We start from the raw sequence: 56,689 nt of genomic DNA, 5'->3' as shown, positions 1-56,689 counted from the left end.
CCGCATCGGCGACGACGAACGCCAGATCCCGGCGGACGGACGGATAGCGCGACAGGTCGCCGGCCCGCGGCAGCGCGCGGGTGCTCAGGGGCGCCAGGTCCACTTCGAACGCGACCACGTCCGCATCCAGGTCCAGCGCCCGCTGCAGGCGCGGGTGCAGCTGGCCGATCCAGCCCACCTTCTGGTTGTCGCGGTAGACATCGGCCGAGCGGCCCGGGTGACCGTGGGGGGCTGAGGAAGGCCGGTACTCCAGGGTCGCCCCGGACAGCGCGGCGACGCTTTCCAGGTCGCCCTTCAGGTCGTGGAAATCCACCTTGCGGGCCGGCTGGCCCCATTGTTCGGCCGCGGCCTCACCCACGACCGCGGCAGCAAGGCGGAGGGTTTCGCGCGGCGCGGCACCGGCCTCGGCCTGGAACACGTTGCCGATCTCGAACAGGCGCACGCGGCCGGCCTGGCGCGCGACGTTGCGCTGCAGGGCGGCCACCACGCCGGGCAGCAGCGCCGTGCGCATGACGGCCAATTCGGCGCTCAGCGGGTTGGCCAGCGGAACGGCCCCTTCGGCCATCTGCCAGAGCGTCAGCCACTGTGCATCGACGAACGCGAAGTTCACCGTTTCAAGACAGTCGCGCGCGGCCAGCTGGCGACGCACCACCCCGGCCTCCACACGCGTCTCGCTGGGCGAGGCGATGCGCGTCGCGCCACCGGGCAGCGTGGTGGGTACGCGGTCGTAGCCGTGGATGCGGGCCAGTTCCTCGATCAGGTCTTCTTCGATGGCGATGTCGAAGCGGCGCGTCGGCGCCACCACGCTCCAGCCATCGGCGACGGCCGCCGCCTGCAGGCCCAGCGCGCGCAGGATGCGCTCGATCTCTGCGTCCGCGATGTCCACGCCCAGCACGCGAGCGACGCGCGCGCGACGCAGCAGGATCGCAGTCGGCGCCGGCAGATGCTCGGCGTGCTCGACCACCATCGTCGGACCCGGCGTGCCGCCGGCCACCTCGAGGATCAGGCGGGTCGCGTACTCCACGGCCACGCGCGGGAGTTCGGGATCGACGCCGCGTTCGAAGCGGTGGCCGGCATCGGTGTGCAGGCCCAGCTTGCGGCTGCGGCCGATGATGGCCGACGGGATCCAGTGCGCGGCTTCCAGGAAGACGTTCGTCGTCGCATCGATCACGCGGGTGTCGAGGCCGCCCATGATGCCGCCCAGCGCGACGGCGCGTGAGGCGCGGCCATCGCGGCTGTCGGACACCACCAGGAAATCGTCGTCCAGCGTCACGGTACGGCCGTCCAGCAGCGTGGCCTGCTCCTCCGCCCGTGCGGGGCGCACGACGACCGGCCCCGTCAGCGTGTCGCGATCGAAGGCATGCATGGGCTGGCCGAGTTCGAGCATCACGTATTGGGTGACGTCCACCAGGAAGCTGATCGGACGCACGCCGCTGCGGCGCAGGCGCTCGGCCATCCAGATGGGCGTGGCCGCCTGCGCGTTGACGCCCTCGATGACACGGCCGGCGAAGCGCGGCACCTTCGCACCGGCTTCCAGCGAAATCTCCATCGTGACCGGGCTCTGTGCCGGCACCGGCGCGGCGTCCAGCGGCTTCACCTCGCTGCCCAGCGATGCCGCAACGTCATAGGCGATGCCGCGCACGCTGAAGCAGTCGGCGCGGTTGGGCGTCAGCTTGATCTCGATGCTGGCGTCGGGCAGGCCGAGATAGTCGGCAACCGGCGTACCGACGGGTGCGCCGGAGGGCAGCTCGAGCAGCCCGGACGCATCGGCATCGATGCCCAGTTCCTTGGCCGAGCACAGCATGCCGTTCGACTCCACTCCCCGCAGTTTGGCCGCCTTGATGGCGATGCCGCCGACGTTGGCGCCCACCATCGCCAGCGGCGCCAGCAGGCCGGGGCGTGCGTTCGGCGCGCCGCAGACGATCTGCAGCAGGCCGCTTTGCCCCGCATCCACCTGGCAGACCTGCAGGCGGTCGGCTTCCGGATGCTTCGCGCATTCGACGATGCGCGCGACCACGACGTTCGCCAGCCCGTCGCCCAGCGCGGCGACTTCTTCGACTTCTAGGCCTATCGCGGTCAGCGTGGCCGCCAGCTCATCGCGGGTGGCCTGGGTGGGCACGTGGCTGCGCAGCCAGTTTTCGCTGAATTTCATTCTGAAATTCCGTAATTCGTGATTCGTGATTGGGGATTCGTCAACAGCGTTCGCCTATCGGGTTCCGGGCAGTCTCGGTGCCGCTTTTGCGAATCACCAATCACCAATCCCGAATCCCGTTCCTCAAGCAAACTGCTTCAGGAACCGCACATCGTTCTCGAAGAACGCACGCAGATCGTTGACGCCGTATCGCAGCATCGCGAAGCGTTCTACGCCCAGGCCGAACGCGAAGCCGGTGTAGCGCTCCGGATCGATGCCGCAGTTGCGCAGTACGTTCGGATGCACCATGCCGCAGCCCAGCACTTCCAGCCAGCGCGTGCTGCCGTCCGGTTGCTGCCAGGCGATGTCGACTTCTGCGCCCGGCTCGACGAACGGGAAGTAGCTGGGACGGAAGCGCATCTCGAAATCGCGCTCGAAGAACGCGCGCACGAATTCCGCCAGCGTGCCCTTGAGGTCGGCGAAGGTGGAGTGTTCGTCGACCAGCAGGCCTTCGACCTGGTGGAACATCGGCGAATGCGTCTGGTCGCTGTCGCTGCGGTAGACCTTGCCCGCCGCGATCATCCGCAGCGGCGGCTGGTGGGCGTCCATGTAACGCACCTGCACGCCGGAGGTATGCGTGCGCAGCAGGCGGCCATCGCCGAAGTAGAACGTGTCGTGCATGGCGCGCGCCGGGTGATGCGGCGGGAAGTTCAGCGCTTCGAAGTTGTGCCAGTCGTCCTCGATCTCCGGGCCGTCGGCCAGCTCGTAGCCCAGTCGGCCGAAAATGTCGGCGATGCGCTCCAGCGTGCGGCTGATCGGATGCAGCCCGCCGCGCGTGCCGTTCCTGCCGGGCAGCGTTACGTCGATGGCTTCGCCGGCCAGGCGCGCGTCGAGCGCGGCGTCTTCCAGCACGGATTTGCGGACCGACAACGCCTCGCCGATCGCGTCGCGCGCGCGATTGATCGCTTCGCCGGCGGCCTTGCGCTGGTCGGCGGGCAGTGCCCCCAGCTGCTTCAGCTGCGTGGTGATGCTGCCGTTCTTGCCCAGCAGGGCGACGCGCAGCTGCTCCACCACCTCGGGCGATTGCGCTGCGGCGATGTCGGCCAGGGCCTGGGTGGACAGGGACTCGATTTCGCTCATTTTTGACCGGACCTCGTGTCGTCATCCCGGCGAATGCCGGGATCCATTTTGCCGTTGCACCTGCTTCACGGACTTGGCGCGCGCGAAGATCAAGATGGATTCCGGCTTTCGCCGGAATGACGGCGACCCACAAAAACAATGGGGAAGGACTCGCGCCCTTCCCCACGTGTTCCCGGCGATGGACTGCCGGAGTGCTTTACGGTGGAGACGCGGCTTACGCCGCGAGTGCGCCCTTCGCCTTTTCAGCCAGGGCCGCAAAACCGGCCGCGTCGTGCACGGCGATATCGGCCAGCACCTTGCGGTCCAGGGTGATGCCGGCCTTCAGCAGGCCGTTCATGAAGCGGCTGTAGCTCAGGCCGTTGATGCGGGCGGCCGCATTGATGCGGGTGATCCACAGCGAACGGAAGTTGCGCTTCTTCTGCTTGCGGCCGATGTAGGCGTACTGCTGCGCCTTGATGACCGCCTGCTTGGCGACGCGGAACACCTTGCGACGGGCGTTGTAGTAGCCCTTGGCCAGGTTGAGGACCTTCTTGTGACGGCGACGCGCCATCACGCCACGCTTAACTCGTGCCATGTCTCAGTCCTCAGAGGTAGGGAAGCATGCGGTTCAAACGGCCGCTGTCCTCGGCGCGGACGATGTTCGTCGCACGCAGGCCGCGCTTACGCTTGGTCGCTTTCTTGGTGAGGATGTGGCTACGGTTGGCGTGGCCAGCCTTGAACTTGCCGGAGGCGGTCTTGCGGAAACGCTTGGCCGCCGCCCGGTGGGTCTTGATCTTGGGCATTGCTATGTCCTTGACGGGTTTATGTCACTGATGCGGGCGCCGCCCTTTCGATGCCTTGCGGGGTTGCCGCGAAGACCTAAAGGCCAGTCTTTCCATCCATGCCCATATCGGCTTGTAAGTCGTTGATTCCATGAAGGAACCGCCGACGGGTCCATCGGCTGCGAGCAGCCTCCCGGCGTACCGGGCCGCGTATTATGCCGGCTACCGTTTTTTCTTGCAAATCCGGCTACTTAGCGGGGAAGCGGAAAAGCGAAAGGCGCCTTGCGGCGCCTCCACCTCACCCATTGCCCTCTCCCCGCATGCGGGGCGAAGGGAACCGTCGGCGCCAGCGGCCAAGCCGCTGACATCACTTCTTCTTGGGGGCGATCATCATGACCATCTGCCGGCCTTCCAGGCGCGGGCGGGATTCGATGACGATCTCGTCGCCCAGTTCGGCCTCGATGCGTGCCGCCATCTCGCGACCCAGCTCCTGGTGGCTCATCTCGCGACCGCGGAAGCGGATGTTCACCTTGACCTTGTCGCCCTCCTGCAGGAAGCGACGGATGTTGCGCATCTTGATCTGGTAGTCGCCCTCGTCGGTGACCGGACGGAACTTCAGTTCCTTGATCTCGACCTGCTTGGTCTTCTTCTTGGCCTCGTTGGCCTTCTTCTGCATCTCGAACTTGAACTTGCCGAAGTCCATGATCTTGCAGACGGGCGGCTCGGCATTGGGCTGGATCTCGACCAGGTCCAGTCCCTCATCCTCGGCCATGGCCAAGGCTTCGTCGCGCGAGAGCACGCCGATCATTTCGCCATCCGAACCGATCACGCGCACTCGCGGCACGCGGATTTCGTGGTTCTTGCGGTTTTGCTTGTTGTCAGGGGTGCTGATGTTGCAGTCTCCAGGGAGGGGCGTGCCGGTCCGCGACGGACCGGAACCTAGTGCGCGGCGTGCTCGTTCCGCAAACGTTCGGCGAAGGCGGCAACGGACATGGTGCCCAGATCCTCCCCGGAACGCGTGCGTACGGCGAGGGCGCCATTTTCCTTCTCGCGGTCTCCGACCACCAGCAGGTACGGCACCCGCTGCAGCGTGTGCTCGCGAATCTTATAGCCGATCTTCTCGTTCCGCAAATCGGCCGCCACCCGGAAGCCTTGATTTGCAAGGGTTTTCCGGACTTCGGCCACGTAATCGGCCTGGGCGTCGGTGATATTCATCACCACGGCCTGCTGGGGAGCCAGCCAGGACGGGAATGCACCAGCATGGTGCTCGATCAGGATGCCGATGAAGCGCTCCATGGAGCCCACGATGGCCCGGTGCAGCATGACCGGGTGCCGGCGCTGGCTGTGCTCGTCCACGTACTCGGCGCCCAAGCGGCCCGGCATCATGAAGTCGACCTGCATGGTGCCCAGCTGCCAGGTCCGGCCGATGGCGTCCTTGAGGTGGTACTCGATCTTCGGGCCATAGAAGGCGCCCTCGCCCGGCAGCTCCTGCCATTCCACCCCACAGCTGCGCAGGGCGGCGCGGAGGGCGGCCTCGGCCTTGTCCCAGGTGGCGTCGTCGCCCAGGCGCGAGTCGGGGCGCAGGGCGATCTTGATCTGGATGTCCTCGAAGCCGAAGTCCGAGTACACCTTCAGGGCCTGCTGGTGGAACGCCGTGACCTCGGCCTCGATCTGGTCCTCGGTGCAGAAGATGTGGCCGTCGTCCTGGGTGAAACCACGCACGCGCAGGATGCCGTGCAGCGCGCCCGAAGGCTCGTTGCGATGGCAGGCACCGAACTCGCCGTAGCGGATCGGCAGGTCGCGGTAGCTGTGCAGGCCCTGGTTGAACACCTGCACATGGCCCGGGCAGTTCATCGGCTTGACCGCATAGGTGCGGTTCTCCGACTCGCTGAAGAACATGTTTTCCTTGTAGTTGTCCCAGTGGCCGGACTTCTTCCACAGGGCAACGTCGAGGATCTGCGGGCAACGCACTTCCTGGTACCCGCTGTCGCGGTAGACCTTGCGCATGTACTGCTCGACCACCTGCCAGATGGCCCAGCCCTTGGGGTGCCAGAACACCAGGCCCGGGGCCTCTTCCTGCAGGTGGAACAGCTCCTGCTGCTTGCCGATCTTGCGATGGTCGCGCTTCTCGGCTTCCTCGATGCGCTGGATGTAGGCCTCCAGCTGCTTCTTGTCGGCCCAGGCCGTGCCGTAGATGCGCTGCAGCTGCTCGTTCTTGGCATCCCCGCGCCAGTAGGCGCCGGAAATGCGGGTCAGCTTGAAGGCCTTCAGGAAGCGCGTGTTCGGCACGTGCGGGCCGCGGCACATGTCCACGTATTCCTGGTGGTAGTACAGGCCCATGGCCGTGACGTCGGGGCCCATGTCCTCGATCAGGCGCAGCTTGTACTCCTCGCCACGGGCCTTGAAGACCTCGACCACCTCGGCGCGCGGGGTCATCTTCTTGATGACGTCGTAGTCCTGCGCGATCAGTTCGTGCATGCGCTGCTCGACCGCCGCCAGGTCTTCCGGCGTGAACGGGCGCTCGCTGTAGATATCGTAGTAGAAGCCTTCAGCGATGACCGGACCGATGACCATCTTCACGTCCGGGTACAGCTGCTTGACCGCATGGCCGACCAGGTGGGCGCAGGAGTGGCGGATGATCTCCACGCCTTCCTCGTCCTTCGGCGTGATGATCCGCAGCGAAGCGTCATGGTCGATGACGTCGCTGGCATCGACCAGCACGCCATCGACGGCGCCGGCCACGGTGGCCTTGGCCAGGCCCGCACCGATGGACTGCGCCACCTGCATGACGGAGACGGGATTCTCGAACTCGCGGCGGCTGCCGTCGGGGAGCGTGATGGTGATCATGTGGATGCCGGGATTCGGAAATGGGGATTCGGGAATGGGGATTCGGGAATGGGGAAGGCGGATCCGGACCGGATTCGTCTTGCGAATCCCCAATCCCGAATCCCTCTTCCCGTGGCCGCGATGCGGCCAATAAAAAAGCGCCACGAGGGCGCCTACGGGATGCAGTGCCTCGGGCAGTACCAGGTTCAGGCGGTGGTAGTGCTCATGTCGCACGCTCGGCCGGCGTTTCCGCGGGCCACCTCGTGAATGCGGTGGCGCATCGGGCTGGCCCCAGAAGTCCGGAATCCACGCCGTGGAAGCGTGGTGGGCGGTACAGGGTTCGAACCTGTGACCCCTACCATGTCAAGGTAGTGCTCTACCGCTGAGCTAACCGCCCGGTCTGCCCTTTGCAGGGGCGCGAATTCTATCCCGGATACGGGGTCGCCGACAACCGGGGGCGCTGCTCGATGGCTCAGCCACCCAGGCTGGCTTCCTTCAGCCGCTGGATCTGGTCGCGCAGGCGCGCCGCGTCCTCGAACTCCAGGTCGCGGGCATGCTGGTACATCTGCTGCTCCAGCGCCTTGATGCGGGCCACCGCCTTGGCCGGCTCCATCACGCCGTACTCCACAGGCTCCTCGGCCACGCGCCGCCCCTTGCCCCGCCCGGCCTTGCCCTCGTTGGCCGCCTCGCTGCGCGCGCCCTCCAGGATGTCCACGATCGGACGCGCCACCGACTTGGGCGTGATGCCATGCTCCAGGTTGTACTCCACCTGCTTCTCGCGGCGCCGACCCGTTTCGTCGATGGCCGCCTGCATCGAGCGGGTCATGCGGTCGGCGTACAGGATCGCCTTGCCCCGCAGATTGCGGGCGGCGCGGCCGATGGTCTGGATCAGCGAGCCGGTGGATCGGAGGAAGCCTTCCTTGTCCGCGTCCAGGATCGCCACCAGCGAGACTTCCGGCATGTCCAGGCCCTCTCGCAACAGGTTGATGCCGACCAGCACGTCGAACTTGCCCAGCCGCAGGTCGCGGATGATCTCCACGCGCTCCACGGTATCCACGTCCGAGTGCAGGTAGCGCACCTTGATGCCGTGCTCGCCCAGATACTCGGTCAGGTTCTCGGCCATCCGCTTGGTCAGCGTGGTGACCAGCACGCGGTCGCCCCAGGAGACACGCAGATTGATTTCCGACAGCAGGTCGTCCACCTGCGTTCCCACCGGCCGGATCTCCACCTCCGGATCGATCAGGCCGGTCGGACGCACCACCAGTTCGACGATCTCGCCATTGGACTCACGCAGCTCGTAAGGTCCCGGCGTGGCCGACACATAGATGCTGCGGGGGGAGCGCGCCTCCCATTCCTCGAAGCGCAACGGCCGGTTGTCCAGCGCCGACGGCAGGCGGAAGCCGAATTCCACCAGTGTCTCCTTGCGCGAACGGTCGCCCTTGTACATGGCGCCGATCTGCGGGATGGTCACGTGCGATTCGTCGATCACCAGCAACGCATCGGCCGGCAGGTAGTCGAACAAGGTCGGCGGCGGTTCGCCCGGCGCCTTGCCGGTCAGGTGGCGCGAGTAGTTCTCGATGCCCGAGCAGAAGCCGACCTCCGCCATCATCTCCACGTCGAACTGCGTCCGCTGGGCCAGGCGCTGCGCTTCGACCAGCTTGTTCTGCGCATACAACTGCTCCAGCCGGTCCTTCAGCTCGACCTTGATCGTGTCGATGGCGGCGAGCACGCGCTCGCGGGTGGTGGCGTAGTGGGTCTTGGGGTACACCGTGTAGCGCTGCAGCTTGCGCAGCGACTCGCCGGTGAGCGGGTCGAACAGGCTGAGGCCCTCGACCTCGCCATCGAACAGCTCGATGCGCAGGGCTTCGGCATCGCTTTCCGCCGGATGCACGTCGATGATCTCGCCGCGCACACGGAACGTGCCGCGCTGCAGTTCGTATTCGTTGCGGGTGTACTGCAACTGGGTCAGGTGGCGGATCAGCTCGCGCTGGTCGATCCGCTCGCCCAGCGACAGGATCAGACGCAGCGACAGGTAGTCCTCCGGCGCACCCAGGCCGTAGATCGCCGATACGGTGGCGACCACCAGCGCATCGGGCCTGGACAGCAGCGTCTTGGTGGCGGCCAGCCGCATCTGCTCGATGTGCTCGTTGATCGAGCTGTCCTTCTCGATGAAGGTATCGCTGGCCGGCACATAGGCTTCCGGCTGGTAGTAGTCGTAGTAGCTGACGAAATATTCGACCGCGTTGTGCGGAAAGAACGCCTTGAATTCGCCGTACAGCTGCGCCGCCAGCGTCTTGTTGGGCGCCATCACCAGGGTCGGCTTCTGGATCTGCTGCACCACGTTGGCGATCGTGTAGGTCTTGCCCGAGCCCGTCACGCCCAGCAGGGTCTGCTTGGCCAGGCCTGCCTGGAAGTTCTCCACCAGCTTCTTGATGGCGCGGGGCTGGTCGCCCGCCGGCGAATAGGGGGAAACAAGCTGGAAACGATCGGTCATCGCGGGCCGTCCGGGAATCGACCTCCGAGTATAGCCGCGGGGGCGTGATCGCTTCGGCAGGGATTTCCTACATCAGGACAGGGACTGCCCTGATGGCGCGATCCGTTCCCGCGCTCGATGCTGGGATCGCCGGAACATTCAAGGAGCCGCGCCATGGCAAGGATGCCATCGTCTTCACCCTGTCCTCATTCCCCGCGGACGGTTCATCGCCATCGGGGTGTCACCCTGCTGGAGCTGGTCGTGGCGATGTCCGTGCTGGCGATCCTGACCGCGGTGGGCATCCCCTCGTTCCGAGCGTTGCAGAAACGCAGCCAGGTAGATGCCACGCTGCACCTGCTCACCTCCCATTTCGCCTCGGCCCGCATCACCGCCATCACCCACAACGTGCCGGTCGTCGTATGCCCCAGCCGGGGGGACGGCATGTGCCGGCAGGACAGCGACTGGAGCGAGCACTGGCTGACCTTCCGGGATCCGGACGGCAACCGGCAGCCCGACGACACCTTCGATGTCTTCCGCAACGAGCCCGCGCCCCATGCGCCCGGGTTACGCCTCCTGTCCACGGCGGGCCGGCGGCAGGTGCGCTACCTTCCGACCGGCTACAGCTCCGGCAACAACCTCACGGTACGCCTGTGCATCGATGGCGAAGTCAGCGGGCTGGTGGTGATCAACAATGCGGGCCGTATCCGCAGCGCCCGGCCCAGCGAACCCGAACCCTGCGTTCCACCCGGCTGAACCTTTCCAATCAAGGCCTTGGCGCCCACGCCTGCACCCACCGCCAGCGAAATGCGCGAAAGAAGCCGGGCGACTTGCCGCCGCGCCGACGTGCCCGCTACAATACGTCCCCCGCCCGAATAGCTCAGCCGGTTAGAGCACTTGACTGTTAATCAGGGGGTCGTTGGTTCGAGTCCAACTTCGGGCGCCAGATACCTCAAAGGCTGCGAGCGATCGCAGCCTTTTCTTTTTTCCAGCTCCCGCAACGCCGTTCAGGCGAACGTGGCGACTACCTGCACTGAATCCCGTCTCGAATGAGGCGATCAGGCGCGCCGGCCGCCGCCTGGCGCGTTTGGACGGCACCATGGTCACGACGAAACCGATCTCCTTGGGATCGCTCCTGCGCGGAATACGTTTGTGCACACGCCGCCAGCAAAACAAAGCCGCGATTGTTCGCGGCTCTGTTGGTTGCGCGTCATCCACGGAGGTCCGGAATCAGAAGCACTTCGCTGGCGTGGAGGAGTAGGAGCCTGATGCGGCCTTGGTTCCCCTCTCGTTGATGCTCATGGTGCCGCATTGGCTGTCGCGACTTTCCTGTTGCCCCTGCGGAATCGCCGAAAGCGTATAGGAAGTCGCATCCGGTCCTGCCGAGAACTCGAAACTGTAGTGGTCACCCAGATCGTTGGTGCACGCAGTATCAGGCAACACCGCTCCTGCATAGCCCATGTTGGTGGAGTAATAGCGCTCCATGAACTGCGCCTGCTCCATCAGGCATGCTGCTCCGGCAGATCTACGCGTCTTCACGATCTGTCCCGTGTAGCTCGGATAGGCGATGGCTGCCAGGATCGCGACCACGGCGACCGCGACCATCAACTCGATCAAGGTAAAACCCGCTCCTCGCTTCTGCATTTCGACCCCCCTGTTCACTCTGAAGGCACCAGCTCACGCCAGCTCACCCGAGCAGGACGTCCACCCGCGGGCGGAGTGATTTCCTCGCTCTCAGTGTTGCCTGCGCCCCCGTCCTCAGTCGAGAAAGCACCGGTACCCACGGTTACCAATGCACTTGTCACGTTGGCTTCCGTCGGCATGCCGCCGGTAACGGCCACCGAACCGACGACGCCATCCCCCACGGTCCCGCCGCCGGCAAAGTAGCTGCCCGACTCCGGACTGGTTCCTGTAAAGAGATTGATCGCATTGAGGAATCCACTACCGACCGAGCTATTGCAGTCGCTGCCCGTCGGCGGAACGATCGAGGAAACATACATAGCCGAGCCATAGATCGTCGGCGACGAGACGACACGTTCCGGCACCGGAAGATCGATAAACCAGCCCAGCCTGCCCGCCGGCAGTAGGTCATAGTTCTCGAAGCCGCGTGTTCCTGCACCGGTATAGGGAATCGTTCGCTCCTGCAGGCTGGCACGCCCGGCGATCGTGGTCGACTGATCCTTGATGCCGTACAGGCTCTGCGTCGTCTGCGTGGCGACGCCGGGCATGTCGGTGCTCGATATGAAACGTCCCGTACCGAAGCCCACGAAGATGCTGCCGTAAGAGTCGCGCCCCACGGCCAGCCCACCGGTAATCGGCTGCGCCACGTTCGCACTGTCCCTGGCCTGGAACAGCCTGACGGCAGACGTGGGCAGGGTGGTGCCGCTGAAGTCCCAGCGCCAGACATTACCCTTCAGGTCGCCGCCATAGACGGTATCCACCTTGCTGTCGCCATTGAGGTCGGCCAGACCCAGCGACATCAGCCCATTGCCACCGCTGGCGTCGGCTACCAGACGCGTCGTAGAGGCGATACCCCCGGTCGCGTCCAGTTCGTACACAAACAAGGTCGCGGATCCGTTCGGGCTCTCGATGCCGTTGGGAACGAATGCATACGTCTTGTCGCCATTGCCCTTGCGGATCAGTACACGTCCCAGCACATAGCCCATGTTCGGCTCAGTGGTCGTGTCCTGCGTCGTCTCGTCCCATAGCGCGGAGCTGGTCGTCATCGCCGTCGGATTTGTCACGTCCAGTGCGAATACACCGCGCCCGCCGCGACCCAATGCGGCAACCAGGATGTTCCTGCCGTTGCCCTGGTTGGCCCGGCTTGTCACGTCGATCTGGCCGTCGACGAAATAGCGATGCTCATAGGCCGTCGCGCTCAGGCTGGCCATGGCCGTGTAGTCGATGCCTTTGGGTACGTAGGAGAACAAGACCTTGCCCCGGTTCGAGGTGTCGGCGCTGTCGGCGTTGATGGCATGCAGCATGCCGTCGTTCGCGCCGATGTAGACGGTCTTGGTGTCTTCGGCGTAGGCCGGGGAGGAGTTGACGATGTCCCCAATGGGATGGGTGCGCCTGCGCAACGTACCGCCGGCCTGTCCTACTTCCCTGCTCCGGTCACCCCGCAGATAGGCGATATTCTCAGCGGCGGTCGCCGCATCGGTTTGGCCCGTACGCACCGCGAAGTCGGAAGCCGTGGCCAGCGAACTGTTGAACAGTGCTGCGGCGCCGCCCTTCCTTGTCAGCACGGTACGGTTTGCGAAGTTCGCGTTGGCACGCCCAGCCGCGAAGGTCTGCGAGAGGATCCAATCCGGTGTGGTCGATACGCCTGTCAACGCACTATTGAAGGGACTGGCGATCAGATCGCCCGCCCACGTACCCGAAGTGAAGCCCGCCACGAAGGTCAGCGTACTGGTGTCCGTCTTCGTGGAGCTGGATGCGATGTTGGAGCCGGAAGCGCTGCGCGAGTCGATGGCGGAGAGCGCACCGATCAGCGCTTCCGCGAACCGGTCACTGTTGTTCGCGACCACGAACTTGCCCCGGCCATTGAGCGACGCGTGCCAGAGATCGTCGATACGCTTCGGGCCTGTCCCGCCTGTGGTTGGATCGACGTTCCAAGGATTCGGCGGCGCCAATTCCGGATTCAGCGTTCCTTGGAGGCCAATAGACACACCGAAGGTCACCATGTGCTGCCAGTCAGCGGGATCGGCTGCGCTGGTCAGTACGTTGTTGGCCATGGACGCACGCAGATCCGTACTCCAGTATTTGTATGCAACATCAGCCAACGTATCGGTGAACGTATCAGGGTATTGCGGCGCATTGTTGTCTACGTCGCGATTGGTAGACGCGTCGGCATTGCCCACCGCGACATAGCCGGAATCATCGTTCCAATAGCCGTCGGTGGTCAGGATCGCAAAATTCTGTCGGCAGGTAAGCATGGCGCCCGTGGAATTGACTTTCCACGGGTCATCGGTCTGGAAGTACCGTGCTGCGCGCTGCAGCGCGCCCTTGAGTGGAGTATTGCCGCTAGCACCCGCGGCCTGCAGGCGACTATAGAACGTATCACGGCTGTTAGATTCGAACCGGCCGCCATTGGAAGCGTAAGGAATGGGATACGCCGGCGTGGCGCCTGCTGGCGACGCAGTGCCGCCACCCCGATTCCAAATGGTGTCGAAGCCCACACGATAGTTTCTGCCCAACCGTCCGAATGCTTCTGAAGCACCCGCCTTTGCCATCTTGTTTCGGCTACGGTGGTACTGGTACCAGTTGGCGAAGTTCCGCAACTCCGCCTGTTGCAATGCGCTGGTATTGCCGCTTGGCGTCATGTCCGCCCAGCTGATCCCCTGTGCCGAGTACGCAAGATTGAGGTCGCGGTCGGCGTACACGTCGAAGTAGAGGGTTGCTACGCCAGCCGCCGGGACGATCCTCAGAATTTTCGGATCGTCTCTGTCGGTGTAGCGCGCGATCTCGCCTCTGTCGCACCTGTCACTCGTGTAGACATACAGTTGGGAGCGAGTGCTTCCGCTAAGGTTGATCACGACCTCACCGTAACCTGAAACCGGTACGGCGATGCACGATGACCACCTATCTCTTCTCACGCTGAGGCTTCCGGACGCCAAAGTGGCGATCGCCACCTGCTTCTGGACAATGCCTCCGTTATAGCTCGTCGTCGCGCTGGAACTGGTGATCCGGTATTTGTCGTAGTTGCTGGTTGTGGTTCCCGGATTGGCCACCTTCGGCACGTAGAAGTACGATTCCGGCACGCCATCATCGTTCGTCGCGCTCCTGAGATCCACCCGGCTCGCCGTAGGACTTGTGTAACTGCTGGCCGCACTCGTGAAATCGGCCTCCGCCATTCGCTGGCTCAGATCCATGCTGGACGTGCGCCAGGGCCGATATGTCACGGCAGGATTGTAGTAAAGCGTATTGTTAACGTAAGACCGATCCGTGACGTTGTCGGCCAGATCGGTGCTATCCCTCGAGACGCCCGTGGCTAGCATGATCGTGGATTCCATGGAGCCGGAGTCGTCCAGGATCATCATGATGTTCGGAGGAATGGCGTTGCCACCCGTCAGGAGCGGATAGTCCGGAAACGACGTGGCGGCATGGACCGGCAATCCCGCCAGCGTGGCCAATGCGGTCAGGCCCACCACGCCCATCTTCTGCAGCCAGTTGGGCCTGCGGGGCGACATCGAGTTCTTCGTCTTCATGATGCGCTCCATCAGCGCCGGTACAGCGATTGGAGGATCACCTCGCCGCCAGTCGGCGTCGTGGCGTAGGACGTTATGCGGTACACCGCCTGGGTTGCTCCGGCGGACGGTGCTGGCTTGCCAAGATCGATGCTTCCTGAGGCGCCTGACGCGGCGGTAGTGACCCGACCGAAGTCCTCGATGACGAAACGCGGGGAGATGGTGACCGAGTCGCTCACAGGTACGGGCGCCCCCGTCTCATATCCACCCTCCGTGGCCCAGAACCGATCGGCGGCCCAGGCAGGCTCCGACGGAGGTTCGACCATGGCGCAACGACCCGCGCTGCAGCCCGAAGCGGGGAACGTAATGACGCCGTCGCGTGCGGCGATCTCTGCCTGCCGCAGCCCCGCCTCGGCCACCTGGAACGCCATGCTGCGCGCGGTCGTGTTCGATGCCATGCGTTCCTGCATGATGGCGCCACGCATCGACGCCACACCCAGCAGAGTGACGATCAGGAGCAGGAGGAGAACGATGAGGAGTGCCGCACCGGATTGACTGCCACGAGCGTGACCGATGAAGGAATGCGTCTTCATTGGATATCCTGATGGTTCCTGAGCACGATGTAGTCATCCAGAGTACGACTTAACGCGGCACCTTCCGTGCCGGTCACGTCTCCGCGCTGCAAAGCCCCCTCGGCCGCCTGGAACGTCATCTGCACGCGCACCGCGTTCACGCGTGCCCAGCCGTTGGCCGCCGCCGTAACGGTGGCTGCATTCTCATAGGCAGCAGCGTTGCCCACCTTGTAACTCAGATTCAGCGCCGTAACGCCTTCCGCGATCTCGCTGCGGACGCCGCCTACCGTCCGGTAGAGCGACGTACCGCCACGACCATTCGCGGCCACCGTCCAGAGCGCGCTGCTGGGCGCGACCACATAAGCAGGCGATTGACCGATGCCGCCGGGGCATGCGGCCACGTCTGCGGCGGTTCGGGCCACGCCCGCACCCAGCCAGAAGCAATAACCAGGATTGGCATTCACGGCCGCACAATCCACCGAGCCCGATCTCGGGCGCGTGAAACTGGCCCCGCAATTGGCTGCCCCTGCATGGCCCACCGTAGTACCCGCGGGTGTGATCCCACTGGCGGAGAAGACCATGGCGTAGTCGTTGTTGCAGACCATCAGCAACTGCCCATCCGTGATCCCGGCCGTCGCCGTACTGACCGTGATCGCGTCGGCGGGGCGCTTGTGTTCATTCACGCTGTAGTTGATGCCGTTTGCTGCGTACAGCGTAATCTCGTCCGAACCATTGGCCCCGGTACCATCCGCACCCGAGATGCCGTCCGAGAAACGTGACCAGAAGGCCAGGTCCGGCGCCGCCAGCTGGATGCCGAATATGTCGGAGTTGACTCCATCAAGCCGCAGGCACGGATTGCTGCCTGCTTCGCGGATGTCACGCGCCAGTATCTCGAATGCACTCCGCTGGTTTTCCTGGATCCGACCGACCGCCTCGGTCGCGCCGTATACGCGCTTGTTCGACAAGAACAAACTGCTCGCGGCAGCGACCACCAGCAGTCCGAGCAGCAATGCGATCATCAGCTCGATCATGGTGAAGCCGCTTTGCTTGGCGGCGAATCGACGGGGTGAACTCGTCATAGCTGGCTCGTGATGTTGACGTTGACGGGCGTGCTGTCGTCACCCGTGGTGTTGGCATCGGTCCACTGCACGCCCACGCTGCAGGTCATGGTGTCCGCATCGCAGACCACCCGCCCCCTGGCATCGGGCGCCACCGTGGTCTTCAACCCGTCGAGCCATCCCATCAGGGTCCCTGGAGCGCCGCTCCCGTCGCCCTCCGTGTAGATATTGGTGTTGTAACCGCCCAGATTGGCGCGATCCGACCGGATGATGTCCATCATCGAGTAGACCTGGATCGAAGCCTGCGTACGACTGGCCGAGCCCATGGTGTTCTTCAGCGTAAGCGCCTGCAGCGCAGCGATCCCAAGAACGCCGATCGCCAGAACCAGGACTGCGACCATCACTTCGATCAGACCAACCCCGCGCTGGGATCTGCGTGGGACAGGGGGCAGTATTCGCTTCATCATGACCTCAGTTGTCTTCCGGCTCGGAACAATCGACGGTCGCTGCGCGTCGTGCCGTGCTGATCCTGCCGACACTCGCCGTCACGTCAATGCCGTTGTTCCCCGACAGATCGGCCACACACAGGCCGATGGTTCCATTGGTGGTGCCTGCCGCATTCGCGCCTACTACGGAGAAGCCACTCGGGAAAAAAGTGAACGTATTGTCCCCTGCCGAGAGATTCGCGCTGGCTTTGATCGTGACCGCTTCAGGCAGGCTGCTATCGCGCAGCACCGTGTCGACACCGTTCCTCGTCATCACCGCAATCCATCGGCCGCCCACTGCATCCGCGCAGGTCGCGCCATCATCACTGGGACACACCACAACGCGGGCCCGATTGCTGACCGCGCTCGTCCTGGCGGTCTGCAAGGTCGCGACCACCTCGTTGGCCGAAGATGTCAACCTGTTGCTGCGGATGAAACTCGCCAGGCTCGGAGCCGCCATGGCCAGCAGGATCGCCGCAACCGAAACGGTGACCATCAATTCGATCAGCGTGAAGCCACGCTCGCGGCGGCTACCCCGGAATGTTCTACTGGATCGCAACATGGCCTTCCCCCATTGGCGGCAAGGTATACCCTAGGGCAGTGCATGCGGGCCGCGCCACCCGCCCCCGATAAGCGGGCAATTCCACGGCGTGGACGGCTCACTCCATGATTACCTCAAAACAGTGCCGAAGCCATTAGACCGCGCCCCATGAGTGCCCCCGCCCGAAGCCCCCTTGAGGCGCTTTTCCGAGCCCCTGTGCTGATTGCCGTGCTGCTGGCCGGCGAGGCGCTGGCATTGATCATGTCCCTGGCCTCGAATGAAGCCGGTACGCGCCTGATCCAGTTCGGCCTCGCTTCGCTTGGTATCCAGTGGGTCTGCTTGGCTACCCTGTGCGCCCTCTATCTGCTGCGCCGCCCCTTGACCAGGCTCTCGCCGCCCTTCCTCGCCTGGGTATGTCTGGCCCTGTTGCTTTGCATGACCTTGCTGGTGGCATCGGCGGCCTGGACCGTTTTCGGGATATCGATGCACCCTGCGGAAGGGAGGGCCTCATTTGTTCTCAGGATGCTCGCGATTGCGATCGTGGTTGGCTTCCTTACGATGCTGACCTACCAGAACTATTGGAACACCCGCCAACTGGCCGTCCGCGCCAAGCAGGCCGAGCTGGAGGCCCTGCAGGCCCGCATCCGCCCCCACTTCCTGTTCAACACCCTCAATACCGGCGCTGCGCTGGTGCACCAGCGTCCGGAGGAAGCGGAGCGGCTGCTGCTGGACCTGTCGGACCTGTTCCGCGCGGCGCTGGCGGGGCCGCGGGAGATCAGTCTGGCCGATGAGCTTGCGCTGGTGCGGCGCTACCTGGAGATCGAAGGCCTTCGTTTCGGCGATCGCCTGCGCGTGGAGTGGCAGGTGCCGGCGGCCCTGCCCGACCTGTCCGTGCCCGCCCTGTCGATCCAGCCACTGGTGGAGAACGCGATCCGCCATGGGGTGGAACCCGTGGCGACGGGAGGCGATGTGCACCTGCAGGTGGCGACGGACGGCGACTGGCTGGAGGTGACGGTGGCCAACGCCCTGCCCTCCGCACCGGTCCGTCCCACCACGGGTCATCAGGTGGGCCTGAATGCCGTCCGCGCCCGCATCCAGGCCATGACGCATGGGCGCGGCAGCGTGCGGACGACGACGGCGGAAGGGCGCTACACCGCCGTCATCCGGATTCCACTGACGCCGTGACCGCTCAGGTCACCACGCGGTAACAAGGCCTGTACTCGCCGGCGATCTTCATGCGGCGCTGTTCCACGAACGCCCGCAGCAAGGCGTCCAGCGCCTGCATCATCGCAGGCTCGCCATGGATCTCGAAGGGACCGAACTCCTCGATCCGGCGCATGCCGTCTTCCTTCACGTTGCCCGCCACGATGCCGGAGAAGGCACGGCGCAGGTCGGCCGCCAGGTCGTGCACGGCGCGTCCGGGCCGCAGTTGCAGCGCCGCCATGGCCTCGTGCGACGGCACGAAGGGCTGCTGGTAGTCCTCGGGAATCTGGATCGCCCAGTTGAAGAAGAACGAATCCTTCTGCTCGATCCGGTACTCGCGCACGCGGCGGATGCCAGCACCCATCTTCTTGGCCACGGCCACCGGGTCGCCGATGACGATCTCGTAGCGATCGGCGGCCGCGTCGCCCAGCGTCAGCCGGATGAAGCGGTCGATCTGCTCGAAGTACGGCGCGGCGATGGTCGGGCCCGTCAGGATCAGCGGGAATGGCAGGTCGGCGTTGTCCGGATGCAGCAGGATGCCCAGCAGGTACAGGATTTCCTCCGCGGTGCCCACGCCACCCGGGAACACGATGATGCCGTGGCCGATGCGGACGAAGGCCTCCAGGCGCTTCTCGATGTCCGGCATGATCACCAGGTGGTTGACGATCGGGTTCGGCGACTCGGCGGCGATGATGCCCGGCTCGGTCACGCCGATGTAGCGCGTCCTGCTGCGGCGCTGCTTGGCGTGGGCGATGGTCGCGCCCTTCATGGGGCCCTTCATCGCGCCCGGGCCGCAGCCGGTGCAGATGTCCAGCCCGCGCAGGCCCAGCTCGTAGCCCACCTGCTTGGTGTAGAGATACTCGTCGCGCGAGATGGAATGGCCGCCCCAGCAGACCACCAGGTTGGGGTCGCTCGGCTTCAGGATGCGCGCGTTGCGCAGCAGGCCGAAGACGGCGTTGGTGATGCCTGCCGACGATTCGAGGTCGTCCGCATACTCCGGCCCCAGCTCGATGGCCGTGTAGGCCAGGTCGCGCACCACGGCGAACAGCAGCTCGGCCACGCCGCGGATGATCTCGCCATCCACGAACGCCATGGCCGGTGCGTTGATCAGGTCGATGCGCACGCCGCGATCCTGCTGCAGCACCTGGATATCGAAGTCGGGGTACAGATCGCGTGCGGCGCGCGGATCGTCCGAGGCGCTGCCGCTGGTCAGCACCGCCAGCGCGCAGCGGCGCAGCAGTTCGTGCATGCCACCCGCCGAAGCGTCGCGCAGGCGCGCCACTTCGGCGCGGGAAAGCACGTCCAGGCCGCCGCGCGGATAGATGCGCGCGTCCTGCACCGGCAACGCCCTCGATGCCGTTTCAGTCATGGGATTTTCCTGTTCTCGTTCGTCAGGAGCGGGACTTTAGCGCAGTCCCTGCAGCAAGAGGAGCCCACCCAAAAGAAAACGGCCGGGTTTCCCCGGCCGTTTCGGTCTTGCATGACTGCAGCGATCAGAACTCGTAGCGGAGCGTCACCTGGGCCGCCCAACGGGAGACGCCGGTGTTCACGCCGTCGCCGTTGACTTCCTGGATCTGGAAGTCCTGCGCGCCGGTGAAGTGATAGGCGTACTTGCCTTCAGAACCCACCGGGCATACGCCGCTGCTGATCGAAGCGGCGTTGCAGATGCCCGCGAAGTTCGCCACCGCCAGGTTGGAGTTGAAACCGGCGTCCTCGATCAGGCCCCACTTCTTGTTGAGCAGGTTGCCGACGTTCATGATGTCCAGCGTCAGCGACGACTTGTGGCCCTTCCAGAAGCCCGGAAGCTCCTGGCTGATGCGCAGGTCGAAGCTGTTCGTCCAGCCGGCGCGGAACTCGTTCGCCGGGGCATAGCTGCCCGCGTAACGCTGCAGTTCCGGATGCTTGGCCAGCCATTCGAAGAACGCCGCTTCCTGCTGCGCGCCGGTGGTCGTGACGCCGTTCTGGGTGAGGTTGGTGAACACCACATCGCCCGGGCCGTTCGGCACGTAGAACAGGTCGTTGAACGTGCGGCTGTCGCCGTTGGCATCGTTCCAGAAGACGTAGCTGAACGGACGACCGCTGCGGCCTTCATAGAACAGCGACGCCGTGGTCGCGTAGTCGCCGAAGAACGCCTTCTTGAACGTCAGCGCGCCGCTGATGCGGTCCTTGATCGCATAGCGCGAATTGACCAGCACGTCCTCGTTGGCGTTGAACATCGGATTGTTGTTCCAGTTCGACGTGTTCTGCGAGCTGGTCAACGGACTGACTTCCTTGGCCGCGGTGTAGGTATAACCCACCATCCACGACCAGTTCTCCGACATGGGCTTCTCGAGGCTGACGGTGAACTGCTGGCTGTGGCCCTTGTCGGTATTACGCAGCAGCATGACGTCGCCGACGTACGAAGGACGGTTGTAGCGCTGCGTGCCGCCGGTCGCCGAGCTCAGGCTGGTCAGCCAACGCGAAGCGTCCAGACCGTTGTTGTTCCAGTACATCACGCGGCCGTCCGGACCGGCGATGGTGTTCGGCGCACCCAGGTCCAGACGCTCCAGGTAGATCGCATCCTTCACCCGGGTCAACAGCAACTCGGCCGACGCGACCAAGCCGTACCACGGCAGTTCATGATCGAATGCGAGGTTCGCCTTCCAGACCGACGGCTGATCCAGGTCCGGGTGGATGATGTCCACGTTCTGACGCGGCGTACCGGTCGGGAAGTTGGTCGGCTGGTTGTTGGGATCCGGGCTGAAGATCGGACCGATGCCGCCGCTGTTGCGCACCGAATACTCGACGTACTGGCGACCGGTATTCTGGTAGGCACCCGACAGCCACACATTCGGCGCCGCGCCCATGAACAAGCCCACGCCGCCGCGCAGCTGGGTGGGGCGATCGCTGTCGAAGGTGTAGTTGAAGCCGGCGCGCGGCTGCCACAGGATGCCGTCGATCAACTGGCGGTTGTCGTAACCGAATCCACCGAAGCGGCAGTTGGCGGGACCGGTGCCGGCCGCATTGGGAGCCGACGAGATGCACTCGTTATAGATCGGCTCGCCGCCGAAGGACGGCTTGTCGCCACGCAGGCCGAACAGCAGGCTCAGGTTGTAGTTGACCGCCCAGGTGTCCTGCAGGAAGAAGCCCGTGTTCTTGATCGTGAACTCCGCCGGGATGTCGGCGTAGCTTCCACCGGGCAGCGGGGCGCGATAGTCGTACTCGCTCGGATTGCCCGCGATGAAGTTCGCCAGGCTGGTGAAGCGGTAGTAGCCGTTCTGGTTGCGGCCGTAGTAGTTGAAGATGTCGTTCTCGGCGTAGTCCACGCCGAACTTGATGGTGTGGTCGCCCACGAACCAGTTGCCCGCGAAGAACAGGCTGTTCTCCTTGGTCTGGATCACGTTGACGTGACGGTTCTGTTCCGTACCCAGCAGCACCTGGTTGTTGCCGAAGTCGATGCGGATGTGCGGCAGATTGGACGTGGGCTGCGCAATGGCATCGTACTCGCGGCGCGACACCTTCAGTTCGGTGGAGAAATTGTCGCTCCAGTCACTGAACAGCTGCGCGACCGTGCTTTCGAAGGTCTTGTTCTGGTTGTACCAGTGCGAGCTCAGCGAGATTGCGCTGTTCCAGCTGCTCGGCGGCAGCTTCGCGACGTCCTGGGTCAGCTTGCTGTAACGGATGTTGGCGCGATGGGCCTCGTTGATGTTCCAGTCCAGCTTGACCGCGTATTCCTCGATGTCGGTATCCAGCGAATCGGCGCCCAGCAGCGAGCCGGCGTCGAAACCCCAGGTGTCGGCGGCGGCCTGGATGGCGGCGATGTTGGCGTCGGTGATCTGGCCGCGCCCGTACGGCGTGTTCTCCAGATCGGGGCCCGGGGCGCCACGCTTGAACTTCTCGTAGTTGGCGAAGAAGAACAGCTTGTCCTTCAGCAGCGGGCCGCCGAGGGTGAAGCCGTAGGTTTCTTCCTTGTTGAAGCCCGTGAACGGATTGCCGTTGCGGTCGTCGCCCACCATGTCGTCATTGCGGTAGACCCCGTACACCGAACCGTGGAACTCGTTCGTGCCCGACTTGGTGACCGCGTTGACCACCGCACCGGTACCGCCGGTGGTGGTCACGTCGTAGTTGGCCAGATCGATCTTCACTTCCTCGATCGCGTCGATCGAAACCGGCTGGCGCTCGGTCGGCAGGTTGTTCGACTCCAGGCCAAAGGGATCGTTGGTGCTGACGCCGTCGATGCGGATCGCGTTGTAGCGCGTGTTCTGGCCACCGGCGGAGATGGCGCCGTCGGCCTTGCTGATCTGCGACACGCGCGGATCCATGCGCATGATGTCCTGGATGTTGCGCCCGATCGACGGAGCGGCCGCGATCGCTTCCCGCGAAACCGTGGTACCCGTGCCCATCTTCGACGCGCTGAACACTTCCGATCCACCCGCAACGCCGATCGCGGTGACCGTCTCCAGCGTGGTCATGTCGCCAGTCAGCGCCGCGTTGACCGTGTTGACCTGGTTGAGGTTCAGGTACACGCCGTCTTCGGTCTTCGTACCCGCGCCGGCCTTGGTCACGGTGATCTGGTACGGACCGCCCACGCGCAGGCCGCGCGCGTTGTAGCGACCGCTGGCGTCGGTGGTGGCGCGGCTGACCGTACCGGACTCGACGTGGGTGATGGTCACCTCGGCGCCGGCGACGGGCTGGCCGCCATTGTCGGTGACCAGGCCGCCCACACCCGCCGAGGTGCTCTGTGCAAAGGCAGGTGCGGCGGCGAGTGCGACGACAAGGCCAAGGGTGAGCTTGGACAGGCGAAGACGATGGGATTGGTTCATCGGATAAACCTCGGTACGGGAGTGATGTGGCGAAGCTGGCTGACGAGACGTGCGGAACCACCCGGTGGGGTCGGTTCTGGAGGGCGTGCTAGGGGTTCCCATGGCCCACGCGGCGTCCGCGGAGGTTAATAACAGGTTAACACGATAGGACCATTTTGTGACCGCGGCATGACAAATTACTGCGGCGCAACATGACAGCCGCCCCCCCCCCATCGTGGGCGCTCCGCACATCCGGTCGGGGAATCGCGGCACGGGCCGGCGGTCAGATGTTGGGGGGCGTCAGTTTCAAATAGGTGCCCACGCCATCCAGCACCATTTGCACGGAGATGGCGACAAGAAGCATGCCCATTAGCCGCTCGATCGCGGTCAGTACGCTCCTGCCCAGCCACTTGTAGAGCACCGTGGCGGAAATGAGGATGGCCGCGGTGGCCGCCCAGGCGATCAGCAGGGCCAGGCTCCAGTCCCCCAGCCGGTCCGGCTCGGAACTGCCCATCAGCATCACGGCCGCCATGCCCGAGGGGCCTGCCACCAGCGGGATGGCCAACGGCACGATGAAGGGCTCACCGCCGGGCGTCTCGCCCATCAGGCCTTCAGGGCGCGGGAAGATCATCCGCACGCCGATCAGGAACAGCACGATGCCCCCGGCGATGGCCACCGACTCCTGGCGCAGGTGCATCAGGTCCAGGGCGTACTTGCCGCACCAGAGGAACAGCATCAGCACGGCCAGTGCGATCAGCAGTTCCCGGACCACCACGATGCGCTGCCGCCGCGGCGGCAGCGGCTTGAGCACACTGAGGAACACCGGGATGTTGCCCAGCGGGTCCAGGATCAGGAACAGCAGCATCGCCGCCGAGAGGATGGTCATGCGCGCACTTTCCAGACCTGGCCGCGATGGGTGGCGCCCGCAGATGACAGCAGGGTGACGCAGGCATCGGCGTAATCGGCCGCCTCGCGCGCCTGCAGGTCGTTGTCGTCCGCATAGGCCCGCGACCTCAGACCGGTCCGCATCGGACCCGGCTGCAGGGCGGAAACGCGGATGGACGACGAGGTCAGTTCCGCATGCAGCATGCCCACCATCGCGGCCAGACCATGTTGGGCGATGCCGTAAGCGCCCCAATAGGGCTGGCCGACACGTTCCAGATCGTCCAGTGCGAACACCAGCGCCGCGTCCGCCGACTGCCGCAGCAGCGGCAGGCACGCCTGGGACAGCCACCAGGGCGCCGTCAGGTTGACATGCATCACCCGCGCGAACGCCGCCGGGTCGGTGTGCTCCAGCGGCGTGAGCCCCTTGAACTCCACGGCGCAATGGAGCACGCCATCCAGATGTCCCAGCTCCGCATGCAGGCGGTCGGCGAGTTCCGCGTAGTCGTCGGGCGTGGCGCCCTCCAGGTCCAGCGGATACAGCAGCGGCTCCGCACCGGCCTGCGCTACCGCGTCGTATACGCGATTCAACTTCGGCAGCTTGCGGCCCAGCAGCACCACGGTGGCGCCCGCACGTGCGCAGGCGGTGGCGGCCGCACTGCCCAATCCGCCGTGCGCGCCGCTGACCAGGATCACGCGCTGGTCCAGTGCGCGCGGCGCGCGCGTAGGCAGGCCGATCAGGCTCACGGCGACAGCGCCTCGGCGACGATGCGCTGCAGTTCACCGGACTCATGCAGTTCCAGGGTGATGTCGCAGCCGCCGATCAGTTCGCCGTTGATGAAGAGCTGCGGGAACGTGGGCCAGTTGGAGTAGCGCGGCAGGTTGGCGCGGATCTCCGGCTCTTCCAGCACGTTGATCGTGTACAGGTGCTCGGCGCCCGCGTCGCGCAGCGCCTGCACCGCGCGGCTGGAGAAGCCGCACATCGGGAACTGCGGCGTGCCCTTCATGAAAAGGACGATCGGGTGGCCATCCACTTCGGCCTGGATGCGTTCCATCACCGGCATGCTGATTTCTCCTTCCTTGACGGTTTGGCAACCACCGTCGGGTACACTTTCGGTCCGCTCCGCAGGCCTCGCCGGCGGATTGCCCATTGTAAGCCCTGGCATCGCTCCGACGATGCCCGGCATCCCTCTTGACCCGCCTAGCACAAGGAAACCGAGCCATGGCCATCGAACTGCCCGCCCTGCCCTACGACCGCACCGCCCTGGAACCGCACATCTCCGGCGAGACCATCGACTTCCATCACGGCAAGCACCACAAGACCTATGTGGACAACCTCAACAAGCTGATCGAAGGCACCGAGTTCGCCGACGCGTCGCTGGAAGAGATCGTGCGCAAGTCGCAGGGTGGCATGTTCAACAACGCCGCGCAGGTCTGGAACCACACCTTCTACTGGAACTGCCTCAAGCCCAATGGCGGCGGCGAGCCGACCGGCAAGCTGGCCGAGCTGATCAACAAGACCTTCGGCGATTTCGCCAAGTTCAAGGAGGAGTTCACCAAGACCGCCATCGGCACCTTCGGGTCGGGCTGGGGCTGGCTGGTGCAGCGCCCGGACGGCTCGCTGGCGCTGGTCAGCACCTCCAATGCCGCCACCCCGCTGACCGGCGAGGACAAGCCGCTGCTGACGATCGACGTGTGGGAGCACGCCTACTACATCGACTACCGCAACGCGCGCCCGAAGTACGTCGAGTCCTTCTGGGCCCTGGTCAACTGGGACTTCGTGGCCGGCAACCTGCGCTGATCGCAGGCGCCCGCACCACGCGAGAACGGCCGGGGACACCCGGCCGTTTCCGTTTCGCGACGCTGGCTGCCGGATGAATTCCGCTCCCCCTGGTGTCAACACGCACTGCGATGCAGGCGTTCCCCGAGCGTGGTCCCACCCGAGGAGAACACCATGGCACTGCGTTACGGATTGGCTGGATCCCTGCTCACCGTCCTGCTGGCGATGTCGGCGACCGCCGAAGCCGCGCCACGCGATCGAGACAACAACCCGCCCGGACCGGTCGGCGGTCGCGGCACCAACTGGGAGAATCCGCCGGGCTGGAAGGGCGGTCCCGGCGCGTCGCCCGACCGTCGCTGGTATCGGCACGGCGGAAAGCGCTACGCGTTCGTCGTGGTGAAGAACGGGTACTACTTCAATCCCCAGTACGGCTACTGGCATCCACGCTACGGCCTGTGGAATCAGGCCAGGCGCTGCTGGTTCGACCTCGACCACAACCCGCCGGGACCGCGCGGTGGCCGCGGCACCAACTGGGAGAATCCGCCGGGCCCGAGGGGCGGGCCGGGCACGTCACCGGACAGGTTCGGGCGTTGCCGCTGAGGCGCGGCATCGCGCAATGCAGAACGGCCGGGTGATCCGGCCGTTCTGCGCTCCAGGACGCGGTCGCTGACGTCAGGCCGTGAGCCGCGCGACGACCGGCGCGACCTGCGCCTGCCGCCCAAGGGCGACACCGACGCGCGCCAGCGCATGGGCAAGCGCTGCGGCATCGTCGGCCCGCAGCGTGGCGTGGCCGACCTTGCGTCCGGCGCGAGGTTCCTTGCCATAGTCGTGCCAGTGGCCACCCGCCTCCTGCAGGACAGGCGCGGCGTCAGGCATCTCGCCGATCCAGTTCAACATGCAGGCATGGCCCAACACGCGCGTTTCGCCGAGCGGGAGGCCCAGCACGGCGCGCAGGTGGTTCTGGAACTGCGAGGTTTCCGCGCCCTCGATGGTCCAGTGGCCCGAGTTGTGCACACGCGGTGCCATCTCGTTGGCGAGCAGTTCGCCGTCCCGATAGAACAGTTCAAGCGCGAACACCCCCACGTAGTCGAGTGATTCCGCCAACCTCCGCGCGTGCGCATATGCCGCATGGGCCAGTGCAGCATCGACCTGTGCCGGCGCCAGGCTGGCCGACAGCACGCCGTCGACATGCCAGTTTTCGGTCAACGGCCAGGTGCGGAACTCGCCATCGCGGCCACGCACGGCGACCACGGACAATTCGCGCTCGAACGGAATGAAGGCTTCGACGATCAGGCCCACGGTCCCGGCCTGCGCACCCAATGCCTGCCACGCCGCCTCCACGTCGGCCGGCGACTTGATGCGGAACTGTCCCTTGCCGTCATAGCCCAGGCGACGCGTCTTGAGGATGCACGCACCCCCGAGCCGATCGACTTCGATGCGCAGCGCGTCGAGGCTGCCGACATCGGCGAAGGCGCCCACGGGAATCCCCAGGTCGCGGAACAGGCTCTTCTCCACCAGGCGATCCTGCGCCATCGCCAGCGCGCGCGGATTCGGGAATACCGGCACACGACTGGCAAGCCACTCCGCGCTCTCCGCGGGCACGTTCTCGAAATCGAAGGTGGCCACGTCGACCTTCGACGCGAACTCGGCCAGTGCGGCCTCGTCACGATAGTCGCCGACCAGCAGCGGCGCGAACTGGCCTGCGCAGGCGTCCGCCGCGGTGTCCATCACCAGGAAGCGCAGGCCCAGAGGTGCGCCGGCCAGCGCCATCATGCGCGCCAGTTGTCCCCCGCCCAGGATACCGACGGTCGTCATAGCGGCTGGCGCGGATCGTCGTGCGCCATCACGTCTTCGGTCTGGCGCGCGCGGAATGCGCTCAGCGCCGCGCCGATGGCCGGATGTTCCGGCGCCAGCATCGCCGCGGCGAACAGGCCCGCATTGGCGGCGCCCGCGTTGCCGATGGCGAACGTGGCCACCGGAATGCCGGCTGGCATCTGCACGATGGACAGCAGCGAATCCATGCCATTGAGCGCCTTCGACTGCACCGGTACGCCCAGCACGGGCACCGCGGTCTTGGCTGCCAGCATGCCGGGCAGGTGCGCCGCGCCGCCGGCGCCGGCGATGATGGCGCGGAGGCCGCGCGGGGCGGCGGCCTCCGCGTACGCGAACAGCACGTCGGGCGTGCGATGCGCGGACACCACCTTCACCTCGTAGGGCACGCCCAGCGCATCCAGCTTCTGCGCGGCGTGCTGCATGGTGTCCCAGTCGGAGCGGGAACCCATCACGATGCCCACCACGGGGCTGGATACGCTGGCGGTCATGGCCGTCCTCGGTCGCAAAGACGTATTCTACCCTCCTGACTGAATCACCGATCGAGCCCCCACCTCCATGGACCGCAAACTGCTGGATCTGCTGTGCTGCCCCACCACCCGCCAGCCGCTGGCCGTGCTGGAGACACGCGGCCTGGAAGCGCTGAACCGCGCCATCGCCGCGGGCCAGGTCAAGCGCGCCGACGACGCGCCGCAGACCGAGGCGCTGCGCGAAGCCCTGGTGACGCACGACCGCAAGACCGTCTACCGCGTCGAGGACGGCATTCCCGTCCTGCTCGCCGAGGAAGCCATCGCCACCGCGCAGGCCGACGACTTCCCCGCCCGATGAGCCTGCGTCCGACGCCACCACCCGCGGACCTCGTGGCCTCGGATGCCGCGCGCGCGCTGGCCGAGGATGTGGGCAGCGGAGATGTCACCGCCGCGCTGCTGCCCGACACCGCCGACATCGCCTATCTGCTCTGCAAGGAAGACGCGGTCGTCGCGGGCCGCCCGTGGTTCGACGCCTGCCACCGCGCACTCGATCCGGAGGTGCGCATCGACTGGCGCGTGCAGGACGGCGACCGGGTTCCGGCCGGCACCGTGCTGGCCACCTTGTCCGGACGCGCGCGCGCGCTAGTCACCGCCGAACGGTCCGCACTGAACTTCCTGCAGACGCTGTCCGGCACCGCCACCACCACGGCGGCCTACGTGGAGGCCGTGCGTGGTACCGGCTGCACGATCCTCGACACCCGCAAGACCTTGCCCGGGCTACGCCTGGCGCAGAAGTACGCCGTCCGCTGCGGCGGCGGACAGAACCACCGCATCGGCCTGTACGACGCCGTGATGCTGAAGGAAAACCACGTGCGTGCGGCAGGCTCGCTCACGGCGGCCATCCGCGCCGCACGCGCCGCGCAGCCCGCGCTGCCACTGATCGTGGAGGTGGAAACCCTGGCGCAGCTGGATGAAGCGCTGGCCGAAGGCTGCGAGCGCATCCTGATCGACGACTTCGATGCCGCATCGCGTCGTGAAGCGGTCCGGCGCGCCAAGGCCTCGCCGTTCGACGGGCGCATTCCGCTGGAAGTGTCGGGCGGCGTGGACATGACCACGCTCCGCGACATCGCCGCCGACGGCGTGGATTTCGTGTCCATCGGTGGCCTGACCAAGCACGTCCGCGCCATCGACCTGTCGATGAAGCTGGGCCCTGCACCATGAGCCCTGCATGTCGCCGCTGAGTGCCTTGCTGTGGCTGCTGGCGGCCGGCGCCGGTTTCGCGTACTGGAATGCTGCGCGCGCCGCGGCGGAGCGCGCCGGCGAGTTGGGTCGGAATGCCTGCAAGGCGGCAGGGGTGATCTGGCTGGACCAGAGCGTGCACGCCAGTGGCCTGCGCCTGCGCCGCGGCGAAGATGGCTGGCTGGGATTCGAGCGCAGTTTCCGTTTCGAGTACTCGCACGACGGCACCGACCGCCATGTCGGCCGGCTGGTCCTGCGCAAGGGACGGCTGGTGTCGTTCGTGGGCCCGGTGGCGCCATCGGTCACGCCGATGGGCCCGCACTGAGCACACTGCAGCGCCTGCGGCCGGCGTCAGATGTTCCGGGCTACTTCACTACGCGCAGGAAAGGCGGGCGCTTGCCGCCAGGCGGCGGCGTGTCGTCGTCGGGCGGGATATCCGTCGTGGGCGCGTCATCGCCGCTTTCTTCGCCCGTATCGGCATCGTGCGTCACGTCTTCCGGCAGCGCCATGCCCTGCCCCGTCTCGCGCGAGTAGATCGCCAGCACGGCGCTGATGGGCACGTAAACCGGTTGGCTCACGCCCCCGAAGCGCGCGGTGAAACTGACAGCGTCGTTGTCGATCATAAGCCGCACGACCGCACGCTCGGCAATGTTCAGTACCACCTTGCCTTCCTTCACCGCACTCGCCGGCACCTGGACGCCGGCCTGGGTGGCGTCCACCAGCAGGTGCGGGGTCATGCCGTTGTCGGCGATCCATTCGTTCAACGCCCGCAGCAGGTACGGACGGTGGCTGGTCATGCGGGAAGATGCGTCGGTCATTTCATTTCTCGGCGGCCATCGCGGCGTGGCGGCGCGCGGCCAGGCCCGGCGGGTTCGCCGGTCAGGCCGGGATCTCGCGCAGCTTCCTTTCCGCGTCGGTCAGGCTGCGCAGGAATCCGGGGTGGCGGAAGATGCGGTTGCCGTAGTCGTCGATGGCCTTGCCGTCCTTCGGCAGCGGCACGTCCAGCGACGGCAGGCGCCAGATGATCGGGGCCATCGCGCAGTCGGCGAGGCTCATTTCGGGATTGAGGAAGAACTTGCTGGCCTTGAACAGCGGTACAGACGCGGTCAGCAGTTCCTTCAGCCGCTTGCGGCCGGCCTCGGCCTGTTGCTTGTTGCCCAGCTGGATGGCCTGCACCTGCGGCACCCAGTCGTGTTCGATGCGCAGCATCGCCAGCCGCAGGCGCGCACGCGACAGGGGATCCACCGGCATCAGCGGCGGATGCGGATAGCGCTCGTCCAGGTACTCGCTGACGACGGACGCGGCGTACAGCACCAGATCGCGCTCCACCAGGGTGGGCACGGAATGGTAGGGATTGAGGTCGATGAGGTCTTCGGGCGGATTCTGCGGATCCACCGGGACCAGGTCGTAGGTAACGCCCTTGGCGGCGAGCACCAGCCGTACGCGGTGGCACAGCACGTCATCGGTGGAGGAAAACAACGTCAGTGTATTGCGCATACGTGGGCTCGCAGCCATTCACGGCTCTCCGACGACCGGAATCCGCCGATCGCACCGACGCCGTCAGCCCCTTGCTGACGGTCGCCACGGTCCCTGAGTGTGCAATCCCCGCCGGGAAAAGCCAAGCAACCCCGGCCGGCTTTCACCCCGTGGTGCGGGCCTGCGGCCCGCACCTTGGCGTCGGACGCGCGACGTCGTTAGTGGACGTCCTTCCAGTACTCCTGCTTCAGCAGGTAGGCCAGGAACGTCAGCGCGGCCAGGAACAGGATCACCCACACACCGACGCTCTGGCGCTTCAGGGCCGCCGGCTCGCCGACATACTCCAGGAAGTTGGTGATGTCGCGCGCGGTCTGGTCGAACTCCTGCGCGCTCTGGCGGCCGGCCTGCGCCACCTTCAGACCCTCGACGTGGCGTTCGCCGGTGGCCGGATCGACCGGGCCGAATTCGGCGTGCTGCAGGCCCTGCAGCTCCCACAGCGGGTTGGGCATGGAGGCGTTAGGGAACAGCTTGTTGTTCCAGCCCAGCGGACGCGACTCGTCCAGGTAGAAGGACTTCAGGTAGGTGTAGATCCAGTCGCTGCCGCGCACGCGCGAGATCACGCTGAGGTCCGGCGGCATCTTGCCGAACCACTTCTCGCCGCCTGCGGCAGGCATGGACACCTGCACCTGCTCGCCGAACTTGGCGCCGGTGAAGTTGAGGTTCTTCATCACCTCGTCTTCGGTCAGGCCCAGATCTTCGGCCATGCGCGAGTAGCGCATGTACTTCAGCGAATGGCAGCCCGCGCAGTAGTTCATGTACAGCTGCGCACCGCGCTGCAGCGAGGCGCGGTCGCTCAGGTCGTTGCCGGCCTGGAGCGTGGCGCCGCCGCCGGCGGCGAACGCGGAGAACGAGATCAGCAACCCGCTGGCGAAGACAGCTAGGCGAGAGGCGAAAGTCTTAGTCATGCGTCGTCACCCGCTCGGGCACTGGCTTGGTCTTGTCGATCTTGGTCCAGATCGGCATGGTCAGGAAGAACAGGAAGTAGAAGGCGGTCAGGAAGCGGCCGACGATGGTTTCCACCGGGTCCGTGCCCGGGCCGGCGCCGATCTTGCCCAGCCAGACGAAGCTGATCGCGAACAGGCCCAGCAGCACCTTGGACATCAGGCCACGGTAGCGGTAGGACTTCACCTTCGCGCGGTCCAGCCACGGCACCAGGAACAGGATCGCGATGGCGCCGAACATCACCAGCACGCCACCCAGTTTGTCGGGCACCACGCGCAGCATGGCGTAGTAGGGCGTGTAGTACCACACCGGCTTGATGTGCGCCGGCGTGACCAGCTTGTTGGCCTCGGTGAAGTTGTCGTGCTCCAGGAACCAGCCGCCCATGGCCGGCGCGAAGAACACGATGAAGGCGGCGACGATCAGGAAGCCGCCGACATAAAAGCTGTCCTTCACCGTGTAGTACGGATGGAACGGCACGCCGTCGGCCGGCGCAGTGGGCGACCAGCGGTTGCCCTTCGGGCCCTTCTTGATCTCTACGCCGTCGGGGTTGTTCGAACCGACTTCGTGCAGGGCGAAGATGTGCAGCACCACCAGCAGCAGCAGGACCAGCGGCAGCGCGATGACGTGCAGCGCGAAGAAGCGGTTCAGCGTGGCGTCGCTGGGCAGGTAGTCGCCCATGATCCACTCGGTCAGGCCGTTGCCGATCACCGGGATGGCGCCGAACAGCGAGATGATGACCTTGGCGCCCCAGAACGACATCTGGCCCCACGGCAGCACGTAGCCCAGGAAGGCTTCGGCCATCAGCACCAGGTAGATGAGCATGCCCAGGATCCACACCAGTTCGCGCGGCTTCTGGTACGAGCCGTACATCAGGCCGCGGAACATGTGGATGTACACGACGATGAAGAACAGCGAGGCGCCGGTGCTGTGCATGTAGCGGATCAGCCAGCCCCACTCCACGTCGCGCATGATGTACTCGACCGACGCGAAGGCTTCCGCGGCGCTCGGCTTGAAGTGCATCGTCAGGAAGATGCCGGTCAGGATCTGGTTGACCAGCACCACGATCGACAGTACGCCGAAGATGTACCAGATGTTGAAGTTCTTGGGCGCGTAGTACTCGCTCATGTGCTTGCGGTACACGGGCATGAAGCCCGGCGCGCGCGCGTTGAACCAGTCCATCACGCCATCGGCGGTACGGGTGAAGATGTTCGCCATGGCTTATGCCCCCTGCGGGTCGAGACCGACGACGATGGTCGTGTCGTTCTCGTAGTAATGCGGCGGCACCACCAGGTTGGTGGGTGCGGGCACGCCCTGGAACACGCGGCCGGCCATGTCGAAGCGCGACTTGTGGCAGGGGCAGAAGTAGCCGCCCTTCCAGTTCGGATCGTACGGCTCGGGCTTGATCTCGGCGGCCATCTCGGGCGAGCAGCCCAGGTGGGTGCACAGGCCGACCAGTACGGAGATCTCCGGCTTCAGCGAGCGCGTCTCACCTTTGATGTACGAGGGCTGCTGGTCGGGGTTCTCCGACTGCGGGTCGCGAAGGTTCGCGTCCAGCGTGGGCAGCGCGTCGAGCACGGCCTTGGAACGCTTCACGATCCAGATCGGCTGGCCACGCCATTCCAGGATCAGGCGCTGACCCTCCTGCAGGCCGCTGATGTCGGCGGTCACCGGGGCACCGGCCAGCTTGGCCCGGGCGCTCGGATTCCACGACTTGATGAACGGTACAGCTGCAATACCGGCACCTACTGCACCCACCACGGCGGTGGTCGCAGTCAGGAACCGGCGTCGGCCCGTATTCACAGGCCCATTGACCCCATCGATGGCCATCCGGCACTCCGCAAAACAATCAGGTAGCTAAAAAGGCTGCCAAGGCCGCACCCATGGACCGGTACGGGCCGCAAAAGACGGCAAAGTGTAACGGATGGCTTAATGGGCCGACAACGGCTGCCGCCGAATCAATGGCTTGCGTGCATCCGGGACCGCCCGCCCCGGCTCACCGTGCGGCGACGGCCTGGCGGTAGCGGTCGGCCAGCACGGCCACGCGCTGCACGTAGCGCTGCGTTTCCTTGTAGGGAGGAACGCCGCCGTGCCGGTCCACGGCGCCTTCGCCCGCGTTGTAGCCGGCCGCGGCCAGGGTGAGGTTGCCGTTGAAGCGCTTCAACAGCCAGGCCAGGTACTGCGCACCACCGCGGATGTTCTGGCCGGCGTTGTAGCTGTCGGTCACCCCGAACCGGCGGGCCGTGGCCGGCATCAGCTGCATCAGCCCCTGGGCGCCCGCATGCGACAGCGCCATCGGGTTGTAGGAGGACTCGGCGTGCATGATGGCGCGCAGGATCGCCTCCTCCACACCGAACTCGCGCGAGGCCGCGGCGATCTCGGCCTGGTAGGCGGAGGTGTTCAGGCGCAGCCGGCCGAAGTCCACGCCCGGGTTGCCACAGGCGAAGCAGGTTTCGATGTAGCTGTACTTGATGGTGCGCAGGCTGGCGACCTGGGTGCCGCCGCGCGGACGCGTGCTGGTGTAGTGCCGCACGCCGTCCTTGATGTAGGAATAGACCTGCCCGCTGACGACGCGGCGCGGACCGGTGGCGGGGGGGGCGGCCTGCGGCGTCGCGGCAGGCACCATGGCCGCAGCCGAGTCGGACAAGGCCGGCGTGACGGCCGCGCCCACGGCAGGCGGCGGCGTGGCGGGCCGGGAGACGGTGGCGACCTGCGCCGGGCGGCTCCGGTCCGGGGTATAGCGGCTGATCACCTCGCAGCTGGCGCCGCTGACGCGCTTGCTGACGTAGTTCGGCACACCGTCAGCGCCGGTGCACTTGTACAGCGTGCCCGCGCTAGCCGGCAGTGCGGTCAACGCGGCCAGCGTGGCCAGAAGCGTCAGAGTCCCCCTCATGCCGCGCAGTGTCCCCAATTCGCCAGCGGTTGCCAAGTCCTTGTCCAACAAAGGTTTCCTCCAATCTGTGCGGCCGGTCGGAGTTCCGACAGCCGGCGGCACCGCGGCCCGGGATGGCCTGATACCCGCTATCAACGCCGTCCGAGGACGGTTCCGGCCGCCTCGGCCCGGCCCGTGCGCGTAAACTACGCGACCCGCCCGCCCCCACCCGACTGGATTAAGCGCCATGACCGGGACGCAAGCCCCCGACCTGCCGACCACGGCCGGCCCTGCCGTGACCGACCCCGCCCCCGTCCCCCTGCCGCAGGCCAGGCCGCGCAGCCCGGACCTCGTGCGCGGAAAGCTCTTCATCAAGACCCACGGGTGCCAGATGAACGAGTACGACTCGGCCAAGATGGCCGACCTGCTGGCCGCCTCCGATGGCCTGGAGCTGACCGACAACCCCGAGGAAGCGGACGTGGTGCTGGTCAACACCTGCTCCATCCGCGAGAAGGCGCAGGAGAAGGTATTCAGCCAGCTGGGCCGGTGGAAGGCGCTGAAGACCGGCGGCCGCGACGTCATCATCGGCGTCGGCGGGTGCGTCGCCTCGCAGGAGGGTGAAGCCATCGTCAAGCGTGCGCCCTACGTGGACCTGGTGTTCGGTCCGCAGACCCTGCACCGCCTGCCGGAACTGATCCGCGCCCGTCGCGAGCAGAACCGGCCGCAGGTCGACATCAGCTTTCCCGAGATCGAGAAGTTCGACCGCCTGCCCGAACCCCGCGCCGAAGGCCCGTCCGCCTTCGTGTCGATCATGGAAGGCTGCTCCAAGTACTGCTCGTTCTGCGTGGTGCCCTACACCCGCGGCACCGAGGTCAGCCGGCCGTTCGAGGACGTGCTGGTGGAAGTGGCGCAGCTGGCCGCCCAAGGGGTGCGCGAGATCAACCTGCTCGGCCAGAACGTCAATGCGTATCGCGGTCCTTATGGCGACGGCGAGGTCGCCGACCTCGGCCTGCTGATCCGCACCATCGCCGAGATCGACGGCATCGGCCGCATCCGCTTCACCACCTCGCACCCGCTGGAGTTCAGCGACTCGCTGGTGGACGCCTACCGCGACGTACCGCAGCTCGCCAACTTCCTGCACCTGCCGGTGCAGGCGGGCAGCGACCGCATCCTGTCGGCGATGAAGCGCGGCTACACGGCACTGGAGTTCAAGCAGAAGATCCGCAAGCTGCGCGCGGTGCGGCCGGACATCTCGATCAGCTCGGATTTCATCGTCGGCTTCCCCGGCGAGACCGACGCCGACTTCGAGAAGACCATGAAACTGATCGAGGATGTCGGCTTCGACCAGAGCTTCTCCTTCATCTACTCGCGCCGCCCCGGCACGCCCGCGGCCGACCTGCCGGACGACGTGTCCGACGCCACCAAGCACGCCCGCCTGGACCGCCTGCAGAAGCACATCAATGCCCACGCCGCCGGCATCTCGCAGGCCATGGTGGGTACGGTGCAGTCGGTACTCGTGGAAGGGCCGTCGAAGAAGAATCCGAACGAGCTGACCGGCAAGACCGAGAACATGCGCTCGGTGAACTTCCCCGGCCACCCGCGCCTGGTCGGCCAGTTCGTCGACGTGGTTATCACCGAGGCGCTGACCAACTCGCTGCGCGGGCGCGTGGCCGGCGCCGACTGAGTCGGCGGATCAGCCGACGGCGGGCTCGGCACTCTTCGTTGGAAATCCGGCAAAGCAAACAGCATCGCGCCCAAGGGGCGCTCCTACGGATCTCTGCGGCGTTGTAGGAGCGGGCCATGCCCGCGATGCTTTCGCGCGACGGGCCAGAAAAGAACATCGCGCCCGAGGGGCGCTCCTACAGATGCAAAGTCTCCAGGGTCAGTCCAGCCGCTTGCGGAAGCGCAGGATCGCCGTCGTCATCATCACCGTGGTGAAAGCCAGCAAGGCCAGCACATCCGCCCATAGTTCCCAGAGACTGGCGCCCCGCAGCATCACGCCACGGATCAGACGCAGGAAGTGGGTCAGCGGCAGCGCCTCGGCGATCCATTGCACCACCTTCGGCATGCCGGCGAACGGGAACATGAAGCCCGACAGCAGGATCGACGGCAGGAAGATGAAGAACGTCATCTGCATGGCCTGGAACTGCGACTGCGCGCGGGTGGAGATCAGCAGGCCCAGCGTCAGGTTGGCCACGATCAGCAGGCAGGCGGCGAGATAGACATGCAGCAGGCTGCCGCCCAGCGGCACGTTGAACAGCCACATGCCCAGCGCCAGCACCACCGTGGTCTGCACCAGGCCGATCGCCACGTAGGGCAGGACCTTGCCGATCATCAGCTCGGCACTGCTCACCGGCGTGGCGATCAGCAGCTCCATGTTGCCGCGCTCGCGTTCGCGCACGATGGCCACGCCGGTGAACAGCACCATGGTCATGGTGAGGATCACGCCGATCAGCCCGGGCACGATGTTCACCGCCGAGCGCCGCTGCGGATTGTAGAAGCCGACCACGCTGATGGTGCGCGTCGCCAGCGGACTGCTGCGCCCATCCAGCGGCATCTGCGCCAGCTGCGCGGCCGCGCTCTGCACCGCGTTGTCGCTGCCGTCGACGAGGATCTGCACCGCCTCGCGACCTTCCGCGCGGCGACGTTCGTAGTCCGGAGGGATGACGATGCCGATGCTGATCTCGCCGCGGCGCATCGATTCGACCAGTTCCTGCGGCGTCGCCGCTTCCTGCACCGGCTTCACCACCCCGGTGGCGACGATATCCATCACCAGCGCGCGCGAGGCGGACGTACGCGACTGGTCGGCGATGCCGGCCGACAGGTCGCGCAGGTTCGTATTGATCGCGTAGCCGAACAACAGCAGCTGCATCACCGGAATCCCGACGATCATCGCCAGGGTGATGCGGTCGCGGCGCATCTGCCGCAGCTCCTTCACCATCACGGCCATCAGGCGCCGGAGTTTCATGCCGCCTCCTCGCGCGCGGGCTGGCCGCGCGTGGCCGAGACGAAGACATCCTCCAGGTTGGCCGGCGCGGCCGAGACCTGTGCGCTGACGCCGGCCGCGCGCAGGCCCTGCGCGATGCGGTCAGCGGCCTGTCCGTCCTCGGCCATCAACACGCGCAGCAGGTTGCCGATCTGCGCCACGCTGATCACACCCGGCAGGCCGACCAACGCCTTCTGCGCCTGGCGCGGCTGTGCGGCGTCCACCACCAGGGTGCGCCCGGCCAGTTCGCCGGTCAGTGCGTCCGGCGTACCGTCCGCGACGAGGACGCCGCGGTCGAGGATGGCGATGCGGTGGCAGCGCTCGGCCTCGTCCATGTAGTGCGTGGACACCAGCAGCGTGGTGCCGGCGTCGGCGAGTTCGAAGAGCTTTTCCCAGAAATCGCGACGCGATTCCGGGTCCACCGCACTGGTCGGTTCATCGAGGAACAGCAGTTCCGGCTGGTGGATCACCGCCCCGGCCAGCGCAAGGCGCTGCTTCTGCCCACCGCTCATCGTGCCAGCCAGCTGCTTCTGGCGGTCCTGGAAGTGGTACTGCTCGACCAGCTCATCGATCCTTCGCCTCGCCTGCGCGCGCGGGATGTCCTGCACGGCCGCCAGGAACTCCAGGTTCTCGCGCACCGTCAGGTCCTCGAACAGCGAGAACTTCTGGGTCATGTAGCCGATGCGGGTGCGCAGTTGCTCGGCCTGTTCCGGGATACGCAGCCCCAGCACTTCGATGTCGCCCACCGTCGGCGTAAGCAATCCGCACAACATGCGGATGGTGGTGGATTTGCCGGAGCCATTCGGCCCGAGGAAGCCGTAGACATGACGACGCGGAATGTCCAGATCGACATCGTCCACCGCCACCAGTGCGCCGAAGCGCTTGCTCAGGCCACGGACACGGATCGCGCGTCCTTCCTCACTCGTCGCCATCGGACACCACCTGCAGCGGGGCCCCCACCGGGAGACCGGCAGCCTCCTTCCCCAGGCTGATTTCTGCCAGGTAGCTGAGCCGTTCCGCGTCCTGGCCGGTCAGCGCAAAGTAAGGAGTGAAGCTGGGCTCGCTGCGGATCATGCGCACCCGTCCGGCGTAGGCCTTCTGCTGGCCATCGAGGCGTACCTGCACGGTGTCGCCGACCTTCAGTCGATTGCGCAGTGCCTGCGGGAGGTAGACGCGGGCATAGGGCGCCTCGCCCACCAGCATCACCGCCAGCGGCGCACCCACTGGCGCCTGGTCGCCCAGCTTGTAGGGCAGGCTGTCGATGCGGCCCGCGCGCGGCGCCACGATGTCGAGCTTCTCCAGCGTCACCGCCTGCACGCGCGCCTGCGCGTCCGCCGCAGCGACGGCCGCTTCACCCTGCGCGACCTGTTCGGCGCGCGTGCCGCGCTCGAGTTCCAGCAGCGCCGCCTGTGCGACCCGCACCTGGGCCTGCGCACTCTGCGACGCCGCGCGCGCACGATCCACCTCGGAGGCGGCGACCAGGCGCTGGCGGCCCAGTGGCTGCAGGCGCGCGTAGTACGCGTCGGCATCCCGGGCCTGCGCCTGCGCGGCGGCCAGGCTGGCGCGCGCCTGCGCGATGGCCTCGCTGCGGGGACCGGCGCGCAGCTCGGCCAGCGCTTCGCGGCTTCGCGTGGCCTGGGCCTGAGCGGCCGTCAGCTGGGACTGGGTACGGGTCAGCTCCAGTTGCAGGAGTGGCGCGCCGGCCGCCACCTGCTGGCCCTCGCGCACGTCGACGCGCACGATTTTCTCGGCGACCGGCGCGGGCAGCGTCACCCGGTCCCATTCCAGCGTGCCCAGGGCCTGCGGTGCGTCCGCCTTGCAGGCGGCCAGCACGAGCATCGCCGTCGCCAGCGCGACGGTTCGCGGTTCACTTCGCATGGTCAAGCTCCAGTCCGCGATCCAACAGCACCAGCGTGTGCCGGCGCAGGTCGTTGAAGTCGATGTCGTCGGCGCCGAACAACGGGCGCCAGATCGGCGCGCTGGCCAGCGGGAACATGGTCAGCCCGATCAGCGACACCATCAGCAGGCGCGGATCGAGGTCGGGGTTGAGCTGGCCGGCCTGCTGCGCGGCGGCGAAGCGGCCCGCCATCATCGTCGGCAGCAGCGGGCCGACCTGGCGGATCATCATGTCGCGCAGCGCGCCGCCCTCGCACAGGATCTCGCGCACCCACAGCGTGGGCAGCCACGGATGCTCGGCCACCACCGTGCCGATGCCGTGCACGAAGCCGGCGACCAGCCCCGCGACATCACCATTTCCGGCCTGCATCACCGGCGCGCGCATCGTCGCCACGACCGGCAGCAACCGCTCGGCCACCACCGCTTCCTGCAGCTGCGCCTTGTCGCCGAAGTAGTAGTGCACCAGCGCGGGCGTCACCCCGGCTTCCGTGGCGATGTCGCGCAGCGAGGTGGCCGCGATGCCACCACGGACGAAACAAGCCAGCGCGGCGTCCAGCAGGGTGGCGCGCAGGTCGGCGGTCTCGGCGGTGGGACGGCGCCCACGGGCGCGCTTGCGAGGGGCGGCCTTGGGCGGGGCGTCCGCCTTGGCCCCGTGTCGGCGGGGAGGTGTCGTCGTTGTCATGGGATTTATTTAATTTTCCATTTAATTAAATTTCAAGCCCGTTCCGACGAGCGGCAAACGGTGGTCGCGCGCTGGTCGCCGCGCTACCCTGCGCGCCCGCCTTGCGTTTGCCAGGATCGCCGCCATTTCCTCGGATAGCCCCCGCCTGTGGGTGTTCACGCTGGAAGCCCGGCCGCGCGCCGACAGCCCCGACTTCGCTGAAGCTGGCGGTGCGTACGTCACCTGCTACCAGAAACCCGGATTCGCCGACGACCCCATGCGGCGCGCATCCGAGTTCATCCGCGAACAGGGCTGGGTGGTCGTGGCGGTGGAGGACGAACCGACGCAGATCGACCGCGACGAAGCCCCCAATGCCGACCACTTCGACCAAGCCCTGCTCGACGACGAGGTCTATGTCTTCAACCAGTGGCCGGTCGAGGATGCCGACGACCAGACGCGTCACTAGCCCCCGACCACATCGAACCCCTGCCCCATGACCGCCCCCAGCAAGCGCGAATTCACCCTGGAACCCGAAAACACCGAACGCCTGGCCAATCTGGCCGGCCCCTTCGACGCCCACCTGCGCCAGATCGAACTGCGGCTGGGCGTGGAGATCGCCAACCGCGGCGCCGTCTTCCGCGTCACCGGCCCGGCGAAGGCCGTGGCCGCGACCGAAAAACTGCTGCATGCGCTGTACCAGGAAGCCGCCAGCGAGACTTTCGACAGCGAGGCCATCCACCTGCGCCTGACGGCCGCCCACGTGGACCAGGTGGCCGACGACGGCTACGCGCCGCAGGACGTGGCCATCAAGGTCAAGCGCGGCACCGTGCGCGGCCGCGGCGCCAACCAGGCCAAGTACCTGCACGCCATCGCCACCCACGACATCAACTTCGGCCTCGGCCCGGCCGGCACCGGCAAGACCTTCCTGGCCGTCGCCAGTGCGGTGGAAGCGCTCAACGAGTCGCGGGTGCAACGGCTGATCCTGGTGCGCCCGGCGGTGGAGGCCGGCGAGAAGCTGGGCTTCCTGCCCGGCGACCTGTCGCAGAAGGTCGACCCGTACCTGCGGCCGCTGTACGACGCGCTGTACGAGATGCTGGGCGTGGACAAGGTGGTCAAGCTGCTGGAGAAGAACGTCATCGAGATCGCCCCGCTGGCCTACATGCGCGGCCGCACGCTCAACGATGCGTTCGTCATCCTCGACGAGGCGCAGAACACCACCATCGAGCAGATGAAGATGTTCCTCACGCGCATCGGCTACGGCAGCACGGCGGTGGTCACCGGCGACCTGACCCAGATCGACCTGCCCAAGCACCAGAAGTCGGGTCTGAAGGATGCACTGGACGTCCTGCGCGACGTGGACGGCATCTCGTTCACCTTCTTCACCAGCCGCGACGTGGTGCGCCACCCGCTGGTGGCGAAGATCGTGCGGGCTTACGATGCACGTGACGGCAAGGATGCGGAGTCGGCCGAGCAGTCTTCCTGATCGCCGTCATCCCCGCGCAAGCGGGGATCCAGATTGGTCTTCCCCTTGGCTTGCATGAGCCCGTCATCAGGCAACATCGGAACGGATGACCCGCCATGCGGCTGTTGAACGTCCGGCATGCGCCGGAATGACGAGCGAAAAACATGACCCAAGGCCCCGTCCGTCTCGACGTTTCCGTCAGCTATGCGCTGCCGCGCACCGGCATCCCCTCGGCGGTGAGCTTCCGCAAGTGGGTGGCCGCGGCGCTGGCCGGTCGCATCCGCGAAGCCGACCTCGCCATCCGCATCGTCGACAGCAAGGAAGGCCACGCGCTCAACCGGCATTACCGCGGGCGCGACTATGCCACCAACGTGCTCAGCTTCCCGGCCGAGATGGCCGAGGGCGTCAAGCTGCCCAAGGGCGTGAAGATGCCGCTGCTCGGCGACCTGGTGATCTGCGCCCCGGTGGTCGCGCGCGAGGCAAAGGAGCAGAAGAAGCCGCTGGCCGCGCACTACGCCCACATGACCGTGCACGGTGCGCTGCACCTGCTGGGCTGGGATCACGAGGACGACAAGGAGGCCGAGTGCATGGAGCAGCTGGAGCGGGAGATCCTGGCCGAACTCGGCATCGCCGACCCCTACGCGGAAGACTGACCATGCTGCGCTCCCTGTTGCTCGCGTCCTGCGTGGCGCTGACCCTGCCCGTCGCCGCGCGCGCCCAGGCCGGCGCGACCGACCTCGCGTCGTTGATCGAATGCCGTGGCGACATCGCCGGCCTGACCGCACTGGCACCCGCGCTGGAAGACCCCCTTAAGGCGGTCGCCCTGGGCTGGCAGCCGCTGCCGCAGACCAACATGTTCATGACCGAGTACCGCCTGGCCTCGCCGATCCGCGTGTTCGGGCACGGCACGGACCACATCGCCTTCACCGGCAGCAGCGTGATGGCGATCCTGGACCTGCCCGACCCCCGGCCGCTGGCCAGCGAACTCGGGCTGGAAACGGCCATCGATACGCCGGCCAAGGCCATGTTCGGCAAGGAACTGCGCAGCGAGGAATCCCGCGATGCCGAAAGCGGCCAGGTGCTGATCGAATCCGTAGTCCTCAACGTCAGCAACGTGTCCTCGCATCCCGGCAAGACCCTGGTGGGGTGCAGCTACAGCCTGGACCTGCCCGAGGATGCTCCCGACACCGACGCGCCCGCGCCCGAAGGGGCGCCCCCGCCTGCGTCCGGCGGACAACCGCGTTAGACTGGACCCCACGCCCGAGCGGGGCGACCATTTCCACGAGATGTCAGAAGACGACAGTACCCACGCGCCGGACGGCTCCGACAAACCTTCGGAGAAGCGGCGCTCCTGGCTGGACCGCCTCAGTTCGGCGTTCTCCGGCGAACCCAGCACACGCGACGACCTGGTGGCCCTGCTGCGCGACGCGCAGTCCGACGGGCTGATCGGCGGCGACACCCTGAGGATGATGGAAGGCGCCATCGCCGTGGCCGACCTGACCGTGGGCGACGTGATGGTCCCGCGCGCGCAGATGGTGTCGCTGCCGGTGGAGGCGCGCTTCCTGGACCTGATGAAGCAGGTGGTGGAATCCGGCCACTCGCGCTTCCCCGTCCACGGCGACAACAAGGACGAGATCCTGGGCATCCTGCTGGCCAAGGACCTGCTGCGCGGGGTGGTGGCCGACAACGGCCCTGGCACCGTGCGCGAGCTGCTGCGGCCGGCGGTGCTGATCCCCGAGTCGAAGAAGCTGAACCTGCTGCTGAAGGAATTCCGGCTGTCGCGCAACCACATGGCGATCGTGGTGGACGAGTACGGCGGCGTCGCCGGCCTGGTGACCATCGAGGACGTGCTGGAACAGATCGTCGGCGAGATCGACGACGAGCACGACGAAGCCGAGGACGGCGCCGCGTTGATCGCCGCGCAGGCCGACGGCCAGTTCGTGGTGGACGCGCTGACGCCCATCGCCGACTTCAACGAACGCTTCGGCGCCGACTTCCCGGACGACGAGTACGACACCGTCGGCGGCCTGGTCACCGCCGCCATCGGCCATCTGCCCGAAACCGGCGAGGAACTGACGCTGGGCCGTTTCCTGTTCCGGGTGGCGCGGGCCGATGCGCGCCGCGTGCATGCGTTCCATGTCGGAGTGCTGGCGGATGCGTAACGCGGTCGCGCGCCTGGCGCTGCTGGGCGCGCTGTGGCTGCTGGCCGCCGCGGCATGGGCGGCGCCGCGCATCGGCGTGGCGACCATGCAGCCCGGCGAGGTGTTCTTCGAGCGCTTCGGCCACAACGCCATCATCGTGGTGGACCCTGCCAGCGGCGACGCCATCTCGTACAACTTCGGCTTCTTCGATCCATCGGAAGCCGACTTCGTCGGCAATTTCGCGCGCGGCCACATGATGTACTACCTGGTCGCGCTGCCGTTCGAGCAGGACCTGGCGCAGTACCGCGACAGCGGTCGCGGCGTGTCGATCCAGTGGCTCGATGTCGGGCCCGACCAGGCGCAGGCGCTGGCCGACGCGCTGGCCGAACGCGCGCGCCCGGAGAACGCACGCTATCGCTACGACTACTTCACCTCCAACTGTTCCACCCAGGTCCGCGACGCGCTGGATGCCGCACTGGGTGGCGCGCTGAAATCGCAGCTTTCGGGCCGTTCGCGCGGCAACACCTTCCGCAGCGAAGCCGTGCGCCTGGCCTCGCCGGCGACGTGGATGTGGCTGGGCTTCGACGTGGGCCTCGGCCCGTCGGCAGACAAGCCGATGTCGCGCTGGGAGGAAGGCTACGTGCCGATGCGCCTGGCCGACAGCCTGCGCGAGGCGAAGAACGCCGCCGGCCGTCCGCTGGTGCAATCGGAAATGCAGCTGCTGCCGCACCGCATCGCGCCGGAGCCGGCCGAAACGCCGCGCCGCTGGTGGCCTTGGCTGCTCGCGGGCATCGTCGTCGCGGCGCTGGTCGCGTGGACGGGACGTCGCTCGCCCCGCCTGATCGCGGCCGTGGCGCTGCCGTTGTGGCTGCTCTGCTTCGTGGCGGGCGCGCTGCTGGTGTACCTGTGGGGTTTCACCGACCACTGGGCCGCGTGGGCCAACCGCAACCTGCTGCTGTTCAATCCCGTGTGCGTGCTGCTGGTTCCCGGCGCAATCGCCGTGCTGCGCCGCCGCAACCCGCCGGTGTGGTTCGGCTGGCTGACGGTCGCCATCGCGGCAGGCGCGCTGGTCGCGTGGTTCCTGCACTGGCTGCCCTTGCGGCTGCAGTACAACCAGGCGTGGATCGCCCTGATGACGCCGGTCCACCTGGCGCTTGCATACGTATTCATGCCGCGACGCTTGTCGCGCTGAGCCCCGCCACGCACGATGCGGCCCTCTGCTTATCGCGAGGGTCGCATGCACCGTTTCCTGATTCCGCTGTTCGTCCTGCTGTCCAGCGCCGTCGCGCATGCGGCGCCCGGCCCGCGCGTGGCCTCGCCCGACGGCACCATCGTGGTGGAACTGGCCACCGACAACGACGGCCGACCCGCGTACGCGGTGTCGCGCAAGGGGCAACCGGTCATCGCGTCGTCGCGGCTCGGCTTCCTGTTGCTGGATGCACCCAAGTTCGAGCGCAACATCGAGATCGTGCAGCCGCGCACGCGCACGTTCGACGAGACCTGGGAACAGCCGTGGGGCGAGCGCCGCTCCATCCGCAACCACTACAACGAACTGACGGTCACGTTGAAGGAAAAGGCCAAGCCCTTCCGCAGCTTCGACGTGGTATTCCGCGTGTTCGACGATGGTGTGGGCTTCCGCTACCGCTTCCCGAAGCAGCCCGGACTCGAGCAGGTGAAGATCGGCGAGGAGCTGACCGAATTCTCGCTGGCGCGCGATGCGACCGCGTGGTGGATCCCGGCCGGCGAGTGGAATCGCGAGGAATACCTCTACCACCGCACGCCGATTCAACAGGTCGGCGACGCACAGACGCCGATCACCTTCAGGTTCGAGGACGGCACCCACCTTTCGATCCATGAGGCCGCGCTGGTCGACTACAGCGGCATGAACCTGACGCGGGTGGAAGACCGCAAGCTGAAAGCCGACCTGACCCCGGGCATCGGCGAAGGCAAGGTGGTGCGCGCCGCACCCTTCGACACGCCCTGGCGCACGCTGCTGCTGAGCGATGACGCCGCCGGCCTGGCGATGTCCAGCCTGACGCTGAACCTCAACGAGCCCAATGCACTCGGCGACGTGTCATGGGTGAAGCCGATGAAGTACGTCGGCGTGTGGTGGGAAATGCACCTGGACCTGAAGAGCTGGGCCTCCGGCCCCAAGCACGGCGCCACCAACGAAAACGTCCGCAAGCACATCGACTTCGCCGCCAAGCACGGCTTCGGCGGCGTGCTGGTCGAAGGCTGGAACGTGGGCTGGGACGGCGACTGGTTCGGCAACGGTGAGGACTTCAGCTTCACGCAGTCGTATCCGGATTTCGACCTGGAAGCGCTCACCCGTTATGCCCGCTCGAAGAACGTGGTGTTGATCGGCCACCACGAGACCTCCGGCAACGCTGCGCACTACGAGTCGCAGCTCGGCGCCGCCTTCGACCTGTACCAACGGGTCGGCGTGCCGGCGGTGAAGACCGGGTATGTGGCCGACGCCAGCCAGGCCAAGGTCACCGGCGCCGACGGCAAGCGCCACTACGCGTGGCATGAAGGCCAGGACATGGCGCGCCACCATCTGAAAGTGGTGACCGAAGCGGCCAAGCGCCGCATCGCCGTCAATCCGCACGAGCCGATCAAGGACAGCGGCCTGCGTCGCACCTACCCGAACTGGATCACCCGCGAAGGCGCGCGCGGCATGGAGTTCAGCGCCTGGGGCCAGCCCGGCAACCCGCCGGAACACGAAGCCAACCTGGTGTTCACCCGCCTGCTGGCCGGACCCATGGACTATACGCCCGGCATCTTCGGCATGAAGACGCGCTCCACCGATGGCATCGCCACCACCTGGGCCAAGCAGCTGTCGCTGTACGTGGTGATCTACAGCCCATTGCAGATGGCGGCCGACCTGCTGGAGAACTACGAGAAGAATCCGGCGCCTTTCCAGTTCATCAAGGACGTGCCGGTGGATTGGGACGACACGCGCGTGCTGAACGGCGAAGTGGGCGATTACGTGACCATCGCGCGCAAGGAGCGCGGCGGCCCCAACTGGTACCTCGGCGCGCTGACCGACGAAGACGGCCGCACGCTCAGCGTGCCGCTGACCTTCCTCGATGAGGGCCGCCGCTACACCGCGCAGATCTACCGCGATGGCGACCAGGCGCACTGGAAGACCGCGCCGCAGGACATCGTGATCGAGGAACGCAGCGTCGTCCGCGGCGACACGCTGACGCTGAAGCTGGCACCGGGTGGCGGGCAGGCGATCCGGTTCGTGGCGCAGTGATGACGGAAGCTTGTGTGTAGGAGCGCCCTTGGGCGCGATGCTCTTGTACTGGCATCCACCGGAAAGCATCGCGGGCATGGCCCGCTCCTACAACAGCGCAGGATGTGACCGGACTTGCCGCAACCGCGCGCGTGGCGCACGATTCCCGCCATGAATGACCTCGCCGCCGTCGATACGAAGCCCGCCCTGCCCCAGTGCGTCATCAACTGCGTGGTCTACGACCAGGGCGGCAAGCGGCGCGACATCGGGCTGGACGAGATCAGCGACGTGCTGGCCGTCGACGACGGCAGTTTCATCTGGGTGGGGCTGTACGAGCCGGCGGACGCCATCCTGGAGAAGCTGCAGGAGGAGTTCTGCCTGCACGACCTGGCCGTGGAGGACGCGCAGAATGCGCACCAGCGCCCGAAGCTGGAAGCCTACGGCAACTCGCTGTTCGTGGCCGTGCACACGGCGCAGGTGGTGGACGACCGCATCCGGTTCGGCGAAACCCACGCCTTCCTGGGCCCGCGCTACCTGGTGACGGTGCGGCACGGTGCGTCGCTGTCGTATGCGCCGGTACGCGAGCGCGTGCAGCGCGAACCCGATCTGCTGGCGCTCGGTCCGTCGTACGGGCTGTATGCGGTGCTGGATTACGTGGTCGACAACTACCGGCCGATCATCGACCAGTTCAAGCAGACGCTGGATGCCCTGGAGAAGGACATCTTCTCCGACACCTACCGGCGGGTGACGGTGGTGAAGCTGTACGAGCTGAAGCGCGAGTTGACCCAGATGCGGTTGGCGGTGGCGCCACTGCAGGACGTGCTGGCGCAGCTGACGCGCTCGCAGAGCGCACTGATCCCGGAAGAGGTGCGGCTGTACTTCCGCGACGTGCAGGACCACGTGCTGCGCGTCAACGAGTACACCGACACCCTGCGCGAAATGCTCACCACGGCGCTCAGCGTGAACCTGTCGCTGGTGACGCTGGCGCAGGGCGAGATCGTCAAGCGGCTGGGTGCATGGGCCGCACTGCTGGCCGCCCCCACGCTGATCACCAGTTGGTATGGCATGAACTTCGAACACATGCCCGAGCTGGCCGGCCGCTTCGCCTATCCCCTCCTGATCGCCGGCGTGGCGCTGGCCTGTTTCGGCCTGTACCGCCTGTTCAAGCGCTCGCGCTGGCTCTGACGCCCTACGCCGTCGGATTGCGACCAAAGTCGAAGGCCGAATCGGCCGTTACGGATTGACCGGCCTTCCGCATGGGGGGACCCTTGTCTGGACTTGTCGGAGGGTTTCCGGATGAACGGTTTTTCCAAGATCGGCTGGGCGGCGCTCGCGCTTCTCGGCGCGGTGTGCCTGGGTGTGGTGGCACTGCGCCAGGGCGAGCAGATCAGCGCGCTGTGGATCGTCGTGGCGGCGGTGTCCATCTATCTGGTGGCATACCGCTACTACAGCCTGTACATCGCGAAGAACGTGATGGGGCTCGACCCGACCCGCGCGACGCCTGCGCACATCAACAATGATGGCCTGGACTACGTGCCCACCAACAAGCACGTGCTGTTCGGCCACCACTTCGCTGCCATCGCCGGCGCCGGGCCGCTGGTCGGCCCGGTACTCGCCGCACAGATGGGCTACCTGCCCGGCATGCTCTGGCTGATCGCGGGCGTCGTGCTCGCGGGCGCGGTACAGGACTTCATGGTCCTGTTCATCTCCAGCCGCCGCAATGGCCGCTCGCTGGGCGATCTGGTCCGCGAGGAAATGGGCCAGGTGGCCGGCACCATCGCGCTGTTCGGCGCGTTCCTGATCATGATCATCATCCTGGCGGTGCTGGCGATGATCGTGGTGAAGGCGCTGGCCGAAAGCCCATGGGGCATGTTCACCGTCATCGCCACCATGCCCATCGCGATCTTCATGGGCCTGTACATGCGCTACATCCGGCCCGGCAGGATCGGCGAGATTTCGGTGGTCGGCATCGTCCTGCTGCTGCTCGCCATCTGGTTCGGCGGCAAGGTCGGCGCGCATCCCACCTGGGGCCCGGCGTTCACCTTCACCGGCACCCAGATCACCTGGATGCTGATCGGCTACGGTTTCGTCGCCGCCGTGCTGCCCGTGTGGCTGCTGCTGGCGCCGCGCGACTACCTGTCGACCTTCCTCAAGATCGGCGTGATCGTCGCGCTGGCCATCGGCATCGTCATCGCCAGCCCGGAAGTGACCTCGCTGAAGATGCCGGCGCTGACCCAGTTCGCCAGCTCCGGCGATGGTCCGGTCTGGAAGGGCGGCCTGTTCCCGTTCCTCTTCATCACCATCGCCTGCGGCGCGGTCTCGGGCTTCCATGCGCTGATCAGCTCGGGCACCTCGCCCAAGCTGCTGGCCAATGAAACCCACATCCGCTACATCGGTTACGGCGGCATGCTGATGGAGTCGTTCGTCGCCATCATGGCGTTGGTCGCGGCCTCGATCATCGAGCCGGGCGTGTACTTCGCCATGAACAGCCCCGCCGCCGCGATCGGCACGAGCGCGGTCGACGTGGCCGCGAAGGTCAGCAGCTGGGGCTTCGTAGTGACGCCGGAGATGCTGACGCAGACAGCGCACGACATCGGCGAGGGTACGATCATCTCGCGCGCCGGCGGCGCACCCACGCTGGCCGTGGGCATTGCGGTGATCCTGCACGACGCGCTGCCCGGCGGCGACGCGATGATGGCGTTCTGGTATCACTTCGCCATCCTGTTCGAAGCGCTCTTCATCCTGACCGCGGTCGATGCGGGCACGCGCGCCGGCCGCTTCATGCTGCAGGACCTGCTGGGCAACTTCATCCCGCCGCTGCGCAAGACCGACTCGTGGGGCGCCAACGTCATCGGCACCGCCGGCTGCGTCGCACTGTGGGGTTACTTCCTGTACCAGGGCGTGGTCGACCCGCTGGGCGGCATCAACACATTGTGGCCGCTGTTCGGCATCGCCAACCAGATGCTCGCCGGCATCGCACTGATGCTGTGCACGGTGGTGCTGTTCAAAATGAAGCGCGACCGCTACGCCTGGGTCACGGTGGTCCCGGCGATCTGGCTGCTGATCTGCACCACGTATGCGGGCCTGATCAAGATCTTCGACAGCAATCCGGCAATCGGCTTCGTCGCCCAGGCGAAGAAGTACCAGCTGGCCATCGCCGACGGCCAACTGCTCGGCACGGCGAAGAGCATGGCCCAGATGCAGCAGGTGGTGGTCAACAGTTACATCAACGCCGGTCTGACCGCCCTGTTCCTGTTCGTGGTGTTCAGCGTGCTGGTGTACGCGCTGCGCGCCATCGCCAAGGCACGCGCCAGCAGCACGCGCACGGACCGCGAGACGCCCTACGTCGCGCTGACCGACGAGCAGCAAAAGGCGTGGCTGTAAGCCATGGGCACCGAACTCGTCCCGCTCTCGCACTTCGCCACGCACAAGCGTGTGTGGCGGAGGCTGGTGCAGACCGCGCGCCTGTGCTGCGGCATCCCCGACTACGACAACTACGTCCGGCACGTGCTGGAGAAGCATCCGGACCGCGAACCGATGGACTACAAGACCTTCTTCCGCGAACGGCAGGAAGCGCGCTTCGGCGGCAGGAGCGGGTTCCGCTGCTGCTGAGCGGTTAGGAAGGAGAACGAAAAGGGCGAAGCCAATGGCTTCGCCCTTTTCTTTGGATCCGTTGTAGGAGCGACGTCAGTCGCGACCGGAAACTCCAACGTCGCGACTCACGTCGCTCCTACAGCAGCATGGCGATGGCTCAACCTTGCCCTGCCATCCCGCGCAATACCACGCCGACCACGTAGGCGGCGACCGTACCCGTCGCGTACCCCAGCGCACCCAGCAACGCACCCACCGGCGCCAACGACGGATGGAACACCGTCGCCACCACCGGCGCCGACGCGGGGCCGCCGATATTGCTCTGCGAACCCATGGCGAAGTAGAAGAACGGCACCTTGAGCACTTTGGCAAGCAGGGCCAGCAGCACGATATGGACAAGGATCCAGATCAGACCCAGTGCCAGCAGCCACGGCTTGTCGGCCAGCGAGCCGATGTCCATCTGCATGCCGATGCAGGCGATCAGGATATAGAGGAACAGCGCACCGATCTTCGACGCACCGGCACCGTCCAGCGTGCGCGCGCGGGTCAGGCTCAGGCCGAGGCCGACGAATGTCGACAGCACGACGACCCAGACGAAGGGCTCGTGCAGGCTGACCTGTTTCGCCCACGCCACATTCTGCGCGAACCACGACGAGGCCGGGCCCGCGATGGCGTGCGAGAGACCGACGGTGCCGAAGGCGATGCCCAGGATGACCATCAGGTCGGGCAGCGTGGCCACGCGCTCGTGCTGCTTCTGGTAGCTGGCGAGGCGTTCCTTCAGTTCCTCGATCGCGCGCGTGTCCGCGCCCGTGCGGGCGTCGATCGCCTGCGCGCGGTTGGCCAGGAAGATCAGCACCGCCATCCACACGTACCCAACGCTGACGTCAACGACCACGAACTGGCCGAACGTCGTCTCGTCGACCGCGAACACCTCCTTCATCGCCAGCATATTCGCGCCGCCGCCGATCCAGCTGCCCGCAAGCGCCGCCATGCCACCCCATGTGTCGCCGGCCACGGTTTCAGGATGGATCAGCCCCATCAGCCAGAACGCCACCCAGGCACCGATCATGATGCTGATCGACGCGCCCGCGTACATCGCCAACAGCTTCGGCCCCAGCCTGAGTACACCCTTCAGATCGATGGTCAGCGTCAGTAGCACCAGCGCGGCCGGCAACAGCACGCGGCTTGCCACGGGGTTGTAGAGCTTGCTCGCCCCACCGTCGATCAACCCCACGCTGTTGTAGATGCCGGGGATGAAGTAGCACAGCAGCAGCGCCGGCACGTAGGTGTAGAACTTCTTGAAGAAGCCCGTCTCGCGCGACGATGTCCAGAACACGACGCCCAGCGTAGCGGCGATCAGACCGAAGAGGACGATGTCGTTCTGGATCAGCGCAGTGGAAGGTTCGGTGGCTTCGATCGCCATCGGCGGGATTCTCCTTCATTCAAAGAGAAAGGACCGGCATGACCGGCCCTTTCGTACAGGCCTCAACGGCCGATGTGCTGCTTCAGCCAGGCGTTGACGGTGTCGTGCCACAGGATGCTGTTCTGCGGCTTGAGCACCCAGTGGTTTTCGTCGGGGAAGTACAGCAGCTTGGATTCGATGCCCTTGCGCTGCAGCGCGGTGAACGTGGACAAACCCTGGTCCACCGGCACGCGGTAGTCCTTCTCGCCCTGCACCACCAGCATCGGCACGCGCCACTTGGCGACGTGGTTGACCGGGTTGAACTTCTCGTAGTTCTCCGGCTTGTCGAACGGCGTGCCGCCGTTCTCCCACTCGGTGAACCACAGCTCCTCGGTCACGTAACCCATCGAACGGGTGTCGAACACGCCGTCGTGGTTGACCAGGCACTTCCACGGCTCGTTCCAGTTGCCGGCGATCCAGTTGATCATGTAGCCGCCGTAGCTGGCGCCCAGTGCGCAGGCCTTGCCGCCGTCGAGGAAAGCGTACTTCTGCTGCACCGCGGCCCAGCCCTTCTGCAGGTCTTCCAGCGGGCGATCGCCCCAGTGCTGGCTGATCGCATCGGTGAAGGCCTGGCCGTAGCCGGTCGATCCATGGAAATCGATCATCACCACCGCATAGCCCTGGCCCGCGTAGGTCTGCGGATTCCAGCGATAGCTCCAGCCGTTGCCGAAGCTGCCCTGCGGACCGCCGTGGATCAGGAAGGCGACCGGGTACTTCCGGCCTTCCACGTAATCGTGCGGCTTGACCACGTAACCGTGCACGGTCTCGTTGTTCCAGCCGGTGAAGGTGAACTGTTCGAAGTCGCCGAAGCTGACATCCTTCAGCATGTCCTGCGCGCTCGGCGTGATCGCACGCAGCGGCGCACCCGCCAGGGTGGTGGTGAACAGCTGGTCACCCGTCTTCAGCGTGTTGCGGGTGAACGCCAGGGTGTCGCCAGCGATGTCGAAGGCCGAGATGCTGCCCTCGGCGACCACCGGCTTCGCCGTGCCGCTGGCGACATCGACGGCGAACAGCGGGTGCTGGCCCACATCCTGCGCGGTGGTGTAGATCGTCGCGCCATCCTTCGACACCACGATGCCGTCGGCGGAACGGTCCCACGATGGTGCGATCTCGCGCACCTGCTTCGTCGCCAAGTCCATCGCCATCAGGCCGAAACGGTCCGCCTCGAAGCCCGGACGCTTCATCGCGCGGTAGTACAGCGTCCTGCCGTCCGCGCTGAACACCGGACCGGTATCCCATGCAGGGTTGGCGGCGGTCAGGTTGACCGGCGCGCTGCTGCCGTCGGCGGCGATCTTGTACAGGTCGAAGTTGGTCGACCACGCCTCGCCCTTGCCGGCCACACGGATCGCGGCAACGACCGACGTACCATCCGGCGACCAGGTGTACTCATCGGCGCCACCGAACGGCTTGGACGGCGCATCGCCATCCAGGCCATCGGTCAGCGAAGTGGCACTGGCAACGGGCTTCGCCTTGCCTTCCGGCAGTGCGGCGACGAACAGGCGGCTGCGGCGCCCATCGGCCCAGGTGTCCCAATGACGGACGAACAGGCCGTCGTACACCACGCCGCTGCTCTTCTTGGCGGCGGTGTCGTCCAGCTTCTTCTTCGTGCAGGCAAAGTCGGCCTTGCAGTCGGCTAAGGTGTCGGTGCTGAACAGCACGCGCGTCCCGTCGGGCGACAGCTTGTAGCTGGCCACATCCAGTGCGAATGCCGTCAGCTGGCGCGGTGCCCCACCGGACAGTGGCATGGCATACAGCTGCTGCGTGCCGGACTTCGCGCTGAGGAAATAGACCGTCTTGCCATCCGGCGAGAACGACGGCGAGTTGACGTTCCACCCTTCCGGCGTCAAGCGCTTCGGCGGCGCCATGTCGCGGGTCAGCAGGTTGCGGACCCACAGGCTGCTGCTGGCCTTGACCATGTCGGCATCGACGATGCGCTTGGCGAACACGATCGTGCCACCATCCGGCGACAGCACGGGCGAGGACACGCGGTCCAGCTTCTGCAGGTCGCGTACATCCAGGCCGCGCGCAGCGGCGAGCGACGGCAGCGCCGCCAGCAGACAGAGGGGCAACAGGGCGGATCTGAGGTTCATCCGGGGCTCCGGCGACAGGAAAACCCCGATGTTAGGCGCTAAATGCGCCGCGGCGCAAAGGCGTGAAGTCACGCCCTTGCGCCGTGCAGCCGCTTAATGCGGGCCGGACCCCGCCTCACCCAACGCCTTGGACCTGGCGCCGGTGCGGTACAGCAACCAGCCCACGATCGCCAGGATCATCAGGCCGACGATCTCGCCCTGCTGGAAGGCCTCCGGCAGTACCAGCACGTCGCGATCCTTGGACACGTAGATGGCGATGCCCACCGCGATGCCCATCAGCGCCTCGCCGGTGATCAGGCCCGCGGCGAACAGCGTGCCGGGGCGATGGATGCGGTCGCGCGCTTCTTCGTCCTTCGTACCCACCATGCCGTGACGCTTCTCCACCAGATAGGCCAGCAGGCCGCCGAGGAAGATCGGCACCATCAATTCGAGCGGCAGATAGATGCCGATGGCCGCGGCCAGCACGGGCACGCGGAAACTGCTCTTGCGGGCCTTCAGCATCTCGTCGATGGCGATGATGACCGCACCGATGACCGCGCCGATGCCGATGATGCCCCACGGCAGCTCGCCGCCGAACAGACCTTTCGCCACCGACGCCATCAGCGTGGCCTGCGGCGCGGACAGCGGATTCGGATGTTCGGCCGTCGGCGCGCCGATGCCGTAGGCCTCGGAGAGGATGTTCAGCACCGGCGCCATGATCAGCGCGCAGGAGAACGCGCCGATGCCCAGCATCAGCTGCTGCTTCCAAGGCGTCGCGCCGACCAGGTAGCCCGCCTTGAGGTCCTGCAGGTTGTCGCCGCCCACCGCCGCGGCGCAGCACACCACCGCGCCGATCATGATCGCGGCCACGGCACCCAGCGGCGCCCCGCCCGCCCCCACGGCCATGCGCCCGCTCTCGCCCAGCAGCAACAGCAGCACGACCGAGGCGAACAGGATGGTGGCGATGGTGATGCCCGACACCGGATTGTTCGACGAACCGACCAGGCCGGCCAGATAGGCCGATACCGAGACGAACAGGAAGCCCGCCACGATCATGATGATCGCCATCGGGATGCTGACGTGCCACATGCCGACGATGGCCTGGTACAGCAGCAGCAGCGGCAGCACGAAGACCACCAGCGCCACCAGCATCCACTTCATCGGCAGGTCGCGCTCGGTCTCGGCGACATCGGCGCCACCGGACCCGGCACGCGCGGCGGCGATCCCGCTCTTCACGCCCGACAGCAGCGACTTGCGCAGGGAGAACAGCGTCCACACGCCGCCGATCAGCATGGCGCCGACGCCGAGGTAGCGGATCTTGGCCGACCAGATGGCGCCGGCCACGTCTTCGGGGCCTGCACCCGCGATGCTCTGCGCCAACGCAGGATCGGTGCCCAGGAACGCCATGTGGTAAAGCGGGATGGCGATGTGCCAGGACAGGATGCTGCCGGAGAGCACCACGATGCCGATGTTCAGGCCCACGATGTAGCCCACGCCCAGCAGCGCCGGCGACAGGTTGGTGCCCAGATAGCCCAGGTACTTGCCGAAAAAGCCCGCGCCCGCGGCCGTGTCCGGGATCAGGCGCATGCCGCTGTGGGCGGCGACCTTGAGCACGGCGCCGATGGCGGCGGAGAACGCCAGGATCTTCAGGCCGGGGCCCGGATTTTCACCGGCCTTCAGCACTTCGGCCGCCGCTTTGCCTTCGGGGAACGGCAGCGGCTCCTCGACGATCATCGAGCGGCGCAGCGGCACCGAGAACAGCACGCCGAGCAGACCGCCGAGACCCGCGATGGCCAGCACCCAGGAATACTGGAAGTCCTGCCAGTAGCCCAGGATGATCAGGGCGGGGATCGTGAAGATCACGCCGGCCGCGATCGACGAACCGGCCGAGGCGCCGGTCTGCACGATGTTGTTCTCCAGGATCGTGCCGCCGCCCAGCAGGCGCAGCACGCCCATCGAGACGACGGCCGCCGGGATGGCGGTGGCCACGGTCAGGCCGGCGAACAGGCCCAGATAGGCATTGGCGGCCGACAGCACGACGGCCAGCACGATGGCCAGCACGACGGCGCGGAAGGTAAGTTGCGGGGTCCCCTGGGGGCTCATTGCACGTTCCCGGATTGCGGAAAGCCGACACGCTAGCGTCCGCTGCCCGGCAAGTCCAGCCGGGAGGGGCCTGCCGGTACCATCGCTATACTGCCGCCCGGACCCCCGCCGGAGCGACGCTTGCAATCCCCTGCCCCCATGGCCGCCGGCCGCGACGACTTCCTGGGCCACCCCAAGGGCGTCTACGTCTGCTTCTTCACCGAGATGTGGGAGCGCTTCTCCTTCTACGGGATGAAGGCACTGCTGCTGTTGTACCTGACCAAGTATCACCTGTTCGCCGACGGCGCGGGCTACGACCTGATCGGGGCTTACGGCGGGCTGGTCTACTGCGTGCCGGTAATCGGCGGCGTGCTGGCCGACCGCTGGCTGGGCATGCGC

At 66.3% G+C, this 56,689-nt stretch carries 52 protein-coding genes and 2 tRNA genes (2 of these 54 running past the window's edge); 20 read left to right on the top strand and 34 right to left on the bottom strand.

Features of this window, described 5'->3' with window-relative positions:
- The 8 genes from pheT to uvrB form a co-directional block, all read right to left on the bottom strand.
- Positions 1 to 2,152, bottom strand: the 5' portion of a protein-coding gene (pheT, locus tag V8246_RS09800; RefSeq protein ID WP_336188934.1) for a phenylalanine--tRNA ligase subunit beta. Its footprint begins 236 nt before the window's first position; 2,152 of the gene's 2,388 nt are visible here — the first part of the coding sequence; it begins with the start codon at positions 2,150 to 2,152; the stop codon falls past the left edge of the window.
- 123 nt (positions 2,153 to 2,275) lie between these two features.
- Positions 2,276 to 3,271 carry a phenylalanine--tRNA ligase subunit alpha gene (pheS, locus tag V8246_RS09795; protein ID WP_336188933.1) on the bottom strand — a complete coding sequence of 332 codons (996 nt, stop codon included), beginning with the start codon at positions 3,269 to 3,271 and terminating at the stop codon, positions 2,276 to 2,278.
- Positions 3,272 to 3,485: 214 nt separating this feature from the next.
- On the bottom strand, positions 3,486 to 3,845 hold the full coding sequence (rplT, locus tag V8246_RS09790; RefSeq protein ID WP_093300456.1) for a 50S ribosomal protein L20: 360 nt from the start codon (positions 3,843 to 3,845) through the stop codon (positions 3,486 to 3,488).
- A gap of 10 nt (positions 3,846 to 3,855) precedes the next feature.
- Positions 3,856 to 4,053, bottom strand: a complete 198-nt coding sequence (gene rpmI / locus V8246_RS09785) for a 50S ribosomal protein L35 (RefSeq protein WP_162110557.1) — start codon at positions 4,051 to 4,053, stop codon at positions 3,856 to 3,858.
- A 346-nt stretch (positions 4,054 to 4,399) separates the two neighbouring features.
- Positions 4,400 to 4,924, bottom strand: coding sequence for a translation initiation factor IF-3 (gene infC, locus V8246_RS09780; RefSeq protein WP_336189087.1), 525 nt, complete (start codon positions 4,922 to 4,924; stop codon positions 4,400 to 4,402).
- A gap of 47 nt (positions 4,925 to 4,971) precedes the next feature.
- The gene (gene thrS / locus V8246_RS09775; protein WP_336188932.1) at positions 4,972 to 6,879 is read right to left on the bottom strand and encodes a threonine--tRNA ligase; all 1,908 of its coding nucleotides are present in this window, start codon (positions 6,877 to 6,879) and stop codon (positions 4,972 to 4,974) included.
- 301 nt (positions 6,880 to 7,180) lie between these two features.
- A tRNA-Val gene (locus tag V8246_RS09770) sits at positions 7,181 to 7,255 on the bottom strand.
- 75 nt (positions 7,256 to 7,330) lie between these two features.
- The gene (uvrB, locus tag V8246_RS09765; protein WP_336188931.1) at positions 7,331 to 9,352 is read right to left on the bottom strand and encodes an excinuclease ABC subunit UvrB; all 2,022 of its coding nucleotides are present in this window, start codon (positions 9,350 to 9,352) and stop codon (positions 7,331 to 7,333) included.
- Between the two features lie 117 nt (positions 9,353 to 9,469).
- Here uvrB and V8246_RS09760 point away from each other — a divergent pair, with 117 nt between their 5' ends.
- Both V8246_RS09760 and V8246_RS09755 read left to right on the top strand, forming a co-directional pair.
- The gene (locus tag V8246_RS09760) at positions 9,470 to 10,084 is read left to right on the top strand and encodes a Tfp pilus assembly protein FimT/FimU (protein ID WP_336188930.1); all 615 of its coding nucleotides are present in this window, start codon (positions 9,470 to 9,472) and stop codon (positions 10,082 to 10,084) included.
- Between the two features lie 113 nt (positions 10,085 to 10,197).
- Positions 10,198 to 10,274 (top strand) — tRNA-Asn (locus V8246_RS09755).
- 284 nt (positions 10,275 to 10,558) lie between these two features.
- Here V8246_RS09755 and V8246_RS09750 read toward each other — a convergent pair.
- The 6 genes from V8246_RS09750 to V8246_RS09725 are packed head-to-tail and all read right to left on the bottom strand — an operon-like array spanning position 10,559 to position 17,191.
- Positions 10,559 to 10,972 (bottom strand): type IV pilin protein, encoded by a 414-nt coding sequence (locus V8246_RS09750; protein ID WP_336188929.1) that lies wholly within the window; start codon positions 10,970 to 10,972, stop codon positions 10,559 to 10,561.
- A gap of 14 nt (positions 10,973 to 10,986) precedes the next feature.
- Positions 10,987 to 14,535, bottom strand: coding sequence for a PilC/PilY family type IV pilus protein (locus tag V8246_RS09745; RefSeq protein WP_336188928.1), 3,549 nt, complete (start codon positions 14,533 to 14,535; stop codon positions 10,987 to 10,989).
- 11 nt (positions 14,536 to 14,546) lie between these two features.
- On the bottom strand, positions 14,547 to 15,107 hold the full coding sequence (locus V8246_RS09740) for a PilX N-terminal domain-containing pilus assembly protein (protein ID WP_336188927.1): 561 nt from the start codon (positions 15,105 to 15,107) through the stop codon (positions 14,547 to 14,549).
- On the bottom strand, positions 15,104 to 16,165 hold the full coding sequence (locus V8246_RS09735) for a prepilin-type N-terminal cleavage/methylation domain-containing protein (protein WP_336188926.1): 1,062 nt from the start codon (positions 16,163 to 16,165) through the stop codon (positions 15,104 to 15,106). Before V8246_RS09735 ends, V8246_RS09740 begins: the two co-directional genes overlap by 4 nt.
- The gene (pilV, locus tag V8246_RS09730) at positions 16,162 to 16,608 is read right to left on the bottom strand and encodes a type IV pilus modification protein PilV (RefSeq protein ID WP_336188925.1); all 447 of its coding nucleotides are present in this window, start codon (positions 16,606 to 16,608) and stop codon (positions 16,162 to 16,164) included. Before pilV ends, V8246_RS09735 begins: the two co-directional genes overlap by 4 nt.
- Before the next feature lie 7 nt (positions 16,609 to 16,615).
- Positions 16,616 to 17,191: a GspH/FimT family pseudopilin gene (locus V8246_RS09725; protein WP_336188924.1), complete on the bottom strand. Its 576-nt coding sequence runs from the start codon at positions 17,189 to 17,191 to the stop codon at positions 16,616 to 16,618.
- A 147-nt stretch (positions 17,192 to 17,338) separates the two neighbouring features.
- Here V8246_RS09725 and V8246_RS09720 point away from each other — a divergent pair, with 147 nt between their 5' ends.
- The gene (locus V8246_RS09720; RefSeq protein ID WP_336188923.1) at positions 17,339 to 18,355 is read left to right on the top strand and encodes a histidine kinase; all 1,017 of its coding nucleotides are present in this window, start codon (positions 17,339 to 17,341) and stop codon (positions 18,353 to 18,355) included.
- Positions 18,356 to 18,359: 4 nt separating this feature from the next.
- Here V8246_RS09720 and ppnN read toward each other — a convergent pair whose 3' ends face one another.
- From ppnN to grxD, 5 genes are all read right to left on the bottom strand, one after another.
- Positions 18,360 to 19,742, bottom strand: coding sequence for a nucleotide 5'-monophosphate nucleosidase PpnN (ppnN, locus tag V8246_RS09715; protein WP_336188922.1), 1,383 nt, complete (start codon positions 19,740 to 19,742; stop codon positions 18,360 to 18,362).
- A 124-nt stretch (positions 19,743 to 19,866) separates the two neighbouring features.
- Positions 19,867 to 23,175, bottom strand: a complete 3,309-nt coding sequence (locus tag V8246_RS09710; protein WP_336188921.1) for a carboxypeptidase regulatory-like domain-containing protein — start codon at positions 23,173 to 23,175, stop codon at positions 19,867 to 19,869.
- Between the two features lie 262 nt (positions 23,176 to 23,437).
- Entirely contained in the window at positions 23,438 to 24,040 is a 603-nt protein-coding gene (locus tag V8246_RS09705; protein WP_336188920.1) for a YhgN family NAAT transporter, read from the bottom strand.
- Complete coding sequence (locus tag V8246_RS09700; protein ID WP_336188919.1) at positions 24,037 to 24,783, bottom strand: SDR family NAD(P)-dependent oxidoreductase; 747 nt, start codon at positions 24,781 to 24,783, stop codon at positions 24,037 to 24,039. Before V8246_RS09700 ends, V8246_RS09705 begins: the two co-directional genes overlap by 4 nt.
- The gene (gene grxD / locus V8246_RS09695) at positions 24,780 to 25,100 is read right to left on the bottom strand and encodes a Grx4 family monothiol glutaredoxin (protein WP_162110569.1); all 321 of its coding nucleotides are present in this window, start codon (positions 25,098 to 25,100) and stop codon (positions 24,780 to 24,782) included. The genes V8246_RS09700 and grxD overlap by 4 nt, the downstream gene beginning before the upstream one ends.
- 158 nt (positions 25,101 to 25,258) lie before the next feature.
- Here grxD and sodB point away from each other — a divergent pair, with 158 nt between their 5' ends.
- Together sodB and V8246_RS09685 are read left to right on the top strand one after the other, a co-directional pair.
- Positions 25,259 to 25,837 (top strand): superoxide dismutase [Fe], encoded by a 579-nt coding sequence (sodB, locus tag V8246_RS09690; protein WP_336188918.1) that lies wholly within the window; start codon positions 25,259 to 25,261, stop codon positions 25,835 to 25,837.
- Positions 25,838 to 25,990: 153 nt separating this feature from the next.
- Complete coding sequence (locus V8246_RS09685; protein WP_336188917.1) at positions 25,991 to 26,416, top strand: hypothetical protein; 426 nt, start codon at positions 25,991 to 25,993, stop codon at positions 26,414 to 26,416.
- Positions 26,417 to 26,488: 72 nt separating this feature from the next.
- Here V8246_RS09685 and V8246_RS09680 read toward each other — a convergent pair whose 3' ends face one another.
- The gene (locus V8246_RS09680; RefSeq protein WP_336188916.1) at positions 26,489 to 27,631 is read right to left on the bottom strand and encodes a 5-(carboxyamino)imidazole ribonucleotide synthase; all 1,143 of its coding nucleotides are present in this window, start codon (positions 27,629 to 27,631) and stop codon (positions 26,489 to 26,491) included.
- Complete coding sequence (gene purE, locus V8246_RS09675; RefSeq protein ID WP_336188915.1) at positions 27,628 to 28,137, bottom strand: 5-(carboxyamino)imidazole ribonucleotide mutase; 510 nt, start codon at positions 28,135 to 28,137, stop codon at positions 27,628 to 27,630. Before purE ends, V8246_RS09680 begins: the two co-directional genes overlap by 4 nt.
- A gap of 67 nt (positions 28,138 to 28,204) precedes the next feature.
- Between purE and V8246_RS09670 the strand changes: the two genes are divergently transcribed.
- From V8246_RS09670 to V8246_RS09660, 3 genes are read left to right on the top strand one after another with little or no spacing between them, the layout of a single operon-like run.
- Entirely contained in the window at positions 28,205 to 28,474 is a 270-nt protein-coding gene (locus V8246_RS09670) for a Trm112 family protein (protein ID WP_336188914.1), read from the top strand.
- Complete coding sequence (gene nadC, locus V8246_RS09665) at positions 28,471 to 29,337, top strand: carboxylating nicotinate-nucleotide diphosphorylase (RefSeq protein ID WP_336188913.1); 867 nt, start codon at positions 28,471 to 28,473, stop codon at positions 29,335 to 29,337. The genes V8246_RS09670 and nadC overlap by 4 nt, the downstream gene beginning before the upstream one ends.
- 7 nt (positions 29,338 to 29,344) lie before the next feature.
- Positions 29,345 to 29,680, top strand: coding sequence for a DUF3301 domain-containing protein (locus V8246_RS09660; RefSeq protein ID WP_336188912.1), 336 nt, complete (start codon positions 29,345 to 29,347; stop codon positions 29,678 to 29,680).
- 40 nt (positions 29,681 to 29,720) lie between these two features.
- Here V8246_RS09660 and V8246_RS09655 read toward each other — a convergent pair whose 3' ends face one another.
- From V8246_RS09655 to V8246_RS09630, 6 genes are all read right to left on the bottom strand, one after another.
- A complete protein-coding gene (locus V8246_RS09655; RefSeq protein WP_336188911.1) occupies positions 29,721 to 30,173 on the bottom strand; it encodes a ClpXP protease specificity-enhancing factor in 453 nt (150 codons plus the stop codon).
- 61 nt (positions 30,174 to 30,234) lie between these two features.
- Positions 30,235 to 30,870: a glutathione S-transferase N-terminal domain-containing protein gene (locus V8246_RS09650; RefSeq protein ID WP_185896786.1), complete on the bottom strand. Its 636-nt coding sequence runs from the start codon at positions 30,868 to 30,870 to the stop codon at positions 30,235 to 30,237.
- Positions 30,871 to 31,049: 179 nt separating this feature from the next.
- Positions 31,050 to 31,796, bottom strand: coding sequence for a cytochrome c1 (locus V8246_RS09645; protein ID WP_162110578.1), 747 nt, complete (start codon positions 31,794 to 31,796; stop codon positions 31,050 to 31,052).
- Entirely contained in the window at positions 31,789 to 33,048 is a 1,260-nt protein-coding gene (locus V8246_RS09640) for a cytochrome bc complex cytochrome b subunit (RefSeq protein WP_336188910.1), read from the bottom strand. Before V8246_RS09640 ends, V8246_RS09645 begins: the two co-directional genes overlap by 8 nt.
- A gap of 3 nt (positions 33,049 to 33,051) precedes the next feature.
- Positions 33,052 to 33,660 (bottom strand): ubiquinol-cytochrome c reductase iron-sulfur subunit, encoded by a 609-nt coding sequence (gene petA / locus V8246_RS09635; protein WP_336188909.1) that lies wholly within the window; start codon positions 33,658 to 33,660, stop codon positions 33,052 to 33,054.
- 166 nt (positions 33,661 to 33,826) lie between these two features.
- A complete protein-coding gene (locus V8246_RS09630) occupies positions 33,827 to 34,732 on the bottom strand; it encodes a lytic transglycosylase domain-containing protein (RefSeq protein ID WP_336189086.1) in 906 nt (301 codons plus the stop codon).
- Positions 34,733 to 34,949: 217 nt separating this feature from the next.
- Here V8246_RS09630 and miaB point away from each other — a divergent pair, with 217 nt between their 5' ends.
- Positions 34,950 to 36,386 (top strand): tRNA (N6-isopentenyl adenosine(37)-C2)-methylthiotransferase MiaB, encoded by a 1,437-nt coding sequence (miaB, locus tag V8246_RS09625; RefSeq protein WP_336188908.1) that lies wholly within the window; start codon positions 34,950 to 34,952, stop codon positions 36,384 to 36,386.
- A 198-nt stretch (positions 36,387 to 36,584) separates the two neighbouring features.
- Here the strand turns inward: miaB and V8246_RS09620 are convergent, their stop codons facing one another.
- The 4 genes from V8246_RS09620 to V8246_RS09605 are packed head-to-tail and all read right to left on the bottom strand — an operon-like array spanning position 36,585 to position 40,266.
- A complete protein-coding gene (locus V8246_RS09620; RefSeq protein ID WP_336188907.1) occupies positions 36,585 to 37,670 on the bottom strand; it encodes an ABC transporter permease in 1,086 nt (361 codons plus the stop codon).
- Entirely contained in the window at positions 37,667 to 38,593 is a 927-nt protein-coding gene (locus tag V8246_RS09615; protein WP_336189085.1) for an ABC transporter ATP-binding protein, read from the bottom strand. The genes V8246_RS09620 and V8246_RS09615 overlap by 4 nt, the downstream gene beginning before the upstream one ends.
- 13 nt (positions 38,594 to 38,606) lie before the next feature.
- On the bottom strand, positions 38,607 to 39,566 hold the full coding sequence (locus tag V8246_RS09610; protein ID WP_336188906.1) for an HlyD family efflux transporter periplasmic adaptor subunit: 960 nt from the start codon (positions 39,564 to 39,566) through the stop codon (positions 38,607 to 38,609).
- A complete protein-coding gene (locus V8246_RS09605) occupies positions 39,556 to 40,266 on the bottom strand; it encodes a helix-turn-helix domain-containing protein (protein WP_336188905.1) in 711 nt (236 codons plus the stop codon). Before V8246_RS09605 ends, V8246_RS09610 begins: the two co-directional genes overlap by 11 nt.
- Before the next feature lie 151 nt (positions 40,267 to 40,417).
- On the opposite strand from V8246_RS09605, the gene V8246_RS09600 reads away from it, so the two are divergent.
- From V8246_RS09600 to V8246_RS09555, 10 genes are all read left to right on the top strand, one after another.
- Entirely contained in the window at positions 40,418 to 40,711 is a 294-nt protein-coding gene (locus tag V8246_RS09600; RefSeq protein WP_336188904.1) for a hypothetical protein, read from the top strand.
- Between the two features lie 27 nt (positions 40,712 to 40,738).
- Positions 40,739 to 41,728, top strand: coding sequence for a PhoH family protein (locus V8246_RS09595; protein ID WP_187573208.1), 990 nt, complete (start codon positions 40,739 to 40,741; stop codon positions 41,726 to 41,728).
- A 143-nt stretch (positions 41,729 to 41,871) separates the two neighbouring features.
- Positions 41,872 to 42,360: an rRNA maturation RNase YbeY gene (gene ybeY, locus V8246_RS09590; protein WP_336188903.1), complete on the top strand. Its 489-nt coding sequence runs from the start codon at positions 41,872 to 41,874 to the stop codon at positions 42,358 to 42,360.
- Between the two features lie 2 nt (positions 42,361 to 42,362).
- A complete protein-coding gene (locus V8246_RS09585; protein ID WP_336188902.1) occupies positions 42,363 to 42,953 on the top strand; it encodes a hypothetical protein in 591 nt (196 codons plus the stop codon).
- 40 nt (positions 42,954 to 42,993) lie between these two features.
- The gene (locus V8246_RS09580; RefSeq protein WP_336188901.1) at positions 42,994 to 43,869 is read left to right on the top strand and encodes a transporter associated domain-containing protein; all 876 of its coding nucleotides are present in this window, start codon (positions 42,994 to 42,996) and stop codon (positions 43,867 to 43,869) included.
- Complete coding sequence (locus tag V8246_RS09575) at positions 43,862 to 45,040, top strand: DUF4105 domain-containing protein (RefSeq protein ID WP_336188900.1); 1,179 nt, start codon at positions 43,862 to 43,864, stop codon at positions 45,038 to 45,040. Before V8246_RS09580 ends, V8246_RS09575 begins: the two co-directional genes overlap by 8 nt.
- A gap of 45 nt (positions 45,041 to 45,085) precedes the next feature.
- A complete protein-coding gene (locus V8246_RS09570) occupies positions 45,086 to 47,107 on the top strand; it encodes a glycoside hydrolase family 97 protein (RefSeq protein WP_336188899.1) in 2,022 nt (673 codons plus the stop codon).
- A 150-nt stretch (positions 47,108 to 47,257) separates the two neighbouring features.
- Positions 47,258 to 48,271: a magnesium/cobalt transporter CorA gene (gene corA, locus V8246_RS09565; RefSeq protein ID WP_336188898.1), complete on the top strand. Its 1,014-nt coding sequence runs from the start codon at positions 47,258 to 47,260 to the stop codon at positions 48,269 to 48,271.
- A gap of 111 nt (positions 48,272 to 48,382) precedes the next feature.
- Complete coding sequence (locus V8246_RS09560; protein ID WP_336188897.1) at positions 48,383 to 50,470, top strand: carbon starvation CstA family protein; 2,088 nt, start codon at positions 48,383 to 48,385, stop codon at positions 50,468 to 50,470.
- Positions 50,471 to 50,473: 3 nt separating this feature from the next.
- Positions 50,474 to 50,698 carry a CstA-like transporter-associated (seleno)protein gene (locus V8246_RS09555; protein ID WP_093490326.1) on the top strand — a complete coding sequence of 75 codons (225 nt, stop codon included), beginning with the start codon at positions 50,474 to 50,476 and terminating at the stop codon, positions 50,696 to 50,698.
- 139 nt (positions 50,699 to 50,837) lie between these two features.
- Here the strand turns inward: V8246_RS09555 and V8246_RS09550 are convergent, their stop codons facing one another.
- The 3 genes from V8246_RS09550 to V8246_RS09540 all read right to left on the bottom strand — a co-directional run bounded on the left by V8246_RS09550 (position 50,838) and on the right by V8246_RS09540 (position 56,311).
- Positions 50,838 to 52,100 carry a DUF819 family protein gene (locus tag V8246_RS09550; RefSeq protein WP_336188896.1) on the bottom strand — a complete coding sequence of 421 codons (1,263 nt, stop codon included), beginning with the start codon at positions 52,098 to 52,100 and terminating at the stop codon, positions 50,838 to 50,840.
- Between the two features lie 62 nt (positions 52,101 to 52,162).
- Complete coding sequence (locus V8246_RS09545; RefSeq protein WP_336188895.1) at positions 52,163 to 54,229, bottom strand: S9 family peptidase; 2,067 nt, start codon at positions 54,227 to 54,229, stop codon at positions 52,163 to 52,165.
- A 93-nt stretch (positions 54,230 to 54,322) separates the two neighbouring features.
- On the bottom strand, positions 54,323 to 56,311 hold the full coding sequence (locus tag V8246_RS09540) for an oligopeptide transporter, OPT family (protein ID WP_336188894.1): 1,989 nt from the start codon (positions 56,309 to 56,311) through the stop codon (positions 54,323 to 54,325).
- A 138-nt stretch (positions 56,312 to 56,449) separates the two neighbouring features.
- Between V8246_RS09540 and V8246_RS09535 the strand changes: the two genes are divergently transcribed.
- A protein-coding gene (locus V8246_RS09535) for an oligopeptide:H+ symporter (protein ID WP_336189084.1) crosses the window boundary here: on the top strand, positions 56,450 to 56,689 show its beginning. 1,554 nt of this gene lie beyond the right edge of the window; the window shows 240 of its 1,794 coding nt (coding positions 1–240); its start codon is at positions 56,450 to 56,452; its stop codon lies off the right edge, out of view.

Origin of the sequence: Pseudoxanthomonas sp. F11 (assembly GCF_037046485.1) — a bacterium.
Classification (GTDB): Bacteria; Pseudomonadota; Gammaproteobacteria; order Xanthomonadales; family Xanthomonadaceae; genus Pseudoxanthomonas_A.
The sequence above is the reverse complement of the archived record's forward strand: the minus strand, read 5'-3'. Positions and strand labels throughout refer to the sequence as shown.

Coding starts and splice junctions, on each gene's coding strand:
- pilV (WP_336188925.1), bottom strand. CDS start 16,608: ATGAAGCGAATACTGCCCCCTGTCCCACGCAGATCCCAGCGCGGGGTT.
- V8246_RS09705 (WP_336188920.1), bottom strand. CDS start 24,040: ATGACCATCCTCTCGGCGGCGATGCTGCTGTTCCTGATCCTGGACCCG.
- V8246_RS09550 (WP_336188896.1), bottom strand. CDS start 52,100: ATGGCGATCGAAGCCACCGAACCTTCCACTGCGCTGATCCAGAACGAC.
- V8246_RS09605 (WP_336188905.1), bottom strand. CDS start 40,266: ATGACAACGACGACACCTCCCCGCCGACACGGGGCCAAGGCGGACGCC.
- uvrB (WP_336188931.1), bottom strand. CDS start 9,352: ATGACCGATCGTTTCCAGCTTGTTTCCCCCTATTCGCCGGCGGGCGAC.
- V8246_RS09745 (WP_336188928.1), bottom strand. CDS start 14,535: ATGAAGACGAAGAACTCGATGTCGCCCCGCAGGCCCAACTGGCTGCAG.
- V8246_RS09545 (WP_336188895.1), bottom strand. CDS start 54,229: ATGAACCTCAGATCCGCCCTGTTGCCCCTCTGTCTGCTGGCGGCGCTG.
- V8246_RS09685 (WP_336188917.1), top strand. CDS start 25,991: ATGGCACTGCGTTACGGATTGGCTGGATCCCTGCTCACCGTCCTGCTG.
- ppnN (WP_336188922.1), bottom strand. CDS start 19,742: ATGACTGAAACGGCATCGAGGGCGTTGCCGGTGCAGGACGCGCGCATC.
- pheS (WP_336188933.1), bottom strand. CDS start 3,271: ATGAGCGAAATCGAGTCCCTGTCCACCCAGGCCCTGGCCGACATCGCC.
- rplT (WP_093300456.1), bottom strand. CDS start 3,845: ATGGCACGAGTTAAGCGTGGCGTGATGGCGCGTCGCCGTCACAAGAAG.
- V8246_RS09570 (WP_336188899.1), top strand. CDS start 45,086: ATGCACCGTTTCCTGATTCCGCTGTTCGTCCTGCTGTCCAGCGCCGTC.
- V8246_RS09735 (WP_336188926.1), bottom strand. CDS start 16,165: ATGACGAGTTCACCCCGTCGATTCGCCGCCAAGCAAAGCGGCTTCACC.
- V8246_RS09710 (WP_336188921.1), bottom strand. CDS start 23,175: ATGAACCAATCCCATCGTCTTCGCCTGTCCAAGCTCACCCTTGGCCTT.
- V8246_RS09645 (WP_162110578.1), bottom strand. CDS start 31,796: ATGACTAAGACTTTCGCCTCTCGCCTAGCTGTCTTCGCCAGCGGGTTG.
- purE (WP_336188915.1), bottom strand. CDS start 28,137: ATGACCGCCAGCGTATCCAGCCCCGTGGTGGGCATCGTGATGGGTTCC.
- V8246_RS09655 (WP_336188911.1), bottom strand. CDS start 30,173: ATGACCGACGCATCTTCCCGCATGACCAGCCACCGTCCGTACCTGCTG.
- V8246_RS09750 (WP_336188929.1), bottom strand. CDS start 10,972: ATGCAGAAGCGAGGAGCGGGTTTTACCTTGATCGAGTTGATGGTCGCG.
- V8246_RS09620 (WP_336188907.1), bottom strand. CDS start 37,670: ATGAAACTCCGGCGCCTGATGGCCGTGATGGTGAAGGAGCTGCGGCAG.
- V8246_RS09540 (WP_336188894.1), bottom strand. CDS start 56,311: ATGAGCCCCCAGGGGACCCCGCAACTTACCTTCCGCGCCGTCGTGCTG.
- ybeY (WP_336188903.1), top strand. CDS start 41,872: ATGACCCAAGGCCCCGTCCGTCTCGACGTTTCCGTCAGCTATGCGCTG.
- thrS (WP_336188932.1), bottom strand. CDS start 6,879: ATGATCACCATCACGCTCCCCGACGGCAGCCGCCGCGAGTTCGAGAAT.
- sodB (WP_336188918.1), top strand. CDS start 25,259: ATGGCCATCGAACTGCCCGCCCTGCCCTACGACCGCACCGCCCTGGAA.
- rpmI (WP_162110557.1), bottom strand. CDS start 4,053: ATGCCCAAGATCAAGACCCACCGGGCGGCGGCCAAGCGTTTCCGCAAG.
- V8246_RS09720 (WP_336188923.1), top strand. CDS start 17,339: ATGAGTGCCCCCGCCCGAAGCCCCCTTGAGGCGCTTTTCCGAGCCCCT.
- V8246_RS09680 (WP_336188916.1), bottom strand. CDS start 27,631: ATGACGACCGTCGGTATCCTGGGCGGGGGACAACTGGCGCGCATGATG.
- V8246_RS09650 (WP_185896786.1), bottom strand. CDS start 30,870: ATGGCTGCGAGCCCACGTATGCGCAATACACTGACGTTGTTTTCCTCC.
- V8246_RS09595 (WP_187573208.1), top strand. CDS start 40,739: ATGACCGCCCCCAGCAAGCGCGAATTCACCCTGGAACCCGAAAACACC.
- V8246_RS09575 (WP_336188900.1), top strand. CDS start 43,862: ATGCGTAACGCGGTCGCGCGCCTGGCGCTGCTGGGCGCGCTGTGGCTG.
- petA (WP_336188909.1), bottom strand. CDS start 33,660: ATGGCCATCGATGGGGTCAATGGGCCTGTGAATACGGGCCGACGCCGG.
- corA (WP_336188898.1), top strand. CDS start 47,258: ATGAATGACCTCGCCGCCGTCGATACGAAGCCCGCCCTGCCCCAGTGC.
- V8246_RS09610 (WP_336188906.1), bottom strand. CDS start 39,566: ATGCGAAGTGAACCGCGAACCGTCGCGCTGGCGACGGCGATGCTCGTG.
- V8246_RS09740 (WP_336188927.1), bottom strand. CDS start 15,107: ATGAAGACGCATTCCTTCATCGGTCACGCTCGTGGCAGTCAATCCGGT.
- grxD (WP_162110569.1), bottom strand. CDS start 25,100: ATGCCGGTGATGGAACGCATCCAGGCCGAAGTGGATGGCCACCCGATC.
- V8246_RS09660 (WP_336188912.1), top strand. CDS start 29,345: ATGTCGCCGCTGAGTGCCTTGCTGTGGCTGCTGGCGGCCGGCGCCGGT.
- V8246_RS09640 (WP_336188910.1), bottom strand. CDS start 33,048: ATGGCGAACATCTTCACCCGTACCGCCGATGGCGTGATGGACTGGTTC.
- V8246_RS09585 (WP_336188902.1), top strand. CDS start 42,363: ATGCTGCGCTCCCTGTTGCTCGCGTCCTGCGTGGCGCTGACCCTGCCC.
- miaB (WP_336188908.1), top strand. CDS start 34,950: ATGACCGGGACGCAAGCCCCCGACCTGCCGACCACGGCCGGCCCTGCC.
- V8246_RS09760 (WP_336188930.1), top strand. CDS start 9,470: ATGCTGGGATCGCCGGAACATTCAAGGAGCCGCGCCATGGCAAGGATG.
- V8246_RS09555 (WP_093490326.1), top strand. CDS start 50,474: ATGGGCACCGAACTCGTCCCGCTCTCGCACTTCGCCACGCACAAGCGT.
- V8246_RS09725 (WP_336188924.1), bottom strand. CDS start 17,191: ATGTTGCGATCCAGTAGAACATTCCGGGGTAGCCGCCGCGAGCGTGGC.
- V8246_RS09580 (WP_336188901.1), top strand. CDS start 42,994: ATGTCAGAAGACGACAGTACCCACGCGCCGGACGGCTCCGACAAACCT.
- nadC (WP_336188913.1), top strand. CDS start 28,471: ATGAGCCTGCGTCCGACGCCACCACCCGCGGACCTCGTGGCCTCGGAT.
- V8246_RS09560 (WP_336188897.1), top strand. CDS start 48,383: ATGAACGGTTTTTCCAAGATCGGCTGGGCGGCGCTCGCGCTTCTCGGC.
- V8246_RS09670 (WP_336188914.1), top strand. CDS start 28,205: ATGGACCGCAAACTGCTGGATCTGCTGTGCTGCCCCACCACCCGCCAG.